The sequence below is a fragment of the Psychroflexus planctonicus genome, from assembly GCF_014640195.1.
Classification (GTDB): domain Bacteria; phylum Bacteroidota; class Bacteroidia; order Flavobacteriales; family Flavobacteriaceae; genus Psychroflexus; species Psychroflexus planctonicus.
In genome coordinates this window covers 171,989-228,580 of the sequence record NZ_BMGM01000007.1, presented here as the reverse complement: position 1 = coordinate 228,580, position 56,592 = coordinate 171,989, and the positions used below count along the sequence as shown (strand labels likewise).

The window sequence follows — 56,592 nt, the reverse complement described above, 5'->3', positions numbered from 1 at the left end:
GAAATCGATCCGAACTTCAATACAGAAGATGAAGATATAAATACCATGGTCGAGTATTATGCTAGTGAAGAAGACTTCAACAATGGCATCGCGATAGCTGACCCAACGAGTTTCACCACAAGTGAAGCACCGACTACGATTATCGCTGAAGTAGTTGACTTGGACAATTTCTGTAGCTCAGCTGAACAACAAAGCTTTGAGATCAGAGTCAATCCAATACCACTAGTAGACATTACAGACATGGATGGAGCGATTGTATGTATCGATCCCCAAACTGGAGAAGTTATTGAAACAGACTTCTCTCCACCGATACTAGACACCGAACTCAGCGAAGAAGACTACGCATTTGAGTGGAGCTTAAACGGAACCCCAATTGCTTTTACAGGAAGTGCTTATGCGGTAGAAGGACCCGGAACCTATACGGTAACCGTAACCGATTTAACCAACAATCAAACCAGTTGTCAAGCATCAAGCACAGCAGAGATCATCCAAAGCAACGGACCGGATTTTGAAGTGAATGTATTGAGTCAAGCCTTTGATGGAAGCCATAGTGTAGAAGTGACCAACATTCAAGGCGATGGCAATTATGAGTTTGCGATAGACAACGGACCTTGGAGAAGTTTATCCGAAGGAGAACAAAGCATTATCTTCACTGATTTAGAAGCAGGCGACCGAGTAGTACGCGGAAGAGATGTAGGCGGTTGTGGAGAAGTAACAATCCCTGTTTCGTTGATTGATTATCCCCAATTTTTCACTCCAAATGAAGACGGTTACAACGACCGATGGAATATTATTGGATTAGCCAATCAAAGTAATGCTAAAATTTATATATTTGACCGCTATGGTAAATTGCTGAAACAACTCAGTCCAAGTAGTCCAGGATGGGACGGCACCTATAATGGAAAAGCCTTACCTGGAAACGATTATTGGTTCAGTGTTCAGTATGAAGAACCATCAAGTGGAGTTAGAAAAGAGTTTAAAGCGAATTTTACTTTAAAAAGATAAATCAGAATACCCCAGTTACAACGCATATGAAATTGATAAAACCCTTTGTTTCAGTACTAGTACTTTTTATTTTTACAACTGAAGCTTTTTCTCAAGAACGAGGCATACCCGTTTACCAAGATTATCTCACAGATAATTTGTACCTCATTCACCCTTCAATGGCAGGAGCTAGCAATCAAAATAAAGCTAGATTAACCGCAAGACAGCAATGGTTTGATGTAGATAATCCTCCAAGCTTACAAACATTAAGTGTCAATGGAAGGATAAACGAGAAAGTTGGTGTAGGAGGTATTTTGTTTAATGATTCAAATGGACGATATTCTCAACAAGGTGGTTATTTATCTTTTGCATATCACTTGATGTTTTCTAGAAGTACAGCAGACTTACATATGCTTTCCTTTGGTGCTAACTTAGGGATTGTTCAAAGTGGATTAAACGAAACAGATTTATTAGACGCAGGAGCTTTTGACCCCATCATTTCTGGTGTTGATCAATCTGAAGCTTTTTTTAACGCGGATTTTGGTTTTTCTTATTTCTTTATGGATTTCTTTTCTCACGTAACGGTTAAGAATATTATTCCACAAGAAAATCAAATCTTTTCAGATCAATTTCAGATTACCAATCAAAGACAATATCTAGCAACAGTTGGTTATAATTTTAATCAATTTGGCTCTCCTTTTTCTTTTGAGCCATCTATGATGTATCAACATAGAGAAGCTACCGGAGAGAGCAATATAGACATTAATGGTAAAGTTTATTATGAACTGCAAAACGGAATGTTGTGGGGTGGTTTATCTTACAGAAGAAGTTTTGATGGTGCTGAATTTTTAGGTAGCAATGATCAGGCTACAAGTCAAAAACTACAGACATTATCTCCTTTTGTAGGAATTAATTTTGACAATTTTATGTTTGCTTATACTTACACAAATAATGCGCTTCAAGAAATTACATTTAGCGATTCTGGTTTTCATCAAATTACATTGGGTTATAATTTTGGTAAGAGTAGAGAGCGCTACAAGTGTAATTGTCCAGCTGTAAACTGGTAATTAAAAGTCTAAATATTCAATTTTTAGAAAATCACCAAAGTTATCCTTGGTGATTTTTTGTATAGGGTCCAGACTATCTGCATTACTATATATAGAAACTGAACTCTCTCTTTTATTTTTTGAAACCAAATTGTTTGTGTCTAATACTTTTTTAGTTTGTCTAGCTACTGCAAAACCAGAATCTATTATTTTAACTCCAGGTAGAAAGTCCTGTATTTGTTTAGCAACATAAGGATAATGCGTACATCCTAAAACTAAGCAATCTATATTTTGCTCTTTAAAGTTATATAATTGTTGATGAAGGCTTTTTATGAATTGATTGCTGTTATGTTTGTTACTCTCAATAGCTTCAACAATTCCTTTTCCTTCTATTTGTATTAGTTTGATCTGTTCAGATACATATTTTTTTGAAGTTTCAGAAAAAAGTTTACTTGCCAAAGTTCCTTTGGTGGCTAATATTCCAATTGTTTTATTTACAGACTTAATGGTTGCTGGTTTTATGGCTGGCTCAATCCCAATAAAAGGAATTTGATATGTCTTTCTTAGTTCCTTTATGGCATTAGTAGTTGCTGTATTACAGGCAACAACAATAAGTTTAGCCCCTAGTTGTAAAAGCTTTTTAGTGTTCTTATGAGCTAAGTTTATAATTTCTTCTTTAGGCTTATTTCCATACGGAGCATTTTTGCTATCAGCTAGATAAATGATGTCTTCATAAGGAAGCAATTTATGAATTTCACTAGCTATTGAAGTTCCACCAATGCCTGAGTCAAATATTCCAATTGAAGGTTTTGTTTTTGATTTTTCCATAAATAAAAAAAGCTACTCGAAAGTAGCTTTTATATTTGAAATGAAGTAAAATTATTTATTTATTTCTGCTCTTACATCATCCATTAAGTTGTAACCATCTGCAAGAAGAACTCCAGTTCCAGTAGATGAATCCAATACATATTCGTAGCCTTTTTCTCTAGCTACTTTTTGAATAACTTCTCTAGCCTTCTCTAAGATAGGTCTAAGCATGGTTTCTTGCTTCTTCTTAAGCTGCTCTTGTGCATCTTCACTAAAGCCCATGATGTTATCTTGCATCTCTTGAAGCTTCTGCATTCTACGTTGGTTTTCTTCTTCTGTTTTGGTATTTGCTTCTGCTTGATACCGCTCATTTGTTTTTTGAGCTTCTTTTAGCATTTCATCGATTTGCGTCCGATAAGTTTTATCAATCTTATCTAATTCTGCCATAGCATCCTTGTAAGATTCCATAGTTTCAATTAATTCTTGCGAATTAATATGCGCTACTGTTGATTGAGCCATTAAGTTGCTACTTAAAGTAACAGCAAATAAAAATAAACTTAGGCTTATTAACTTTAGGTTTTTCATTGTTTTTAATTTAGTAGTGTTAATTATATTTAGTTGTTTTCTCTTGCTTTTCTAATAGAATCTCTTTTTCTCTGAGCTTCTTCTCTATCTTTTATCAGCTTAGCTTTTCGTTCTTCATATTCTTTTTTACGTGCAGCTCTAATTGAATCTCTTGTGCTTAACCGCTCTTCAATCATTTCTTCTCTTTCCTTTTCTCTAGCTATTTTTTTAGCTTCTTCTTCAGCTTCTTTTTTCTCATCTTCTTCGGCTTGTTCTACCGATTTATATTCTTCACCAAATAATTCATCTTCGTCACCTTTAGTTTCTATGGCATTTTGTTTGGCAGAACGTTGTATTAATTTTAGAACAATATCACTCAAGTCATGTCTTTTTGCTGAAAACAGCATTAATGCTTCGCTAGAATTTTCAAAAATAAAATCGTAGCTCCTATTTTCTCCAATTTCCTGAATAGCGTTGAAAACTTGATCTTGTATGGGCTGGACAAGTTGTCTTTTTTGAACTAAAAGTTCGCCGCCAACACCAAATTTTTCATCTTGAAATTCAAACATTTTTTCAGTTAAATATTCAATTTCTTCTTCTTTTTCTTCAATTAATTCAATGGTTAATAATGGTCTTTCATTTTCCAACTCTTCCTTTAGTTGGTCTATTTCAGCTTTTTTCTTAGCTAATTCACCACTCCATTTTTGCGCTTTTGCATCCAATAGGCTCAGAGATTGTTGGAATTCTGGAACATTCTCAAGAATATAATCCATATCTACATAACCAATTTTATTGCCGCGCTGAGCGGACAAATTTAAACTAATTAAAGTTAAAAATACTAATTTAAAAAAACTGTTCAAACTCATGTTATAACCTTAAAAATCATGCCAAATTAAAATTGTTGCCCAATTATAAAATGGGTTTCCCATCCGTTTGCTCCTGTATTTGAACCTGGAATAGGATCGAAACCATATCCAAAGTCTATACCTAATAGGCCAAATTGTGGCATAAATATACGAACTCCTGCACCAGCAGATCTACTCAAATCAAACGGTGAATATTCTTTAAAACTATCAAAGGTACTACCTGCTTCAAAGAATGCTAAACCGTATATAGATGCACTTGGATTAAGCGTAATTGGGTACCTTAAATCTAACGTAAATTTATTGTAAATTGTTGCTCCATCATTAAAACTTTCCTGAGTAACATTGGTACGAGTCCTTGGAATTATAGATTGATTTGGGTAACCACGAAGTGCAATAATTTCTCTTCCATCCATGGCAAAACCAGCTAAACCATCACCACCAAGAAAGAATCTTTCGAATGGAGGAATTCCACGATCATTATTATACGCACCAATAAATCCAAATTCTATATTTTTACGTAAAACCAATTTATCAAATAATCGGTTAAACCATTCTCCAGAAAAATTAACCTTATAAAACTCTAACCAATTGAAGCGTTGCTGATCAATTTCCGCTAGCCTAGTATCGTTATTTTCTGCTAAAGCTACATCTCTGTCTAAACTCAGTTGTTCGTAATCTACATTATTAAATACAGAATATGGTGGAGTAAATTTGAAATTAATGTTGAAACGAGAACCACCCATAGGGAAGATCGGGTTAGAGTATGTGTTATCTCTTCGAAGACCTACAGTGAAGGAAACGTTGTTGGAATATCCGTTAGGAAAACGGAACAATCCTACATTGTAATTTTGTAGATTGAAATGTTGAAAGCCCACAGAAGTAGATAAGAAGAAATATTCATCAGGAACTCGTAGTCTTTTCCCTAAACCTACATTTACACCAGTGATCGAAAACTGTCTGCTTCGGTCTGCTCTTCTAGTAAAAGGATCGAATAAAAATTGTTTTGTTTGTGAAACAGAAACAGATAATTGTACTGGTTTTTTACCACCAAGCCAAGGTTCTACAAAGTTTAAGCTATAATTTTGAAAGGCAATACTTGCTTGTGCTCGCAAAGAAAGCGTTTGTCCATCTCCCATAGGAAGTGGTTTCCAAGCATCTTTATCGCTAATACCGCGCAATGAAAAGTTATTGAAGCTTAATCCTAAGGTTCCTATGAAACCACCGCCACCATAGCCACCTTGTAGCTGTACTTGGCTTGCACCTTGTTCTTCTACATTGTATTCGATATCTACAGTTCCATCTACAGGATTTGGGTTTTGAATATCTGGTCTTATAGATTCCGGATCAAAGAAACCAAGTTGGCTCAATTCTCGAGCCGTGCTCATAACTGCTTTTTTGCTGTATTGTTCTCCAGGCAATGTTCTTAAATTACGGTAGGCAACATGGTCATGCGTTCTATCATTTCCTTTTACTTTAACATTGTTGAAATAAGCTATAGGACCTTCTGTGATTCTAATTTCAAAATCAATAGTGTCATTATAAACCTTTGTTTCAACGGGAGTAATTCTTGAAAATAAATAACCGTTATCTTGGTAGGTATCAGTTATGTTTCCTTCTTTCTGTTTTGGTCCACCGGTAATTTTTTCGTCTAAGAGCACTCCATTATAAGCATCCCCTTTTCTAATTTCAAGTAAATTTCTCAGTTCTCTGTCGGAGTAAACGCTGTTTCCAAGAAAGGTAACTTCTCCAAAATAGTATTGATTACCTTCTTTAAGCTCTAATTCTATTTTAACCGTGCTTTCTGAGCCTCCTTTAATTACAGAATCTGAAATGATTCTGGCATCGCGATATCCGCGTTCTTTTAGTTTTTCTACAACGCGTTCTTTGTCTTCTTCGTAATCTGCTGGGATTAACTTAGAGCGTTTATAAAATCTGAAAAAGTTTTTTTGTTTTGTGTTTTTCATGAATTTTCGAATCTTTCGATCAGAAAAATCTTCATTTCCACTTATTTCAATTTCAGAAACTTTAATTTTTTCACCTAACTTGATGTTAATCATCATGTTTTCACCAACTATTTCTCCAAGGCTATCCTTTTCAACTTGAGTAGTAATTACTGGATCTACATTTAAGTATCCTTTTTTACGGTAGTCGTTTTTAATTTGGTTTTTGGTGTTGGCTATAAAATTTTCGGTGAGCTTAGTTCCTTTTTGAAGTTTTAAATCTTTTTTGAGATCTTCTTTCTTTTTGTTTTTTACTCCACGTATCTTTACATCATTTAATTTAGGGACTTCATTAATTTCTAATTCTAAATGGGCCACGTTTCCATCGGTAACGTCTTTTAAGTAAAAGTTGATATCACTGAATAAGCCTAATTCCCAAAGTTTATTGATTACTTGGCTAAGGCGATCTCCAGGTAAATAAATTTCCTCCCCTTTTCTTAAACCTGTAAAGGCAATTACTGTTCTTTCGTTATACGTTGTAACTCCTGTTACACTAATTTCTCCAATAACATATTTTTTAGCATCACCAATGCCAATATCTTGTGCAAATGTGCTAATGCTTACAAGCCCAATTAGTAGAGTATACCAAACTAATTTTTTACTGCTTTGCATTTTATTTATGAAGTTGCTCACTCGTTTTTCCAAATCTTCTTTCTCTTTTTTGGTAATTTGTAATTGCTTCAATTAAGTGGTCTTTTTTAAAGTCTGGCCATAAAACTTCACAAAAATATAATTCTGCGTAAGCTATCTGCCATAATAAGAAATTACTTATCCGCTGTTCTCCACTTGTTCTTATAAGTAAATCTACATCGGGTAAATCAAACGTGTATAAGTGGTTGTTTATTACTTCGTCAGTAATTTCATCAGCTACAATTTCTTTATTTTCGACTTTTTGACTTATAACTTTTACCATATTTCTAATTTCTTCTCTTGAGCCATAACTCAGCGCAAGAGATAAAGTCATATGATCGTTATCTTTTGTTTTTTCAATTACTTCTAATAATTCTTTTTTTGCTTTTGGAGGTAAATTATCAACATTACCAACTGCATTTAATCTAATTTTATTTTCTGTAAGTGTTTTCAATTCCTTTTTAAGCGAACTCACCAATAGCTTCATCAAAGTTTGCACTTCAAATTTTGGGCGATTCCAATTTTCAGTAGAAAAAGCAAATAAAGTAAGGTGTTTTATGCCAATTTCTGCGCAACACTCTACAGCTTCTCTTACAGATGTGGTTCCTTTTTCATGACCAGCAATACGCAGTAAGCCTTGTTTTTTAGCCCAACGTCCGTTGCCATCCATAATAATGGCAATGTGTTTAGGTAAATTATGTGGGTCAACTTTTTTCATTTAAAAATTACAATAACAAGGTTTTCTCCCAAAAGAATAGGTTAGCGTAAATCCCGCAAACATATACCAATCATTTGTATTTGGATTACCAAAACTAGGAAAATTTGTGTCACCGCTAATTTCACTCGGATTGCTTCCATCTAAATTATCTGTAAAGGTGTACCTAGCTCCAAACTCTCCAGCTAAAACCCAATGCGTTGCTAGATTTATTTTTACTCCAAATATCATAGGAATAGCAAAACTACCAAAACTTTCGCCTTTTACTAAATTATTATTATTACCTAGGTAATGATGGTCTGCAAAAAAGTAGGTTGGTCCTGTTGCTAAATAAGGCGTTATTTGCGTTCTTGGTTCATGCGGATCCCAATCCCAGAACGTATATTCTATGGCTGCTGAAATTTCTGTCATAGCTTGATTAAACCTGTAGTTGCGAGCAATTCTTCTATTCATATCAGAACGGCTATCGTCTCCATAAGTTCTAGCTCTTAAAACTGAAAAACGAAAAGAATGCCTGATGCTTCTATTCCATTTAAAAATTAGTCCATAACTTCCATTGGACCTGCTGGAGTAGTCTTCAGGTAAAACAAATGAAGTAGAACCTACATCTCCTGTAAAATTGGTACCACCAATCATAACTCCAACTTCATAAGTTTGAGCAGATAAGGTGAAACTGAATAATAATGGAATAATGTAATAAAAAAGGTTGTTCCTCATAAATTTCAAAAAGTCTGCAAATATAATAATTATGTTAAGCCAATAAGCTTAATTGTATGATTTGTAAGTAAAACAGATTATAGGATAATTTATTGCGCTAATTACGCCGATCTTCTCCCCAAAGTAATTTTTTGCGAAGTGTGCTTAAAAAACTGGATTCATGTAATTGTACCAATGGAATACTGAACCCAGCTTTCTTTAGTCTTATCTCTGTGTTGGCAGGTAATGAATAGGTTCTAGAATCCATAGAAATTAAAAAAAATTCTTCTCTGCCAGACACCTTGAATCTAAGTTTTTTGTCGTCAGGAAAAACCAAAGGTCTCGCATTTAGATTATGTGGTGCAATAGGCGTAATTACCATAGATTTTGTATCTGGAGTTATTACTGGGCCGCCACAACTCAGTGAGTAACCTGTTGAACCTGTTGGGGTAGAAATTATTATCCCGTCTGCCCAGTAGGCGTTTAAATAATCTTCATCTAACCACGTTTCTACGGTAATCATAGATGTTGAATCCTTTCTACTAATAGCAACTTCATTCAATGCAAATTTGAAATCTTCATCTATAGCTTCAGCTGGTTTTGTTTCCACTTCAATTAAACTACGCCTAGAAATAGCATAACTTCCAGAAAGTATTTTATTGAGCGTTTCTTTTATTTCGTCTTTATGAATACTAGCCAAAAAGCCAAGTCTTCCAGTATTAATTCCTACTAATGGAATGTCGAGTTGTTTAACAAATTTAATGGCAGAAAGAATGGTGCCATCTCCACCAATGCTAAAAAAGAAATTGAAGCTGTTGTCTAGCTCATTGAAAATTTTCGGATTGTCAATTTGAAGGATGTTTTCCTTTTCAATTAATTTGTAATAACTTTTTTCAAACCAGATTTCATCTCCACGTTCTTGCAAAACTTCAACTAGTTGCTTGATGTATTTACCGGAGTCGGGATAAAAAAACTGTCCAAATAAAGCAAGTTTCATATATAATTAAATATTTAGGTATTTGTCAAAGTAGTCTGAATACTCCTTTAGCTTTTCGGTTAATTTGTCTTCCTTATGAAGGCTGATTACATCATAATCATACCTGCGTAAATTCTGAAGTATTTCGTTCATTCCATTGTGATCTATCCGAACACAAATTTGAATAATTTCAGCATCTACAAATTGTGTATAAATGCCGAGTAGCTTGGCTCCGTTAGCTTCAATAATCTGAGAAATCTCAGCATAGGTAAAATCAACTCTTTTTTTCTGAAGCACTATTTCTTCACCAGCAAAGGCTAAAAAAGGAGTTTCTCTAAAAAAAGCTAAAAAATCGGTAATGTTTAAACTACCCATAATGCTATGATTTTCATTCAAAACCAGTAACTGGTCGGTTTCTAGCTCTGCAAATTTGCGTAAAAAATCCAAGGTAGTGTTGGAGTTGCCAACGGCACAATTTCTATACAAATACGCGTAATCTTTCAATTGAGATTGAATTTCTAAACCAATCAAGTCTTCAATATGTATGCTGCCTAAATACTTTTCATTATCTACAACAGCAATACATTTTTGCTGTTCTTTATTAAGCATTTTAAGGCAGTTCCCAATACTGCTTTCAGGTTTAACCGAAATAAAATTGGTTTCTATAAATTGATATAATTCTTGCGCTTTCATATAAAATGCAAATTACATTTTTTTAGAACACATTGCATGCATTTAGCCTTGTTTTAATACAATTGGCAAAAACATAAAATTTTCTAAGATTTGTAAATTCTCCTTTTAGCAGTTGTACTTTTGTTTAAAATTTTTAAAATGACAAGATTAAGCGTAAATATTAATAAAATAGCTACTTTACGAAATGCACGAGGCGGAAATGTGCCCAATGTGGTTGAAGCTGCTCAAAATATTGAAGCTTTTGGAGCCGAAGGAATCACCGTGCATCCAAGACCAGATGAGCGACACATTCGTTATCAAGATGTACGCGATTTAGTAAATGTCGTGCAAACCGAATTTAATATTGAAGGCAATCCTAATCCTGAATTCATGGAGTTGGTTTTGCAAAACAAGCCTGCTCAGGTAACTTTAGTTCCCGATGCAGAAGATGTGCTAACATCTAACGCAGGCTGGGACACCATTAAACACAAAAGTTTTTTGCAAGAAGTAATACAAAGCTTTAAAGCTGAAGGAATTCGAACATCTATTTTTGTCAACCCGGATAAAAAGTGGATTGAAGGTGCTAAAGCAACAGGAACCGATCGAATAGAATTATACACCGAAGCTTTTGCAGTTGGTTTTCAGCATGATAAAAATGAAGCTATAAAGCCTTATGCTGAATGTGCCGAATTAGCTCATCATTTGGGCTTAGGTATAAATGCAGGTCATGATTTATCTTTACAAAACATTCAATTTTTTAAACAAAATATGCCGTATTTAGATGAAGTTTCCATCGGCCACGCACTTATTGCTGAATCTTTGTATGAAGGTTTGGAAAGCGTAATCAAGAAGTATTTAGAATTTTTGAAATAGAACATTATGAAATTACACGCTAACGTAGAAGGTAATGGTTTTCCGCTATTTATTCTTCACGGGTTTTTAGGAATGGGAGATAACTGGAAGACACTCGGTAAAGAATATGCAGATGCCGGTTTTCAAGTGCATTTAATAGATCAGCGCAACCATGGTAGAAGCCCACATAGCTCAGAATTTAATTACACAGTTTTAGCAGAAGATGTGAAGCAATATGCAGAAGATAACCAGATTTCTAAATTTTCAATCATTGGTCATTCTATGGGTGGGAAAACTGCAATGCAGTTAGCTTGTCAACATCCTGAATTAATTGAAAAATTAGTAGTAGCAGACATTGCTCCAAAATATTATGAGCCGCATCACCAACAAATATTAGAAGGTTTAACCCGCTTAGAAGAAGCTGAAATTTCTTCTCGAAAAGAAGCAGACCAACTGCTTTCGGAATTTATAAGTGAACAGGGAATTAGAATGTTTCTTTTGAAAAATTTAAATCGAAAAGAGAAGAATGCCTATGGCTTAAGAGTAAACCTAAGTGCTTTAAAACAAAATATTGAAGAAGTAGGCAAAGCATTAGCTGAAGATGCTCACTTTAACGGAGAGACATTATTTTTGAAAGGAAGTAAATCTAATTACATTACAGATGAAGATAAAAAAATTATTCATCAACATTTTCCCGAAGCAAAAATAGAATCTATTCAGGGAGCAGGACATTGGCTTCATGCAGAGAAAAAAGATGCCTTTTTTGAAGCAAGTATTTCATTTTTGAAAGCTTAATTTGCTATGCATACATAACAAATTGAATATTTTACTTGTTTTATTAGGGATTTAATTTATTTTTGGTCAATTAATTGTTAATACACAAATAACCTTTATTAAATAAAACGAATATGAAAAAATTAGTACTCAGTTCATTGCTTTTTTTAGCTTTTGCAAGTGCCTACGCTGGAGGATATCGAGTTGGAGCACAAGGACAAAGAGCTTTAGCAATGGGTCACTCAGGGGTGGCAGTAGTAAGCAATGCAGAACTTGCTTTTTTTAATCCAGCAGGATTAGTTCATTTAGAAAACAGCTTAAACGTTTCAGCTGGTGTAACAGGTGTGTTTTCAAGTGTTCGTTATCAAAACACAAACACGGGAGCTTTTTCAGAAACCGACTCTGGAGTTGGAACTCCATTTTATTTTAATGCTTCCTACAAAATCAACGAATGGTTAGCAGCAGGAATCAGTGTTTCTACTCCTTATGGTAGTCAAGTAGAATGGCCAACCGACTGGGCTGGTTCTCATTTGGTAAATGAAATTGAATTGGCAGCTATTTTTGTTCAGCCATTGGTTTCAATTAAAGTAAACGATTACTTAAGTATTGGTGGTGGACCCATTTTTGTAACAGGCTCTGTCAATTTCAATAGAAATTTGACAAGAAGTTTGGTCGATGAAGATGGAGCTCGCTCGAATGTAGAAATCGATGACTCCGGAATTACCAATTGGGGTTGGGGCGCTAGTTTTATGTTTACACCTACCGATGAGTTGACAATCGGATTTAATTATCGTTCAGAAATTATGATGGATGCAGAAGGTGGTGATGCTACTTTTACAAATGTTCCAAATTCGCCAGCAGTTCCAGCCGAAAACGGAGTGACTCCATTTAACGCATCTTTGCCTTTGCCGGCAGAATGGTCTATTGGTGCATCTTACCAGTTTTCAGAAAAATTTATGGCAACGGTAGAGTATAACCGCACGCTTTGGAATGTGTATGAATCTTTAGATATTACCTTTCCAGAAGGTGGAGCACCGTCAATAAACCCAAGAAATTACAAAGATGCTTCAATTTACAGACTAGGAGCACAGTACGTGGTAAACAATCGCGTTACACTTCGAGGTGGTTATTACATAGACGAATCTCCGGTCCAGCCAGGATATTTTGCGCCTGAGACACCTCGTAATGATGCAATGGGTTTTACCGGTGGTTTTTCGTTTAATATAAATGAAAAATTAGCAATTGATGCATCTTTTCTTTATCTAAGATTTGAAGAAACAGATGCTTCATACGATTTCTATACAGAAGATGGTCAGCAAGTACCATTTGGTGGAACGTATAAATCAAATGCATTTTTACCAGGTATTGGTGTTACTTATAAATTATAAAAAGAATTAAAATGAAAAAATATATATTTTTATCAGCTATAGCTTCATTAGCTTTTATAAGCTGTGAGCCAGAATTTGATAATTCAATTGAAGAAGGGGACTTTTACAGCGCAGGAGATGCAGATTTTTCAAACTTTGTAAGTGTGGGAAATTCACTCACCGCTGGATATGCAGATAATGCGTTGTATAGAGAAGGCCAAATGAATTCTTTCCCAAATATCATGGCAGGTCAGTTTGAATTTGTTGGCGGTGGAGAATTTAGACAACCATTAATGGAAGATAATCTAGGAGGTTTAAAATTAAACGGAAACGTAATTCAAGGCAATCGTTTGGTTTTAGCTTTTAACGAAAATGGAACACCTGGGCCGCAACCACTAGCTGGCGATCCACAAACGGATATCACCAATCAGCTTTCTGGAATGTTTAACAATATGGGCGCTCCAGGGGCAAAAAGTTTTCATTTGTTAGCTCCAGGTTATGGTAACGTTGCTGGTGTGGCACAAGGTACAGCAAACCCATATTATGCAAGGTTCGCTTCATCTGCAGAAGCTACAATTATAGAAGATGCAGTTGCTCAACAGCCAACTTTCTTTTCTTTTTGGATAGGAAATAACGATATTCTAGGTTACGCCACTTCTGGAGGAACGGGAGTTAATCAACAAGGAAATTTTGATCCTTCAACGTATGCTGGAAATGATATTACCGATATCAATGTTTTTGCAAGTGTATATAACGACGCATTGAGTGCAATGGTAGAAAATGCATCTGGAGGAGTTGTGTTTAATGTTCCTAACGTAACCAATATTCCATTTTTTACAACGGTACCACCAAACCCAGTTCCATTAGACCAACCAACTGCTGCTGGATTAGCGCAATTGTTTGGTGCTTATAACACACAGATTTTGCCTGCAATGCAAGGTTTTGGAATTATAAGTGAAGATGAAGCAGCTGCTAGGCTAGTAAACTTCCAGCCTGGAGAAGGAAATTTTGTAACCATTAGAGATGAAAACCTAACTAACATCTCAAGTTTTTTACAAAATCCACCTTTAAGTTTACCAGAAGACTTGGCAAATATCTTTGGTCAACTAAGACAAGCAACTCCAGACGATTTAATTACCCTAACAGCTAGCGGAGTAATTGGAAATCCTGTAGGACAACTAGAATTTATGGGAATGCAAGTTCCATTAATTAACGGTGTAACTGTTCCTTTAGAAGATCAATTTGTGTTAACGCCACAAGAACAAAATACAATTACACAAGCTCAAACAGCCTACAATAGTACTATTGAAGCATTAGCAAATCAAAATAATTTAGCTTTTGTAGATGTAGACATGATTTTAAGACAAGTATCTGAAACCGGAATTCCTTTTAACGGAGGAGTCTTAACTGCAGAGTTTGCCACGGGTGGTGCTTTTTCTTTAGATGGTGTTCATTTAACGCCTAGAGGTTATGCATTGGTAGCAAACCGTGCTTTACAAGCTATAAACCAAACTTATAACGCAGATATTCCGCAAGTAGATGTAGGTAATTACAGAAGTATACAACCAAGTAACAATGTAGACTAAGTAGCCTAATCTTTTATAAGTGAACTATTTTAACAACTGATGTGAAGCTTCGCATCAGTTGTTTTTTTATATGTATTTTTACGCTTTAAAATTACAATCTTTACAAATCATGAAAGTTTTAATTCAATTAGTAGTTACTGCAATTTTTGTTGTCATGTTATCTAATATTCTACCTGGCGTTTCTGTAGATAGTTTTTTAACATCGCTAGTTGTAGCAGCTCTTTTAGCTTTATTGAATATTTTTGTAAGACCTCTACTAATTCTTTTTACACTTCCTATTACGGTTTTTACCTTTGGTCTTTTTCTGTTGGTAGTAAATGCATTGATTATTCTAATTTGTGATGCAATGGTAACTGGCTTTGATGTAAGCGGTTTTTGGTATGCGCTTTTGTTTAGTCTTTTACTGTCTATTGTCCAGTCGGTTGTTAGAAACTTAAGTCGAAAAGCAGACTCGACCCATCCACCGCGATAAGGCATTTTAAAGAGCTGATTTACATCTTTTTAAAAAATTGGCAGTCCGTTATTTTTATTGTACTTTTGCACTTTCAAAAATTAGAACGTAACATATGCAGATTACAAAAGAAAATTCAGATAATTTAAACGCCGTTGTAAAAGTAAATATAGACAAAAGCGACTATAGCGAAAAGGTAGATAAAATTTTAAAAGATTACCGTAAAACCGCTAATATTCCTGGTTTTAGAAAAGGACATGTTCCTATGGGAATGATCAAGCGTCAATATGGTCAAGCGGTCTTGGCTGATGAAGTAAATAAACTTATTCAGGAATCTTTAAACAACTACTTAACTGAAGAAAAGCTGGATATTCTTGGTAACCCAATTCCAAAAGAGCAAGAAGATTTTTCTTGGGATAGCGATGATTATTCTTTTGAATTTGAACTAGGCTTAGCACCAGAAATCAATATCGATTTCAACAACAAAAAAGCCATTACACATTACAAGATTTCTGCTGATAAAGAAATGATTGACGATCAAATCAAACTGATTCAACGTCAGTTCGGTAAATTAGTTAGTCAAACAGAAGTAAAAGAAGGCTTTACTTTAGTGGGAAAATTCACTAACGAAGAAGAAGGAATCGAAAATGAAACTTCTTTTAAATTAGAAGATTTGAAAGGAAAGAAAAACAAAACTTCTTTCTTAGGAGCCAAAACAGGCGATACAATTCAAGTGAATACAAAAGGCTTATTTGAAAAAGAAGAGCAATTGGCTACTTTCTTAGGCTTAGAAGAAGACAAAGCCAAAGACCTTGATGTTGATGTGAACTTTGAAATCACCGAAATTAACGAAGAAGTTCCACATGAACTAAATCAAGAGCTTTTTGATAAATATACTCGAGAAGAAGGAAAAATTACTTCAGAAGAAGAATTGAAGAACTTCATCAAAGAACAAGCTGCTGAACAATTTGTTCAACATAGCGACCAACAATTGCTTAATGATACTACCGAGTACCTATTGGAATCTACTAAATTTGATTTGCCAACAGAATTCCTTCAAAAATGGATTCAAATTTCAGGCGAAAAAGAATTGACAAAAGAAGAAGCCAAAGAAGAATTCGAAAAAAGCGAAAAAGGAATACGTTACCAATTAATTGAAGCTAAAATCATCAAAGACAACGATATTCAGGTGAAGCCTGAAGAAGTAAAAGACATGATGAAAGAACGCATCAAGATGCAAATGGCTCAATACGGTGGCGCTTCATTTTCAGATGAGCAAATGGATCAGTTTGCAAATCAAATGCTAAGTAACCAAGAAGAAGCTAGAAAAATTTCTGAACAAGTAATGAGTGGTAAAATCTTAGACTTGTTAAAAGAGAAATTAAAATTGAAAGAAAAAGAAGTAAGTTTCAAAAAATTTGCAGACGAAGTATATAAGTAAAATTTGATTTACTTGAAAAACTTTTGCTAAGCGGGTTTCAACTTAAGTTTAGCAAAAGTTTTTGAGTTTAACAGCAGCAACTTCCTATCTTCGTTTAATTAAATATTAAGAAAAGCATCGATGAAAATAGATCAGGAATTTAAAAAATACGCAACACAACACCACGGCATCAATAGCAACTATTACGATAAAATAATAGATAGCATGACGCCAACCGGAATGACGCCTAATATTATTGAAGAGCGCCAAATGAATGCTGTTGCCATGGACGTTTTTTCAAGATTAATGATGGATCGCATCATTTTTTTAGGAACACCAATCAACGACCAAGTTGCTAACATCATCCAAGCGCAACTTTTATTTTTAGAAAGTACAGACGCTTCAAAAGACATTCAGATTTACATTAATTCTCCCGGTGGAAGCGTGTATGCAGGATTGGGAATTTATGATACCATGCAATTTATCAAACCCGATGTGGCTACCATTAACACTGGAATGGCAGCATCAATGGGCGCGGTTTTATTATGTGCTGGAACAGACGGAAAACGCAGTGGTTTACCGCATTCTAGAGTAATGATTCACCAACCCATGGGTGGCGCACAAGGTCAAGCAGACGATATTGAAATTACAGCTAAACAGATTGTTTTGTTGAAAGAAGAATTATACCGCATTATTGCGAAGCATTCTAAAAAAGAATACGACCAAGTTTACCAAGACGGAGATCGTGATTTTTGGATGAACGCTGAAGAAGCACTAAATTATGGTATGATTGATGAAATTTTGAAAAGAGAATAAAATGGCTAAAGAAAACTTACAATGTTCCTTTTGTGGAAGAAAAAAAGCAGAAACCAATTTGCTTATTGCTGGTTTAGATGCGCACATCTGTGACCGTTGTATAGAGCAAGCACATGGCATTGTATTAGAAGAAGCCAAACAAGATTCCAAAACCGACTTAAGTTCAGAATTGGTGTTGCGCAAGCCGCGTTCCATCAAGCAGTTTTTAGACGAATATGTTATTGGTCAAGACCAAACTAAAAAAGTAATGTCTGTTGCAGTGTACAATCACTATAAAAGATTACTGCAACCCAATACGGACGATGATATTGAAATCCAAAAGTCCAATATTTTAATGGTTGGACAAACCGGAACAGGAAAAACCTTAGTAGCTAAAACCATTGCAAGAATGCTGAATGTGCCTTTGGCAATTGTAGACGCAACGGTTTTAACTGAAGCTGGTTACGTTGGCGAAGATGTAGAAACCATTTTAACCAAACTTCTAGCTGCAGCCGATTACAACCTTGAAAAAGCAGAACGCGGAATTGTTTTTATAGATGAAATTGATAAAATTGCCCGCAAAAGCGACAACCCTTCCATTACACGAGATGTAAGTGGAGAAGGTGTTCAACAAGCTTTATTGAAGCTATTAGAAGGAACTACAGTAAACGTTCCACCAAAAGGTGGAAGAAAACACCCCGACCAAAAATTTATTGAAGTCAACACCGAAAATATTTTATTTATTGCGGGTGGCGCTTTTGATGGTATTGAGCGTAATATTTCCAAACGTTTGAATATGCAAGCAGTCGGTTACGGCGCTTCTAAACAAGGAGAAGGAGTAGATAAAGAAAATATGCTGAAATACATCATACCAAAAGATGTAAAAGATTACGGTTTGATACCAGAAATCATAGGTCGTTTACCAGTGCTTACACACATGGATCCGCTAGACAAAGAAACCTTGAGAATGATTCTTACGCAGCCTAAAAATGCCATTATCAAACAATACGAAAAGTTGTTTGAAATGGACGACATTAAGTTTAGCATAACCGATGGAGCTTTAGACTATATAGTTGAGCAAGCTTTGGTATATCAATTGGGAGCTCGTGGTTTACGTTCGTTATGCGAAGCAATTCTTACCGATGCCATGTTCGATTTACCTGACACAGGTGAAAAAGAATTTAGAGTTACCAAAACCTATGCTGAGCAACGCTTAGACAAATCAGGCATTAGCAAATTGAAGGCGGCTAGTTAAACAATTGATTTTAGTGTTTTTTTAAACCTAAACCAATTTGAAGTACGAATTGTGTTTATTGGTCTTGAATTTAGTTATGACTTTGTGCTTTAGTGTATTATCTTAAGCTTCTAAAAACGTATTGAATGCCACTAATACACGAATATTTAGAGTTTGTACTTTAAAATCATTAGTGCATTCGTGGTAAAACAGACTTTCAGTCTGCAAACAAACCTATCGACTTTAAGTCCATAATGATTGAGTTAAGCATGTACATACGTGTAGAATTACTTCACTTTCACATACATATAACATTTTCATAACCTAGGGTTTTATCTAAAAAGTGAATTTTAATTAAGTTTGCTGTATAAAATCTATATGATGATGAAAAAATACTACTCAATTTATTTATTACTGCTATTTGGATTATTTGCATTTCAAATGAATGCGCAGACCACAATTTATACTCAGGACTTTGAAACTGAAAACTCAGGATACACTCCATCAGTTACAGAAGGATCTGTAGGTAGTTTTGTCGATATATTCAATCGTTCAAATCCTAATATTGGAGGAAATTCAACTTTTATTTGGGCTGTAGAAGATACTGGTGTTACACCAGCGACTATTACTCTAGATCAAATTGATATTACAGGATATAGTGATTTTACCTTTCTAATAGATTTATTAGCACACCATTATAATGACTGGGACAATTCAGATGAAATGAGTATTACTTATTCAATTGATGGTGGAGCTGCTCAAAATTTACTTTGGGTACGTAACAATGGTGGCACATTCAATGAAGCAGCATCTTTAGATACGGATTTTGATGGAGTAGGAGATTGTGGAGCTGGTACTCTTCCAGCTTTAACCACAGGTACGAGTGGATGTACTGTGACAAGTGATCAGTTTGCGACATTTTCATCATCTACAATACCACTATCAGGAAATTCTACCTTAGATATAACAATTTCTTTTGAAGGTTTAACTGCTACTGATGAAGGTATTTACTTAGATAACATTCAAGTTCAAGCGACACCACTTTCAACAAACGATACAACTACAGAAGTATTTGCACCTACAACACAAGTTGCAGCTTCAGCGCAAACAGCAATAGATGTAACAACTGCTTTAGATGGTTTTGCAGTTTTAGGATTTGTAGTTGAAGATCAAGCTTCGGGTGATGCTTTGCCTACTGAAATTACACGTATGCGTTTTGTACCTGGATCTAATAATACAGCAGATTGGAGTGATCACATACAAGGAATAACTTTACTAGATGAAGATTTAAATTCTTATTCGCCTACCGTAAGTATATCAGATACGGAAATTACACTCGATTTTTCAACAGCCATTTCAATTGCAGATGGTACAAGTTTAGAATTTGAATTAGGTGCTTACTTAAATACTTCTAATATAATTGATGGGAGTGTGCTTCAATTTCAAATCGATGGAACTTCAAGTGGATTCTTAGCTGATGCTTCTGGTTCTGGTTTTGTAGATCCTTTTACGCTAGGTAATGTTACTGGAAACAATCATAGCATAGAAGTTGATGCTACTCAATTAGCCTTTTTACAACAACCAACTAATGTTAGTGTTAATACTGCTATTGCACCAGCGGTAGAAGTTGCTTATACAGATGCAAACAGTAATATAGACCTTGATTATACAGGTGCTGGTTTGTTTAATATTTCGCTGACTACTTCTGGTAGTTTTGATGCTACGGCAACAATAACTGCAGAAGCTGTTAATGGCGTTGCTACTTTCAATAATTTAGTGTTTGATGCCACAGCAACTGGGGTAATCTTAACCGCAACAGACGATACTAGCTTTATATCAGGTACATACGATTCTTCAAGTTTTGATGTTGTAGTTATGCCTGTGGCTCCATCTTCTGGAGACTTGTTAATAACAGAAATTTCTGATGCTTCAGATTTTAATAATGAGTTTATTGAAATTTATAATACTACGGCTCAGCCAATTGATATGAGTACTTCTAAATTAGTAATGCAATCTGACGGTACTGTTTGGGATTTTGATGATGATATTTCAAACGCTACTATTCCAGTCAACGGATTTTTAATTATTACGAGAGGAAATAATCAACCTGACTTTGAGAGTGAGTTTGGATCTTTGAATGCACAGACTGTTTTTATACAAGGTACATCAGCAATGTTTTTTGGTACTGGTAGAAGTTGGCAATTATATGAAGGAGGAACAGCTAATACAGCTGATGGAATCTTAATAGATGATACAGTTCAGGGTGTTGCAGATTCTTCAAGAGATTTCTTTAGCTTCCTAACTGATTCGTATGAAAATACTGCTGTAAGTTCCGCTAACCCGGGTGTTATCGATAATTTAGTTTATGAGACTGGTGCTTGGAAATTTAATGCAAAAGCTGACGGTTCTACTGGCTCTTCCGATGTTTTCTTTTTAGATAACTTCACTGCTACAGAAAACTTATCTATAAAAAATGGTGAAGTTTCTTCAACATCAGTATTAGATTTAGATGGAAACAATTTAACAATATCAGGGAACTTAACATTTAAAAGCGATACATCAGGTTCAGGACAACTTGCTGATGCGACAGGCTCAACAATTACTGGAAACGTAACCGCTGAGCGTTTTATTCCAAAACGTAGTGACAATGCTCGTGCTTTCCGCTTTTTAGCATCTCCAGTTGGAAATGTAAATATTGCTGATGCTTGGCAACAACAAACACATATTACCGGTACTGGTGGTGCAAGTAATGGCTTTGATGCAACATCAACAGACAACCCGTCTATGTTTACTTATGATCATACGTTATCAGACCAAATCAATAATAATGCTTGGGTGCCAATTACTTCTACAACACAAGATATTCAAGCAGGGAAACCTTACCGTTTATATGTTCGTGGAGATCGTAGTGTAAGCTTAAGTGATAATGATGCAGCAGCTAATGATGTTACATTAAGTGCAACAGGAACATTGCATACAGGAAATCAAACAGTTACAATATCAGACTATGTGGGAAATTACACCTTTATCGGTAATCCATATCAAGCGGTGGTAGATTTAAACAATTTAACTTACGGGGCAGACGTAAATACAAATTCTGCCTATTATTGGGATCCATCTTTAGGTACAGCTGGTGGTTTTGTTACCGTAACCCTTTCTGATGGAAGTAACGATGTCCCATTACCAAGCAGTTCCAATGCAGATGAATTCTTACGTCCAGGGCAAGCGGTATTTATGAAAAACAACGCATCGGGTTCAGACTTTAGTATTGAATTTAATGAAGATGATAAAGTAACTTCTGGTTCTCAAACTCAAGTTTTTTCAGTTGGAAATATGCCTGCTTTTGTAAACATGAGAATTTATAAAACAGACAAATTAAATAATGGTTTCACCGAAGAAGATGCCTTAGGTTTGCGTTTTTCAGAAGAAGGAAATAATGAAGTAGATGAGTTGGATGCTACAAAAATGGGTAATCCTGGTATTAATTTAGCTACTGTGAATGCAAATCAATTGTTTTCAATTGAAAATAGAGCTGTACCACAAACTGGTGAGAACATTCCATTTTTGCTAAATAATCTTTCAACAGATTCTTATACTTTTACATTCAACGTACAGAATTTTAATAGCGACGATGAGCTATTTTTGAAAGATAATTATACGGAAGAACTTATTCCTATTCAACATGCTCATAGTGAAATTGAATTTACAGCAGATGCTTCAATTCAAGAAAGTGTAAATATTTTACGTTTTGAGTTGGTATTTGGTAATGTAACTTTAAGTGATAATGAATTTACCTTTGCTGAGCAGGTTCAAGTGTATCCAAACCCTGTTGAAGACATAATCAACATTTCAATAGCCAATACTTTAGCAAAAGAGAATGTACAGATAGAAATTTATAATGTAGTAGGAAAACAAATTTCACAAACTAAAGTGAATTTTGAAGAAAATAGCAACTATAAATTGAATGCAAGTGATTTAAATTCCGGTATGTATTTCATAAAAATAAACCTGGGAAGTAAAAATCACGTAAGGAAATTCATTAAATTATAAATTTTACCCTACATTTGTTTTAACTAACAAGCCATATTAAACAACTGATTATGAAGAGAAATAAAATTATCAATTCCAAAAGCATAGGTATATTAATTCTATTATGTTTGCTATTTACAACTCAAATAAGCATTGGGCAGTCTTTGGAAGATGCATTGGGTTTTGAAGAAACTGTTGATGATGTTCCAGAAGCGCCAATTCACGGATTAGTGATTTTAGGCTTAGCAGCAGGTGCTGTTTTTGGATACAGAAAAATTAAAAAGTAAATAACTTTTATCATACATTATTTCAACCGCTTCATTTGAAGCGGTTTTTTTGTTTTAATTAATAAATCACACATTTCACAAACCCAAAAGCAGATTTCAACAACTACATTGATTTCTTATCCATACTTGCATTTATTTTTAGCCAAAATTATTGATAAATGAAATCATCTATTTTCCTTTTAATATGTTCGATAGTACTTTTTTGTACAAGTATGAATCAATCACAAGCGCAAGCATCATCTACAGACTTAGAAAGTGCATTGGGTTTTAGCGAAACAGTTAATGATGTTCCAGAAGCACCAATAGATAATTTGTTGTACACAACTCTACTAGTCGGTGGAATTTTAGGATTTAGAAAATTCTACTTTCAGTAGTTTTTTTGAATATTCTATCACATTCTGATCAGCTGATTAATTTTCTCTAATTGCTTTGCTTATTTTTTGCTTTCAAACAAGCCTATTTTACAAATTTCATTAATTTCGCAACGCATTTGAAATCAAGTGAAAATGACAAAGAAATTTGCTGAATATAAAGGCTTAGACCTTCCTAAAATCGCCGAAAAGGTTGGCGAAGAGTGGCAGAAAAATAACATCTTTAAAAAAAGTATGGATTCTCGTGAAGGAGAAACTCCATTCGTTTTTTTTGAAGGACCACCATCAGCTAACGGGCAGCCAGGAATTCACCATGTCATGGCTAGAACCATTAAGGACATTTTCTGTAGATATAAAACCCAAAAAGGCTTTCATGTAAAACGAAAAGCCGGATGGGATACACATGGTTTGCCAGTAGAATTAGGCGTAGAAAAGGAATTAGGCATCACTAAAGAAGACATCGGTACCAAAATTTCAATTGCAGACTATAATAAAGCTTGTAAAGAAGCCGTAATGCGTTACACTGATGTGTGGAACGACTTGACCGAAAAGATTGGTTATTGGGTAGATATGGATAATCCGTATGTTACGTACACTTCCAAATACATGGAAAGCGTTTGGTGGTTGTTAGCTGAAATCTACAAAAAAGGTTTAATTTACAAAGGCTACACCATTCAGCCGTATTCGCCAAAAGCAGGAACAGGATTGAGTTCACACGAATTAAATCAGCCGGGAACGTACCAAGATGTTACCGATACTACTGTTACCGCTCAGTTTAAAGCCATAAAAGAATCTTTACCAACAAATTTAAAATCTGTTGATGGCGATATTTACTTTATTGCATGGACAACCACACCTTGGACTTTGCCAAGTAACACGGCTTTAACGGTAGGTCCAAAAATTGAATATGCGCTAGTTTCAACATACAACCAATACACTTTTGAGCCGATAAAGATTATTGTTGCTAAAGATTTAATCAAAAAACAATTCAATAAAAAGTTTACAGCGGTTGAAACTGAAGATGAAGTAAAAACCTATCAGCAAGGAGATAAAAAAATTCCGTATTCGGTTTTACAGACTTTTAGTGGAAAAGATTTAGTGGAAGCACGTTACGAGCAATTACTTGCTTTTGCAAAACCTTTTCATCATCCAGAAAATGCATTTCGCGTAATAGTAGGCGATTTTGTAACTACCGAAGATGGAACAGGAATTGTGCACACTGCACCCACTTTCGGTGCAGACGATGCGCAAGTAGCCAAACAAGCAAATCCTGAAGTACCAGGAATGTTAGTAAAAGATGAAAATGATAATCTAGTACCATTAGTCAATTTAAAAGGAAAGTTTAGACCTGAGTTAGGTGAATTTGCTGGTAAATATGTAAAAAATGAATATTATCCAGAAGGTGAAGCTCCCGAAAAGTCTGTAGATGTTGAGCTTGCCATCAAATTAAAAGAAGAAAACAAAGCTTTTCATGTAGAAAAATACGTTCACTCGTACCCGAATTGTTGGCGAACCGATAAACCTATTTTATATTATCCATTAGATTCTTGGTTCATTAAAGTAACCGAGTTTAAAGATCGGATGCACGATTTAAATACCAACATCAATTGGAAGCCAAAATCTACTGGCGAAGGTCGATTTGGAAACTGGTTAGCCAACGCAAACGACTGGAATCTTTCACGATCTCGTTATTGGGGAATTCCCTTACCTATCTGGCGAACAGAAGATGGAAAAGAAGAAAAAATAATCAGTTCTATTGAAGAATTGAAAAGCGAAATTCAGCAATCCATCGCTGCTGGAATCATGCAAGATGATCCGTATGCAAAATTTGAAGTAGGCAATATGAGCGATGAAAATTATGCTCATGTAGATTTACATAAAAACGTAGTCGATGAAATCACCTTGGTTTCTGAAAGCGGAAAACCCATGAAACGCGAAGCCGATTTAATCGATGTGTGGTTCGATTCAGGTTCTATGCCTTATGCACAATGGCATTATCCATTCGAGATGCCCCCTAAATCCCCCAAAGGGAGACTTGTTTCTCCAAAATATCAGACAGCTCGTAAGTCTTCTTATAAATTTTTAAAGGAAAAAGCTCAAAACAGAAAAAAAAATCCAACTCAAGCAGAAAAAACTTTATGGGAGTTTTTAAGAGGAAAGAAGCTTTCTGGTTATAAATTTAGAAGAGAACATATTATTGATGAATACATAGCAGATTTCGTTTGTTTGGATAGAAAATTGATTGTTGAAGTTGATGGGGGTTATCATAATGATCCAGAAATTAGAAAAAATGATGAATTTAGGAGTCAATTTTTGAAAGAGAAGTTTGACTTAAATGTCATTCGCTTTTCAAATGAAGAAGTTATAAATGAAACAGATGCAGTCTTAAAAAAGATTAAAGATAAGCTTGATAAGTCCCCCCTTAGGGGGCTGGGGGGCTTTCAAGCCGATTTTATTGCCGAAGGCGTAGACCAAACACGAGGCTGGTTTTATACCCTACATGCCATAGCCACTATGGTTTTTGATCGCGTAGCTTATAAAAATGTTGTTTCCAATGGTTTGGTATTAGACAAAAACGGACAAAAAATGTCCAAGCGTTTAGGTAATGCCGTAAATCCTTTTGAAACCTTAAAAGAATACGGTCCCGATGCTACACGTTGGTACATGATTAGCAATGCGAATCCGTGGGACAATTTAAAATTCGATTTAGCAGGAATTGCCGAAGTGCAGCGTAAATTCTTTGGAACACTTTACAACACCTATTCATTTTTTGCCTTGTATGCAAATATTGATGAATTTGCTTATGAAGAAGCAGAAATTGCAATTGAAGAGCGACCAGAAATTGATCAATGGATTCTTTCTGAACTGAATACGCTTATCCAAAATGTAGATCAGTTTTATAACGAATACGAACCTACAAAAGCAACACGTGCCATTTCAGATTTTGTTCAAGAAAATTTAAGTAACTGGTACGTGCGATTATGCCGAAGACGTTTTTGGAAGGGCGAATACAAAACCGATAAAATTTCAGCTTACCAAACCTTATTTACTTGCTTAAAAACGGTTACCGAATTAGCTGCTCCAGTTGCACCATTTTTTGCAGATCAATTGTATAAAGATTTAACTCAAAATACAGCTGTAAAACAGGAAGAGAGCGTTCACTTAGCAGAATTTCCAAAAGCTGATTTAAGCCTGGTGAATAAAAGTTTGGAGCGTAAAATGCAAAAAGCGCAACAGATTTCATCTTTGGTTTTATCGCTTCGTAAGAAGGAAATGATAAAAGTGCGTCAGCCTTTACAACGCATTATGATTCCTGTTTTAGATGAACAAACACGGGAAGAAATTGCAGCAGTAGCAGATTTAATTAAAGCTGAAGTAAACGTAAAGGAAGTGCAATTTTTAGATGATGCTTCTGGAATTTTAGTGAAGAGCATCAAGCCTAATTTTAAGGTTTTAGGTCCTCGTTTTGGAAAAGAAATGAAGTTTGCTGTACAAGCTATCCAAAAATTAGAAGCAGAAGACATCAAGCAAATTGAGCAAAATGGAAAAATTGAGCTTCAAATTAATGATGAATCAACTGAAATAAGCATCGATGAAGTAGAAATTACTTCAGAAGACATTGAAGGATGGTTGGTAGCAACAGCAAATGGAGTAACGGTTGCTTTAGATGTAACTTTAAGTCAGGACTTAATTCATGAAGGAATTGCCAGAGAATTGGTGAACCGTATACAAAACATAAGAAAAGATAGTGGTTTAGACGTTACCGATCAAGTTAAGATTACATTAAAAGAAAACAAAAAGTTAAAAGTAGCTGTTGAAGAAAATTTAAACTACATAAAGGCGGAAACCTTAACTTCAAGCCTTATATTTAACGACAATATAGAAAACGGGACTGTCATTGAATTCGATGATGTGAGCACAGTTCTACAAATGGAAAAAATTAAATAAACATTTATGGAAACAACTATCAAAGAACGATATAGCGATGAAGTTCTAGCCGAATTTAAATCCTTAATCGAAGAAAAAATTGTAAACGCAGAAAAACAATTGAAACTGTATCAAGAAGCTTTCAAAAATGGAAGTGCTAACGATACTGAAGATACTGCACCCACTTTTAAATCTTTTGATGATGGTAGCAACACGTTAAGCAAAGAAGCCAACTCTGCATTAGCTATACGTCAAGGGAAATTTATTCGTGACTTAAAAAATGCGCTTATTCGCATTGAAAACAAAACCTATGGTATTTGTCGTGTTACAGGAAAATTGATAAACAAAGAGCGTTTAAAACTTGTACCACACGCTACCTTAAGCATTGAAGCAAAAAACAATCAAGGGTAAAATAATTACATTTTACTAGATTAACTCAAAATCAAAAAAGCCAGTTTATATAAACTGGCTTTTTTGATTCATTAAATGGGAACAAATTTTATTCTTCTTCTTCAGGTTGAAGTACAAAATCTTCCATAAACTTAGTCGTATAATTTCCTGCTAAATAATCAGGGTGATCCATTAATTGTCTATGGAATGGAATAGTAGTTTTTACTCCTTCCACCACAAATTCATCTAAAGCACGCTTCATTTTATTAATGGCTTCTTGTCTAGTTTGAGCAGTTGTAATCAGCTTAGCCACCATGGAGTCATAATTCGGTGGAATTACATAACCACTATATACATGTGTGTCTAAGCGCACACCGTGACCGCCAGGTGTATGTAAATTTACAATTTTTCCTGGTGAAGGTCTAAAGTTGTTATATGGGTCTTCCGCATTAATTCTACACTCAATACTATGTAATTTTGGGTAGTAATTTTTACCAGAAATTGGAACTCCTGCAGCAACTAATATTTGCTCACGAATTAAATCGTGGTCTACTACCATTTCTGTAATGGGGTGTTCCACTTGAATTCGTGTATTCATTTCCATGAAATAAAAATTACGGTGTTTATCTACTAAAAACTCTACCGTTCCTGCGCCTTCATATTTAATATATTCAGCTGCTTTAATGGCAGCAGTACCCATTTTCTCACGTAGTTCGTCCGTCATGAATGGGGAAGGAGTTTCTTCAGTGAGTTTTTGGTGTCTTCGTTGTACAGAGCAATCTCTTTCGGATAAATGGCAAGCTTTTCCAGTTTGGTCACCCACAATCTGAATTTCAATATGCCGCGGTTCTTCAATAAGCTTTTCCATATACATGCCATCGTTACCAAATCCAGCTTTAGCTTCTTGTCTCGCCGACTCCCAAGCTGCTTCTAATTTGTCTTCACTCCAAACAGCACGCATTCCTTTACCACCACCACCAGCGGTAGCTTTCAGCATTATCGGAAAACCAATTTTTTTAGCGGTTTTTAAACAGTCAGGGTAATCTTTTAAAATACCTTCAGAACCAGGCACACAAGGAACACCAGCAGCCTTCATAGTGGCTTTTGCCGTAGCTTTGTCTCCCATTTTCTCAATCATTTCATGAGAAGCTCCGATAAATTTGATGTCGTGTTCTTTGCAAATTTTTGAAAAATTAGCATTTTCTGATAAAAAACCATATCCAGGGTGAATAGCGTCTGCATTAGTTATTTCTGCAGCAGCAATAATATGTGGAATTTTTAAATACGATTCGCTACTTGGAGCAGGACCAATACACACCGCTTCATCAGCAAAGCGAACGTGTAAACTTTCTTTGTCTGCTGTAGAATATACCGCAACGGTTTTTATGCCCATTTCTTTGCAAGTACGAATTACTCTTAGGGCAATTTCCCCTCGATTTGCAATGAGAATTTTCTTAAACATAATTTATTTTTTTAGTTAAAGAGAACCTTTAAAGGATTTCTCATTAAGATGGGTCGATTAAAAATAAAGGTTGATCAAATTCTACAGGGGTAGAATCATCAACCAAAACTTTTACCACTTTACCGGAAACTTCACTTTCAATTTCGTTGAATAGTTTCATGGCTTCAATGGTACAAAGCACATCGCCTTCACTTATTGTAGAACCAACTTCTACAAATACAGGCTTGTCAGGAGATGGCTTGCGGTAAAAAGTTCCAATAATTGGAGATTTTACCGTAATGTATTTATCATCTTCTGCTTCCTTGCTTTCCGTTGGCTGAGCTTCTGCTGGAGCTTGTGGAGCAGCTTGAGCTTGTTGCTGTACTGGCATTTGTGGTTGTTGTTGCATTGGCATTTGGTGAATAACCGTTTGATTTTCGCCTTTGCTTTCTCTTTCGTTTTTAATGGTGATTTTTACATCATCCGTTTCTAAACGCACTTCACTAGTCCCAGACTTAGCTACAAATTTAATCAGGTTTTGAATTTCTTTTAAATCCATAGTTTCAATGTTTAGTTATGTAATGTATTGTATGCCCACTTTAAATAAATAGATCCCCATGTGAATCCTCCACCAAAAGCAGCAAAAATAACATTATCTCCTTTTTTTAATTGTTGTTCAAAATCGTTTAATAATAATGGAAGCGTTGCAGAAGTTGTATTTCCATAACGCTGAATATTCATAAGTACCTTATCGGCATCTAATTTCATTCGTTTGGCAGTTGCATCAACAATACGTTTATTTGCTTGATGAGGTACTAGCCAATTTACATCATCTCCAGTAAGGTTGTTTTTACGCATAATTTGCTCACTTACATCTGCCATGTTAGAAACGGCAAATTTAAATACCGTTTTGCCATCTTGGTATACATAATGTTGGTTGTTTTTTACCGTTTCAGCAGAAGCAGGTAACAGAGATCCACCTGCATCAATTTTTAAAAATGCTCTGCCTATTCCGTCAGATCGCAAAATTTCATCTTGAAGCCCTAAACCTTCTTCATTGGGTTCAAAAAGTGCAGCACCTGCGCCATCACCAAAAATAATACAAGTTGCACGGTCTGTGTAGTCAATAATAGATGACATTTTATCTGCACCAACTACAAGTATTTTTTTATACTTTCCAGATTCAATGTAGGCAGCTGCTGTAGACATTCCATATAAAAAGCTAGAACATGCTGCTTGCAAATCGTATGAAAATGCATTTGTTGCTCCAATTTCGGTAGCGGTATATGCGGCAGTAGATGCTACAGGTAAATCTGGGGTTACCGTAGCAAAAATTAATAAATCAATTTCTTTCGGGTCAATACCTGATTTCTGAATTAAATTTTTGCAGGCTTGAATTCCTAAATATGAAGTTCCTTTACTGGGGTCTTTTAAGACACGGCGTTCTTTTATTCCGGTACGGGAGACAATCCATTCATCATTGGTTTCAACCATTTCTTCTAACATTTTGTTCGTTAGAATATCTTCTGGTACATAAGCGCCAACAGCGGTAATAGCTGCGTTTATTTTACTCATAGAATTGTATTTGCAATAAAGGCTTCCCTTTAATTTAAGCTAAATAAGATGCAAAGTAAGTTTTTTTATTGCGTATTCAAAAATCTGAGCTAAGATTTACTGAACACGCATAACAAAAGGTTTTGCTTTTTTACAGCAAAACCTTTTGTTTTATAGGGTTTACAGATTAAACTGCTCTTTTTAATTTATTATAAATCAAATTTTATTCCTTGTGCTAATGGCAGTTCGGTTGTGTAATTTATGGTGTTGGTTTGTCTGCGCATATAAATCTTCCAAGCATCAGAACCTGATTCTCTTCCGCCACCTGTGTCTTTTTCACCACCAAAGGCACCGCCAATTTCTGCACCCGATGTACCAATGTTTACATTAGCAATACCGCAATCTGAACCTTCTACAGATAAAAAGTATTCGGCTTCGCGCAAGTTGTTAGTCATTATTGCAGAAGAAAGTCCTTGTCTTACTCCATTTTGTAAACCCATTGCATTTTCAATACTTCCTGAATACTTCATAATGTAAAGCACAGGAGCAAAAGTTTCGTGCTGAACAATTTCAAAATGATTTTCAGCTTCAGCAATAGCAGGCTTTACGTAGCAACCGCTTTCATAGCCTTCACCTTCTAAAACGCCACCTTCAACTAAAATGTTTCCGCCTTCTTCTTTTACCTTTTCTAAAGCAGTAAGGTAATTCTTAACCGCATCTTTATCGATTAATGGCCCAACGTGATTATTTTCATCTAAGGGATTTCCAATTTTTATTTGTTTGTAAGCGTCAACAATGGCATCTTTTACCTTATCGTAAACATCTTCATGTATAATTAATCTTCTAGTAGAAGTACAACGTTGGCCACAAGTACCAACCGCACCAAAAACAGCACCGATTACGGTGTTTTTCACATCCGCATCAGGAGTTACAATAATCGCGTTGTTTCCACCCAACTCTAACAAGGTTTTTCCTAAACGTTTCGCTACTGTTTGAGCAACAACTTTTCCCATTCGGGTTGAGCCTGTCGCTGAAATTAAAGGTAAACGTTCGTCGTTAGTCATGTATTCACCTACTTTGTAATCGCCTGTTACCAAAGAAGAAATTCCCGCTGGAACACCGTTTTGTTCAAAAACACGAGCAGCAATTTTTTGGCAAGCTACCGATGTTAAAGGTGTTTTTTCAGAACCTTTCCAAATACAAGCATCACCACAAACCCATGCTAATGCTGTGTTCCAAGACCAAACGGCTACGGGAAAGTTAAATGCAGAAATTACCCCAACTACACCAAGTGGATGGTATTGTTCATACATTCTATGTCCTGGACGTTCTGAATGCATGGTTAATCCGTGTAACTGTCGAGATAGACCCACAGCAAAATCGCAGATGTCAATCATTTCTTGAACTTCTCCCAAGCCTTCTTGGTAAGATTTTCCCATTTCGTAAGAAACCAACTTTCCAAGCGGTGCTTTTAGTCTACGCAATTCGTCATTAAATTGTCTAACCACTTCACCACGTTGTGGAGCAGGTAATTTTCTCCATTCTTTAAAACCTTCAAAAGCTGTAGAAGCTACTTTTTCATAGTCTTCTTTAGTAGTTGCTTTTACGCTTCCTATGTATGCACCATCTACTGGCGAGTAAGATTTTATTTCTTCGCCATTGGCAAAAAAGTCTGTTCCTGTAGAAGAACCCGCATTCATTTCTGAAATACCCAATTCTTCTAAAGCTTTATCAATTCCGAATTTTTTAGCTATATCACTCATGTAAAATTGTGTTTTTTAAATTAATTCAAACAATTCTTGCGAAAATACTAAATTTTAGGAGAGTTTTTCTCTTTTCTAGGGCAAATCCTGTTGAAAAACAACAGGTCGGGCTGTTCGTTTTTAGGCTTCAATGCCAAAGCCAACTTCTAAGCCTTTGCAGGAGCTCCTAAAGTCGCTCTGTAAAGTCAAGAAGTTGAAGGCTATGTCACTTGCAGGCTAATCACTTCCATCCCTTTTGCAAGATTAAATTAAAAATATTCAATTCAAATTGTGATAAGGATAGTTAACATAAAACCTAGTTTCTATCCATGTATTTAAAAATATGAAGCAAATTAATGGTAACATTTTTTTAGAGAACACAGATTTTAAATATTATGAATACGGCCTTTTAGTTTTCTTCTGTTAAAACTTGACACACGAGATTGTTCTTGCTTACTTAAAATAATATAGACTACTAAAGGAAGCCCAAATGCAATTATTACATACTTACTTTCACTAAAAAATAAATAGTAAATAGTAACCAAAAGAACAATCATAAAAGTAATTCCTGCTATTTTTTCGGGAAGATTCGATTTATAAGCAATCAGCTCATCAACATGAAATTCGGATTCTTTTAAGCACTTTTCACAACTGGCTTTTATATTTTCGCCTTCTTTCATAGCAAATTCAACTCGGGTCGATGTAGAAGTAGAATAGCCAATTTCGTTTTTACAGTTTTTACATTTTCCGTAAACTTTCATTTGATTTGGATTTTATATTAAGGCAGTTTAGTATTTTGGCTTAAAAAAAAATAAAGTAGTTACAAATATTGCAATTCATTCCCAATTTGCTTTACCCAAAATGACATTTAAATTTTTTAGCATTTTATTCCTAAGCTCATTAATTTTAAGTAAAATGCAGGATTAAAATATTTTTTCTCATGCAAGAAATTGAACGCAAGTTTTTAGTAAACAACCTAGATTTTAAAAAAGAAGCTTCTTCTTCAAATACCATTCGGCAAGCGTTTATTAGTCGGCATCCAGAACGGACGGTTAGAGTTAGGCAATATGGTAATCGAGCATTTTTAACCATCAAAGGAAAATCTTCTGAAGATGGAACAACCCGAATGGAATGGGAAAAGGAAATAACTATAGCAGAAGCAAAACAACTTTTTGCGGTATGTGAAGATGGCGAAATTCACAAAGAAAGATACTTGGTTCAATTAGAAGATTTCACTTTTGAAGTAGATGAATTTTTTGGTGAAAACAAAGGTTTAATTATCGCTGAAATCGAATTGTCTTCGGCTAATCAAGCTTTTCCAAAACCTGCTTGGCTAGGAAAAGAAGTAACTGGCGATGTGCGTTTTTATAATTCGCAATTGAGTAAAAATCCCTTTTCTGGGTTTAGCGATGAAATTTATAATATTCCTTAGGCTCGAACTGAAACAATGTATTGAATTGTTATTCTGAACGAAGTGAAGAATCTCTCCCAGAATGAAAGAGATTTCTTCTATTATCTAATATGGATTCCGAAATAATTTTAGTTTTATTTCACTTCGCTAACCTAAATGCCGATATGCAGGGATGCATAGACCGCAGAGCAATTAAAATTTGAACTACTTTGAAAATACTAAGGCATAAAAACATAATCCCGTTTACCGATTAAAACTGGATTTTCTTTTTCGATAGCTACTAAAGCCACTTCATTTTTTGGAGCAACCACCGAGCTTGAAATTTCTTTTTTGTGCAAGGCTTCATAGGTTTTAAAATCGATTTTTTGAGTTTGTTCTAAAGCTTCAAATAAATTGGTTTTTTCAATTTGGGCTTTCCATTTATTTTCTAATACAGCTTCAAAAACTTTGGATTTGCTACCACTTCCGTAAGCGATAAAGCCAATTGTATTCGATTTTATTTTTCTATCTTTTTTGTGGTATAAGGCAGAAGCCAAACCAAGAAAAATCGATCCTGTATAAATGTTTCCAATTTTACTTGAAGCGATTTCAGAGGGATATAATTTGGATTGTACGAGTTCTTGATAATAAGCCGATTTTGTTAAGGCTTTCATTTTTTCGGCAGGTGTTTCTCCTTTTTGTTCGGTCAACAATTCGGGATGTTCTTCTGCAACAATATGTTGAAAAGTTCTTCTGCCTTGAAAGCAATAAGGAAGATGCATGGCTATAAATTCCCAATTTTCATAACAAGGCTTTTCATCTTGCTTTTGTTCTTTAAAATGAAAATACGCGGCTTTAATTCTTTTGATATAACATTCGTTTGAATACTGACCGTCAAAAACAGGCTGTTCTTTGTAAATACTGATTTCGTTTTCTAAGACACCATTCCATTCGGGGTTGTGTGAATTTTGATCGATTTTCTTTTTAGAAATTGTTCTTCTGGGTTTAAAGAAATCAAACACACCTTCGGTTGAAACTCCCGTGGTTAAGTCGAAACTCAGCATTTTAGGATTGGCTTCAATCAGCATGGCAACAGCTCCAGCGCCTTGCGTATATTCACCACCTGAGCCTAAATCGTATTTAGCAACATCGGAAGCGATAACAATGCATTTTTTTTCAGGACGTAAACGCACATAATCCAAGCAAGTTTGCATGGCATCTACTGCTCCAATACAGGCAAAGGTTAAATCTACTACGTCGCAGTGTTCTGTAGAATTTACTCCATATTTTTCTTCAATAATGGGTAGTAGAAACGAAGCGACGGGTTTGGAGCTGTCTACACCACTTTCAGTACCTACATAAATACGATCGATTTCGCTGGGTTTTAATTGTTCCGCATCTAACAATTTCAAAATTGCATTGGCAGCAAATGATACTGTATCTTGGTGCACATCGGGAAAGCTCATGCGTTGCAACCCCAAGCCTTTAATTAGTTTTAAGGCTTCGATGTTTCTGTTTTCAGCTAAATCTTCAATGGGTAAATATAACTTAGGGAAGTCAATTTGAATGGCACTTATTCCTACTTTCATTTGGTATGAATTAAGCGTCTAAAATTAAAAGCTTTTGTGATATGTAATTAAAAACAAAGCTTAAAATGAAGTTATTAAGATTATTTTTACGAATAATTTATTTTTGAAATATTTTTTTGTTGATTTGGTAAATAATCTAATCTAGATTGAATAATTTTCAATTTGATGTACAAAAAAATCCGCTTTAAACTAATAAAGCGGATTTTTTCAAAAGCAAATCGTAGTTATAAAAACTTCGATCTGCAGTTAGTTTATGCTATAGTTCCAATGCTTTTTTTACATTGCCATCCATCAATAATTCTTTTGGATCTTCTAAGGCTTCTTTTACAGCTACTAAGAAACCAACAGACTCACGGCCATCGATTATTCTGTGGTCGTATGATAAAGCAACATACATAATTGGGCGTATTTCAACCTTTCCATCTATAGCTACTGGACGCTCAACGATGTTGTGCATGCCTAAGATTCCACTTTGTGGTGGATTGATAATTGGTGTAGATAACATGGACCCAAATACACCACCATTAGAAATAGTGAAGGTTCCGCCTGTCATTTCATCTACGGTAATTTTACCATCTCTTGCTCGTGTAGCTAAGCGTTTTACTTCTTGTTCAACTCCACGGAAGCTAAGGTTTTCTGTATTTCGCATTACAGGAACCATTAAGCCTTTTGGTCCAGATACAGCAATACTTATGTCTTTGTAGTCGTAGGTAATCATTTCTTTTCCGTCGATCATGGAATTTACCGCTGGGAATTTATCCAATGCACGAACTACAGCTAAAGTGAAGAATGACATAAACCCAAGGCTTACCCCATGCTTTTCTTTAAACTTTTCTTTGTATTCACTTCTTAAATCGAAAATAGGTTGCATGTCTACTTCATTAAAAGTAGTTAGCATTGCCGTTTCGTTTTTAGCACTTACTAAACGTTCTGCTACTTTTCTGCGTAGCATAGACATTTTACTTCTAGACTCACCTCGGCTTCCGTTTCCTGGAGTTCCCATAGATGGTTTTCCTTCTGCCTTTTCAGCATCTTCTTTGGTAATGCGTCCATCGCGGCCAGTACCTTTTACATCTTTAGCATCTATTCCTTTTTCATCTAATTTCTTTTTAGCCGCGGGTGAAGGACTTCCAGAAGCATAAGATTCTTTTTGGTCTTTTTTTGCATCTGAAGATGATTTATCTTTTCCAGCATCTTCTTTCTTGTCTTCAGATGACTTACTTTCCTTTTCTTCTTTCTTTTCTTCGCCTTTCTTCTCATCCTTTTTATCATCAGAAGAATCGCCGGGCTTTTCGGCTTCAGTATCAATCAAACATACCACTTGACCTACTTCTACAACATCTCCTTCTTCTGCTTTAAGCGTAATTATACCAGAAGCTTCTGCGGGAAGTTCTAAGGTAGCTTTGTCGCTATCTACTTCGGCAACAGCTTGATCTTTTTCAACGTAGTCGCCATCTTGGACTAACCATTCTGCGATTTCTACTTCGCTAATTGACTCGCCTGGTGAAGGCACTTTCATTTCTAAAGCCATAATATATTAATCTTTATTTTGTTCTTTTTTGTAATCTCTAACATGGTTGTTTCTGGAAGGGTCAAATACGTAATCTATCACTCCTTCATGTCTCTTTTGGAATCGTGCTGCACTTCCTGCCGCTGGTGAGCTGTAAAATCTACGGCTGCAAACTCTAAATTCTTTCATGCGATTATACTGTAGCATGAAGTGCGAGTAAGCACCCATGTTCATTGGCTCTTCTTGCGCCCAAACTATATCAGTTGCTTTGTTGTACTTTTCTATAATCGCGTTAATTTCGTCTTCAGGAATCGGGAAAAGCTGTTCTATTCTTACCAAAGCCATGTCTTTTCTTCCGTCTTCTTCTCTGCGCTTTAATAAATCGTAATAAAACTTACCTGAACAAAATACTAAGGTTTTGATATCTTTTACTTTAGCATCCTTGTCATCTATTACTTCTTGAAAACTTCCATTAGCTAATTCTTCTTTGGTAGATATTACTTTTGGATGACGCAATAAACTTTTAGGAGTAAATACTACCAAAGGTTTTCTGTAATTGATTTTCATTTGTCTTCTCAGCAAATGATAAAAATTAGCAGGTGTGGTACAATTGGCAATAAACATATTGTCTTTAGCGCACAATTGTAAGTAGCGTTCCATTCTAGCTGAAGAATGCTCTGAGCCTTGGCCTTCGTAACCGTGTGGCAAAAGCATAACCAAACCATTTTGAGTTTTCCATTTATCTTCTCCTGAAGAGATGTATTGGTCTATCATGATTTGAGCTCCGTTGCTAAAATCTCCAAATTGAGCTTCCCAAATGGTTAATGTTTTTGGGCTTGCCATGGCATAACCATAATCAAATCCAACAACACCATATTCTGATAAAAGTGAGTTGTAAATATAGAAATGTGCTTGTATGTCTGATATATTATTGTGGAGCACCACTTCTTCTTCGCTGTCTTCCACTTTTACTACAGCATGACGGTGTGAAAAAGTTCCACGTTCTACATCTTGTCCTGTAATTCTTACATCGTGGCCTTCATGAAGTAGAGTAGCATAAGCTAGTAGTTCACCCATTGCCCAATCTAATTCATTCTTTTCAAAGAACATTTTCTTTCTGTTATCGAATAATCGATTGGTTTTCTTTAAGAATTTCTTGTCTTCTGGTAAAGTAGTAATGGCTTCAGCTAAGTCGCTAAGCAAGTCTAAATCAAAAGTGGTATCTACTTCTTGCAACATGTCTTGTCTGTTTCCATAATCGAAACCTTCCCAGACATCTTGTAAAATTGGCGTTATTAATGTGGTGTTTTCTTTTTTTGAATCTTCAAAGCTTTCTTCTAATCGGGCTTTGTATTTATTTTCTAATTCTTCAACATACTTTTTGTCTATAACTCCTTCTTCAATTAGTTTTTCAACATAAATATCTCTGGGGTTAGCATGCTTAGAAATGGCTTTGTATAATTTAGGTTGTGTAAAGCGTGGTTCATCTCCTTCATTGTGTCCGTATTTTCTATAACCCAATAAATCTATAAAAACGTCTCTACCAAATTTCATTCTGTAATCTAATGCAAAATTCATAGCATGTACTACTGCTTCTGCATCATCTGCATTAACATGTAAAACAGGAGATAAAGTTACTTTAGCTACATCTGTGCAATAGGTTGAAGAACGTCCGTCTGTGTAATTGGTAGTAAAGCCAATTTGATTATTTACAACAATATGAATTGTACCTTGTGTTTTGTAACCGTCTAGTTGAGCCATTTGTACAATCTCGTAAGCAATACCTTGGGCTGCTATGGCTGCATCACCATGAACGATGATGGGCAACACATTTTGTTCTTCTCCTAAATGGTAATCGTCTTGTTTTGCTCTTACTATTCCTTCAACCACAGCACCTACTGTTTCTAAGTGTGAAGGGTTTGGTGCAATGTTTAAATTAATTTCTTTTCCAGAGTCTGTTTTTCGAGTAGATGTCCAGCCCAAGTGGTATTTTACATCGCCATCAAATCCTTCAATTTCGTAGTCTTTTCCTTCAAATTCGTTAAAGATGTCTTTGGCATTTTTCCCAAATATATTGGCTAAGGTGTTTAAACGGCCACGGTGAGCCATTCCCATAACAAACTCTTTAACACCTTTGTTGGCTGCACCTTCAATTAAAGCATCTAGTGCTGGAATTAAACTTTCGTTTCCTTCTAACGAAAAACGTTTTTGTCCAACGTAGCTTTTGTGTAAAAAGCTTTCAAAAGTAACGGCTTCATTTAATTTTCGGAGTATATTTTTCTTTTGGTCGTTATCAAAATTAGGTTGATTTTCGTTATTGTATATCCAATTTTGAATCCAATCTACTTCTTCAGGTTTTCTGATGTAAGCATATTCAACTCCAATTGAATCGCAAAAAACGTTCTCTAGAAATGCTACAATTTGCTTTAGTTTAGCTTTTCCAATACCAATTAGCTCTCCAGCTTTAAATTCTTGTTCTAAGTCTGCTTCAGTTAGACCAAATAAGTCTAAGGTTATCTCGGGCTTGTAGCTTCTGCGTTCGCGAACGGGATTGGTTTTGGTAAACAAATGCCCACGATGACGGTATGCATCAATTAAGTTAATTACTTGAAATTCCTTCTTTACATCGTCAGGAACTTCTACTTGATGTTTTTCTTTAGTTTCTGCATCTTGAAGTAAAACTTCTTCTGCTTCTGTACCATATTTGCCAAAATCGAAGCCTTGGAAAAAAGCTCTCCAACTGGGCTCAATAGCATCAGGGTTTACTAAGTATTTTTGATATAATTCTGATAAGTACGAAGGATGTACTGTGTTGAGAAACGAAAATGGGTCCATATATGGAATTACGATTTCTAATTGTAAAGCAAATTTACAACTTTAGCTTAACTTATAAGATATACATTAACAATTATTAAAGGCTAATGAAATGATTTTTCACCGCTAACCTTTTTCAATACTTCATCTCACTATTTACTGAAGTACAAAGCCAAATTTTTCAATACTGCTTCAATTTCACTAGGATTGTTGTAGCTATGAATGCAAAACCGAAGTCGTTCTTTTCCTTCAGGAACCGTAGGACTTTTAATAGCGCGGACATCGAATTCTTTTACCTGCAAAAATTCTGCTGCTTTGCTTACTCGGTCGTTTCCTGAAATTAGGCAAGATTGTATTTGTGTATAGCTTTCTAAAAAATGTTTTTCTAGTTTTAATTGATGCATTACACTTCTAAATTGGCTGATGTTTTCTTTTAGAAATGAAAGCTGATTTTTATCTTCTTCAAAATGCTGATGTGCAGCTAAAATAGAAGCAATGCTATGTGGTGAAGTGGCTGTGGTATAGATGAAACTTCGGCTAAAGTTGACTAGATAAGATTTCAATTGTTCTGAACCTAAAACAGCTGCTCCGTGTACGCCAAATCCTTTTCCAAAGGTAACAATACGAGCAAACACATTGTTTAAGTTGTACTCACTTAGCAAATTTTTTAAAGGATACATCGGGTTAGAATGGGCTTCGTCTATAATTAAATAACAATTGTTTTCTTTACATAATTGAAGTAATTTATTCAAATTAGGTCCATCGCCATCCATTGAAAAAATAGCTTCGGTGATAATGTAAATAGTTGCTTCTGAATTCCTTTTTTGTTGAAGCTGAATTTTTTCGGCTAAATCTGATACATCGTTGTGTTTAAATTTATAAGCTTTTCCAAGTGAAAGCTGCAAACCATCTCGAATGGAAGCATGCGCTAACTCATCGTAAAAAACCAAGGTGTTTTTTGTGTTTATGCAAGATAGCAATCCCAAATTAGCTAAATATCCTGAGTTGAAAATGAGTGCTGATTCAGCTTCATAAAAAGTAGCTAGTATTTGTTCGGCTTCTTCAATTAAAGGATAATTGCCACGAATTAAGCGAGAACTTGTAGCAGAATTGATATTGGTTTGAGCATCAGTAACAATTTCTGAAGCCTTTTCTGCTATGTTTTTTGCTTTGGCAAAACCCAAGTAATCATTAGATGAAAAATCGTATTTTGGAAAATGAGAAGGAAGCTTTCTAAGGTTGGCATTTTGTTTTCGATTTTCTAGTGCTTCATAGAGATTTGTTGGGAAGTTACCATTTGTCTTCTTCGGCTTTTTTTCTTTCATCTTCTTCATCTTTCTGTTCTTCTTTTCTTCGATGTTTTTGAACATCTTCGCTTAGCAACTTGTGTTTTTTCTTATCGTATTTGTTTTCTAAATCGTCTACTACAGAATTTTTCCACATTTTATTGCCAAGAAAATAAGATGTTCTGCCAATTAGATGTGCACCAACTGGAGCGGTAAGTACAATGAAAATAATAATGGCTTGTACTCGTGTTGAAACAGAGAAATCTCCAAAATACAAAGCTGCAGCACCTAAAATTAAACCAATGCCCAAAGTTGCTGCTTTGGTAGTTACTGAAATTCTTAAATACGTATCTGGCATTCTTAAAATACCAATAGCTGCTAACATAGCAAATATGGCTCCTAGAGTGGATAGAATGTATATAGAAATATCAATCATCTTTTTTATCTCTTTTTTCTAAATAATACGCAAAAGCTACTGTTCCTAAAAAGGCAATTAAAGCTAAAATTGTAGCGATATCTAAAAATGTTGGCTTATTGTTTATGATACTATAAATGGCAATTTCGCCAATGCCTAAAGTAATAATAAGGTCTAGAGCTACAACGCGATCTACAATGGTTGGCCCTTTCACAAAGCGCACAAAAACAGCTAATGACGAGATAGCCAAAATAGGAAGAATTACGTAATATAAATAGTCGTGTAAACTCATCTTAAAATTGATAATAATCGGCGTTCAAAGCCATTTTTAATATCGTCTATAAACTCTTGTTTGTCGTTCACGTACATAGAATGTACATACAGCACTTTTTTATCTTCAGAAACATCTAAACTCAAAGTTCCTGGCGTAAGCGTAATCAGGTTGGCTAAAAGTGTAATTTCAATGTTAGTTTTTGCATCTAGTGGAATTTTTACAATTCCTGGTTTCATATTATTTGTAGGTGTAATTACTTCGTAAGCTACCTGTATGTTGGCTTTTACAACTTCCCATAAAAAAAACAAAATAAAAGAGATTAACTTAGGTATAAGTCTTACGTATTTGTTTTCTTCATCTCTAGAACTAATAATCCACAGTATTAAAAAACTGATGATAAATCCAAAAATAAAGTTGACAACGGCGAAGCTTCCGGTAAGAAAAACCCAAATAATGGTGAGTAGTATGTTTGCTAAAAATTTACCTCGCATCTGTTCTTGTTTTAAATACGGCGTCTATATATTGCTGATTATCCATAAGTTCGTTAGCTATGCGTTCGGATAATTGTTGGATATGCTCTGCTCCAAAACCGATGTATAAAGATACAACACTTAAAAATGCTATAGGAAAAATTAGTTGTGCTTTCTGGATTTGTTTAAGTTGACTAAAGTCTACAAACTTTTTCCATTTTTTTACGGGTTTTGGTTCTTTCCAAAAGGCTTCCGACCAAACTTTAGCAATAACAACCAATGTAATTAAACTACCAAAAATAACCGCACCAACAAACCAGTAATTTTGTTGTTCAAATCCAGCTAAAATCAATGAAATTTTAGGCCAGAAACCAGACAAAGGAGGAATGCCTACCAATGAAAATAATGGAATGGCAAGCAATAAACTAATTTTAGGATATTGGTCATACAATCCGCCAAGCTTTTGTAAACTAGAAGTAGAACGCAACCTATAAATCAATCCACTTATTAAAAACAAGTTTGTTTTTACAATAATATCATGAATTAGATAAAAAATAGTTCCTGCAATAGCAACTGTAGTAAACAAGCCCAAGCCACCAATCATAAAACCGATATGGCAAATTATTAAATAAGAAAAAACTTTTCGGATGTTATTCTGAATCAACGCACCAATCCCACCACTAAAAATGCTTAAGATGGCAATGCTTAACAACAAGGTTTCTAAGAATAAATCACCTACAAAAATCAAGGTAAAAACTCGAATTAAAGCATAAACACCAACTTTGGTAAGCAAGCCTGCAAATATAGCTGAAACGGCAGAAGGCGGAGTGTGATAAGATGCAGGCAACCAAAAATACAAAGGAAAAACGGCAGATTTAATTCCGAACCCTACTAAGAATAAAACGGCACAAATTTCAACTAAAGCTTGATTTTCTAACAAAACTATTTTTTGAGATAAATCTGCCATGTTTAAGGTTCCCGTTAAACCATATAAAACACCCAAAGCAGTTAAGAAAATCATAGAAGCTAAGAAGTTAAGCGTAAAATATTTTACGGCACCTTCTAATTGATTTTTTTCTCCACCTAAACTAATTAATACGAAGGAACTGATGATAATAATTTCGAACCAAACATATAAATTGAATATATCTCCTGTTAAAAACGCGCCGATTAAGCCCATCAATAAAAAATGAAAAACACTAAAATACCCAAACTTTAATCGTGCCTTAATTACAGAAACTACTGAAAAAATAGCCACAGCAAAACCACTGATACAAGTTAATAAAACTAAGGTGACAGCAAGCATATCGCCAACAAAAGTGATTCCGAAAGGCGCTTGCCAATTACCCGATTGTACGGTTTGTGTTCCGTGTTCGTAAACCAGTATAAAAACCCAAATGCTCGCTGCTAAGGCAATGCTGTTACCAATTATAGTTAGGCTTTTTTGCCATTTTAAGCTTCGCCATGCAAACATGAGCAAAATGCTAAATAGCAAATGGATTAGTAACGGACTTAATATAGCTAAATTACTCATGAGTCTTCGTCGGTTGTGTTCAATTGATCTAGGTCATCTGTTCCTAAAACTTTATACGTACGCTTTACCAAAATAATGGCAAATGCTTGTAAACCAAAGCTAATTACAATAGCGGTTAAAATTAAAGCTTGCGGAACAGGATCGGCATATATTTCTTGAAAAACTTTGGCTTCTTCTGGAATAATAGGCGGTTTTCCTTTGGTAATTCTACCTAATAAAAAAATAAGTAAGTTCACCCCATTTCCTAATAGAATAATTCCTAAAATTAATTTTACAAGGCTTCTTCTCAGCATCATATAAATTCCAGCTGCGTAGAGAAGTCCAGTTATAACTGCTAAAAGTATTTCCATATTAAGCTGCTTCAGAAATGGTGAAAATAATGGTTAACGATGCTCCAATGACAACCAAATAAACGCCCGTATCAAAAAACAAAGCAGAACCCAAGTTTCCTATTACTGGAATTGGTTCGCTAGCCCACAAGCCTGTCATCAAAGGTAAATCGAAAAACAAAGGAGTTACCGCACTTACAAAAGCAAGCGATAATCCCACAGGCATTAAAAAACCTGGATGAATTTTCAATAATGTTTTGGTGTTTTTTAAACCGTTTGCAAAGGCATCAAGTACAAAAGCAATAGCAGCAACCAAACCGCCGATAAAGCCACCACCTGGTAAATAATGTCCGCGCAATAATATAAAAAGCGAAAACAAAAGCAATACTGGAAGCAGAAAATCTGACGCGGTACGTAAAATAATTGTTTTCATAAATTTATTTTTTATCTCTTGTTTTTAAACGCAGCTTCAATAAACTAAAAACGCCTAAGGCAGCCACAATTAAAACGCTAATTTCAACCAAGGTGTCAACCCCTCTAAAGTCTACTAAAATTACATTTACTACATTTTTTCCTTTGGCAAGCAAGTAGGAGTTTTCAGCATAAAAATTAGTAATTTCAGAATTTTGATCTTCTTGAAGCACTTTCAACACTAAAATTGTTATTAAGCTTCCAAAGGCTAAACTTAAAATACCGTGTTCTAAGCGCAAAACATTTTTAGAAAGATGTAAATATTTAGGTAACCTATACAGAACTAATACAAATAAAATAACGGTTAGCGTATCTACTGAAAATTGTGTCATGGCTAAATCTGGAGCCGAATAAAATAGAAACAACAAACAGAAAGCAAAACCAACAACACCCATAGAAGCTACAGCCGCTAATCTAGAGTTGGTGAATACTGTAAAAATTACAGCACCAATCATCATAATAGCAATGGCAATTTCGTAAGTGGTTAATTCTGAAAACGAACTAACATCTAAACTTAAATCAAAATTAGAAAAGATGATGAAAGCCAAAGCTACTACTAGAAAACCTACTATGGTAGCGATGTAATGACGTAAATACCCATTTTGAAAAAAATTAGTCCAACCTTTAGAAAAATCTTCAAACCCATTGGTCAAGAAAAACAAAATGCTTTTAGGCGAAATAACTTCCAATTTATTGATAAAATTTTCTAAGCGATGAGTTGGTTTCAATATAAAATAAAGCAATAAGCCAACTACTAAAGTGATGGCACTTAAGCCCAAAATGGTATTAAACCCATGCCATAACTTCAAATGGAAACCTTCTGAATCATTCACTAAACTGGAAGTTGCTGGTCCAACAAATGCGCTTTCTAACAACTGCGGAAAAATACCGAAAACCATTCCTGCGCTAACCATAAGTAAGGGGGGAAACCACATGAGCCAACTCGGTAAGTGTACTTTTTCGTAAGTTTCGGGAAGTTTTCCGGTAAAGGGTTTCACTCCTGCTACAAATCCGGCATAAAACAGCAAAATGTTGGTAACAATAGCAATTACTGTCAATAAAATGGCATTGGTTGGCATGCCTAAAGTAGCTTCATAAATTAAATCTTTTCCCACAAAACCGATACTTGGCGGAACTCCACCGCTGATGAGTGCAGCAATAAAACCAGCAATGGCCACAGGCATTAGCACTTTTCGTAAACCTGCCAATTTGGTAATATCTCGCGTGCCTGTTTCATGGTCAATAATTCCCGTAATCAAGAACAAAGAAGCTTTGTATAAAGCGTGAACCACTATAAAAACCAAAGCAGCAATAATGGCTTCTTGAGTGCCTAATCCTATTAAAAAAACCAAAATACCAAGTGCGGCAATGGTGGAGTAGGCTAAAATTCCTTTTAAGTCTGTTCTAAATAGCAAATGAAAAGCAGAATACAACATGGTAACAGCACCGACTAAAATTAATGTGGTGTTCCAAAATTCAGTACTTCCTAAAATTGGACTAAAGCGAAGCAATAAATAAATCCCCGCTTTTACCATGGTAGCTGAATGCAAATACGTAGATACAGGCGTTGGTGCTTTCATGGCGCCTGGAAGCCAAAAATGAAATGGAAACTGAGCCGATTTAGTAAAGGCAGCACCAAAAATGAAAATAACAGCAAGAATATAAAATTCGTGTTGCAGAAGGAAATCTTTATTCTGAAGCATTTCTGCTATGGAATATGAATCTGTAATGGAACCCAATAAAAGCGCACCCGCTAACAAAAACAAACCACCAATTCCCGTAATCCCTAAAGCGGTTAAAGCTGATTTTCTGGAAGCTTCAGAAGTATTATTGAAGCCGATTAAATAAAATGAAGAAATACTGGTTAATTCCCAAAAAACGAACAGTGAAATCAAGTTGTCTGAAAGCACCAACCCCAACATAGCAGCCATAAACATGCTGAGGTAAGCGTAAAACCGATCTAAATATTCATGTCCTTTTAAGTATGCCGAAGTGTAGGCAAAAACCAAAGTTCCTACACCCGTTATCATTAAGGAAAACAGTAAGGAAAGTCCGTCTAATTGAAAACTTAAATCTACTCCAAAAGAGGGAATCCAACTTATTTTTTGGTAAATAATTTCTCCTGAAGCAATTTGCGGAATGTAATTTAAAAAGTAAATAAACAAACCTAATGGAAGTGCAGTTAAGCTAACAGCAGCCCATTTGTTTTTGATGAATTTACCAATAAAAATCAAGCCCACAGCCACAAAAAGACCTGCCAAAATGGATAACAACATAGATTTGAATATTGTGGTTACAAATATAGGGATTATCACGAACTGCCCACTTTTATTATTGGAAAGCTTTGTTAAGGAATAATATAGGCTATTACAAAACTTGAATAGTTTAAGAACCAGAGTAAAACTCTTCTATTTTAAACACTTGCATGGAAATAACGAAATGAAAACCATTCAAGTAACGGAGTGATATTTATATTACGATTTTTAGAAACAAGATAAAAGATGACTCCGCTGATGAAAATGATTGTATTGCATTTCAGTTTTCAACTATTAATTGCTCAGAAAGCCATCTTTTAAATTAAGTGAATAATATGGCGATATTGGATGGTTAAATCTAAATTACTGCAACCTTAACTTTTTCTTTCTGTTAAGGATGAATTGTTTTTAGTCTATTTTTCACTAGATTTGCAAATGATGAAAGCTCGTTTTCAACATATTGCAAGTTTACTATTGGCCGTTTTGGTGTTGTTTTCAACCCAAAGCTTTAGCATCAACACGCATTATTGCGGGAATATTTTGGTGGACAAAGCCATTATGAAACCGGCTAAAAAATGTGCTATGCACAGCGAGCAATCCCAATCTAAACACGAGCATGAAAATGAAAAAGATGAATGCTGTGATGATGAAGTAGATTTAATTGAAGGTCAAGACCAACTAAAAATTCAATCTACAGACTTCGAATTACCACATCCCATTTTTGTTGAAGCTTTTGTTTTTACATTTTTCTCAACAAGTTCTTTTGAAACAGAAGTAAACACCACTATTTATGAAGACCCGCCGCCTTTACTGCAAAGGGATTTTCAAACTTTTTACCAAGTATTCTTGATTTGATATTAAAATCTTCACTTTAATTTCTTCTGAAATCATTTCAGCTTAGAAATCAATATCTGTGTATGTATTTTAATTTCAAATTTTTATGCTTAATAAAATCATTCAATTTTTTCTGAACCAACGATTGGTGTCGTTTATCCTATTGGCAGCCATTGTCATCGGTGGCTTGATGGTATCGCCTTTTCAATGGGCAGATTCGTTTTTACCTAAAAACCCCATTCCTGTAGATGCGATTCCCAATACAGGTGCCAATCAACAAATTGTATTTACCGAATGGCCAGGTCGCTCTCCTCAGGACATCGACGACCAAATCACCTATCCGTTAACTACCTATTTGCTCGGATTACCTGGCGTAGAATCGGTGCGTAGCAATTCCATGTTTGGATTTTCCAGCATTTACATCATTTTTGATGATGATGTGGAATTTTACTGGTCGCGCTCGCGTATTTTAGAAAAGCTAAGTTCCATTCCACAAGGACTTTTACCTGCGGAAGCCAAACCCACCCTTGGACCAGACGCGACGGCACTCGGTCAAGTCTTTTGGTACACGCTCGAACCTCGAGACAAAAACAACGAGCCCACTGGCGGTTGGAATCTGGATGAAATCCGAAGTGTGCAAGATTTTTATGTAAAATATGGCTTGAGCAGCGCCAAAGGCATTTCAGAAGTGGCTTCCATCGGCGGATTCGTGAAAGAATACCAAATCGATGTAAATCCCGATGCCTTGAAATCCTACGGAATTTCGTTGATGCAAGTAGCCAAAGCTGTGAAAGAAAGCAATCGAGACGTGGGTGCCAAAACTTTAGAAATCAATCAAGTGGAGTACATTGTTCGTGGTTTAGGCTATATCGAAAACATTGAAGACTTTGAATCTATCGTGGTCGATGAAACCCAAAACGTTCCCATTTACTTGAAAGATGTGGCGAAAATAAAAACAGGTCCGGCACAACGTCGTGGTATTCTCGACAAAGCTGGCGCCGATGTGGTCGGTGGCGTTGTCGTGGCTCGTGATGGTTTTAATCCGATGCAAGCCATCAATAACATCAAGGATAAAATTGAAGAAATTTCACCAGGTTTACCGAGTAAAACTTTGGCAGACGGCATGGAAAGTCAACTGAAAATTGTCCCGTTTTACGACCGCTCTGAATTGATTAACGAAACCATCGGAACACTCGAAGAAGCCATCAGTTTGCAATTGATTATTGCGCTTTTGGTGGTCATTATTATTGTGTTTAATTTACGGGCTTCGATAGTGATTTCGGCGGTATTACCGATTTCGGTTTTATTGGTGTTTATCGCCATGAGATTCTTCAACGTGCAAGCCAATATCGTGGCTTTATCGGGAATCGCGATTGCTATCGGGACGATGATCGATTTGGCGATTATCCTTTCTGAAAATGTCTTGAAGAAACTGGAAGACTCACCAAAAAATTCATTGGTCAAAAATATCTACGAAGGTTCAGCCGAAGTGAGCTCCGCCATCCTGACGGCAGTTTTGACGACGGTCATCAGTTTTGTTCCCGTTTTTGCCTTGGAAGCTGCGGAAGGAAAATTGTTTATCCCATTAGCTTACACCAAAACCTTTGCGCTGATTGCCGCCTTTTTGGTGACTGTTTTAGTGTTACCAACCTTGATGTATGTGGCGTTCAAAATTAAAATCAATAAAAGAAAAACGGCTTATTATCTCAATGCTTTTTTAGGAATTATAGGCTTTTGGACAATTTTTAATTCATTTTGGCTAGGGCTATTTATTCTCATTTATGCGGTAAGTTATTTCATGTCTTACCAAAATTTTGCTGAAAACTACAAACTTAAAAACCTGCATTTTTATGTGTTAATCGCAGGTGTTTTGGTCTTACTATCCAACTTTTGGTTGCCCTTAGGCCCGCAACAATCCATGTTCTCGAATATTGTTTTTGTTGGGGTTTTGGTAGGTGTCTTACTGACGTTTTATTTGTTACTGCAACGGTATTATGAACAGATTTTGACGTTCTTTTTAAAACATGTCAAAGCCTTTTTAGTACTTCCCATTTTTGCTATTTTTATAGGACTAATGATTTGGCTCGGCTTTTCAAGGGTGTTTTATTATCCGCAACAAGCTTGTAATGCGCTTGGTTTTACGATTGAAGAGACCGGATTTTGGAAAAGCATGGATAAAACTTTTCCTAGTATTGGAAAAGAATTTATGCCCAGCTTAGCGGAAGGAAGCTTTATTTTGATGCCGACCAGCATGACGCATTCGGGCATTGAATTCAATAAAGACAAGCTTCAGCAGATGGATATTTTGGTGAAGCAAATTCCGGAAGTAAAAACGGTGGTTGGCAAACTAGGACGAGTAGAATCGGCCATCGACCCAGCACCTATTTCCATGTTTGAAAATCTGATTACGTATAAACCTGAATTCATCTTGAATGAAAACGGCAAACGCCAGGCTTTTAAAACCAACACTGATGGGTTTTTTGAATTGAAGGGTTTAAAAGTTCAAAATAATCAGGTCGAAATCACAAAAAATGAAGAAGATAAGTTGTGGTTTGATAATACTGAATTTGTTTTTCAAAATAATTCGAATGAAGCCTATTCAGATGAAATGCAATCTGAGATGTTATATGAAATTGAAAATGATTTCAAGCCGTTTTTAAGCGGAGATGAAGACGGAAAATACTTTAGAAATTGGCGAAAACACATTCAATCGCCTGACGATATTTGGAATGAAATTGCTAAAGTCACCAAAATTCCAGGCATTACTTCAGCGCCCAAATTACAACCTATTGAAACACGCCAAGTGATGTTGCAAACCGGGATGCGTGCGCCGATGGGCATCAAAGTTTCAGGGCCAGATTTAGAAACCATTGAAAGTTTTGGTCAACAATTAGAAGGCATTTTAAAACAAACAGAGCATATCAAATCGCAAGCCGTTTTCGCCGATCGAGTAGTGGCAAAACCTTATTTGCATTTAGAACTCAACAGGAAAAATTTAGCCCGTTATGGATTGAGTGTAAATGATGTGCAAGATTATATTTCTGTTGCTATTGGCGGTCACAACCTGACTCAAACGGTGGAAGGTCGTGAGCGTTACAATGTACGTGTTCGTTATCCTCGAGAATTAAGAAACACACCGGAAGCCATAGAAAACATGCTGATTTCCACGTCTTCAGGAACACAAATTCCTTTAGGAGAACTCGTGGACATCGAGTACGAACGTGGTCCACAGATGATTAAACGCGAAGAAACATTTCTCAATTCTTACGTGCTTTTTGACCGTGCTGATGGCGTAGCCGAAGTCACCGCTGTGGAATCGGCAAGAGATGCTATTCTTGCTGAAATTGACAATGGTAACCTAAAAGTACCAAGTGGTGTAAGCTACCGTTTTGCAGGAAGTTTTGAAAATCAAGTGCGATCAGAAAAACGATTATCCATGATTATTCCTGTGGTAATGGTGGTTATATTTTTGATTTTGTATTTTCAATTTAAGTCTGTGCGCATCAGTTTAATGGTGTTTTCGTCTATCGCTTTAGCCTTTAGTGGTGGATTTATCATGATTTGGTTTTACGGTCAGGATTGGTTTCTGAATTTTAGTTGGTTTGGTGAAAATCTGCGGGATATTTTTCAGTTGAAAACCATCAACTTGAGTGTTGCGGTTTGGGTAGGATTTATTGCTCTTTTTGGAATTGCTACTGATGATGCCGTCTTGATGGCAACCTATTTAAGGCAATCCTTCAAAGCGAATCCTACCAAAACCAAAAAAGAACTGCGTGAAGCGGTGATGGAAGGTGGACTCAAAAGAATTCGTCCAGCAGTAATGACTTCGGTAACTACCGTCATTGCACTTTTACCGGTTTTATCATCTACAGGAAAAGGCTCGGATATCATGGTACCTATGGCGATTCCAGCTTTTGGCGGGATGGTCATGGCAAGTTTAACCTATTTTTTACTGCCGATTTTGTTCTATATCGTTTACAGTAGAGCCTTAAGAAACACTTCTGAAATTGATCTTAGCTAAATTTCAAAAAACAATAAAACTATGTTTAAAACATTTCATATAAAATCCAAAAGCATCTCAACTCAACTCATATTCGTTGGAGTTTTGCTTTGCTTTGGTTTCCATCTGAAGGCTCAAAGCTTAGAAGAATTGAAAACTACTGCTGCTGAAAATAATTTGGAATTGAAAGCGCAATTCAAAGCCTTTGAAGCGCAATTGGAAGGCGTCACCCAAGCCAAATCTTGGCAGGATCCCAACTTAAGTTTCGGCTATTTCATCAGTCCGATTGAAACCCGAGTAGGACCACAAATCGCCAGATTTTCATTGACGCAAATGCTGCCTTGGTTCGGAACCTATAAAGCCAAAGGAGACATTGCATCATATAGAGCTGAAGCTGAATTTGAAAAGTTTCAAAATCAAAAATTGAAATTATATCTCGATGTTGTTGAAAAGTACTACGACCTTTCTGCATTGAGACACATCGCCGAATTGGAAGCCGAACAACTTCAGATTTTAGAAGATTTGAAATCTATTGTGGAGTCCAATTACGAAAACAACAAAGCAAATTTGGTGGATATTTTAAGAGTTGAACTTCAAATAGACAAACAAGCCAATGTGCTTCAAGTGTTGAAAGACCAAGACGCTGCAATGGTTGCACAACTCAATCAATTGATGAATCGACCGATGAAAACACCCGTTCTAGTTTCAAATCCAAAACAAATTTTGGAGCAAAAACAAATTGAAGAAACGGATTCTATTTCCAGTAATCATCCGCGATTGAAAGCCATTCGTAATTTACAAGCATCCAACAAAGCGGAAAGTCTGTTAGCCAAAAAGCAAGCGATGCCGCAGTTTGGGTTGGGCTTGGATTATGCCATCATTCAAGACCGAAATGTAATGGCGGCAGATGCTGGACAGGATGCGATTATGCCCATGATTTCGGTAAGCTTACCCATTTTTGGTAAGAAAAATAAATCCAGAAAAAAGGCTGCTTCACTTCAAGGAGAGTCGCTTCAATTTCAATTGGAAAATGAAGAAACTCGCTTGGAAACTGAAATTCAGGTCGCTCAATATAAACGCGATGAACTCTTCAGTCTTTTGGATTTATACGAGCAACAACTTTTGCGGTTAAAAGACATGTTACAACTTTCAGAAACCGCTTTAGCTAACGCTTCTATGGAAATTGAAGAAGTATTGCGACTACATGAAGAGCGTTTGCTTTACGAAAAGCAAAAAGCTAAAACCTTTGCGAAACTTCAAAAAACAAATGAAACTTTAAATTATCTCACTTCAAATTCAGAATAATGAACATCGATAACTTTTTAGAAAATTGGGGAAATGCAGCCAATACAGCCTTAGGTTTTTTTTGGATGGCGCTCTGGGCGTTTATCTTGGGCTATGCCTTAAGTAGTCTTATTCAAGTTTTCGTGACCAAGAAAAACATGCAAAAAACCATGGGAGAATCTGATGCTAAGTCTGTGCTTTTTGGAACTTTCTTTGGTTTTATAAGTAGTTCGTGTAGTTTTTCTGCTTTAGCGACGACCAAGTCGTTATTTCAAAAAGGCGCAAGCTTTGTGTCTTCAATGGCGTTTTTGTTGGCTTCAACCAACTTGGTGATAGAACTCGGAATCGTGATTTCCATCTTTTTGGGTTGGCAATTTGTGGTTGGCGAATATGTGGGTGGAGTTTTACTCATACTTATTAGTTGGGTATTGATTGGATTATTCAATCCAAAATCTATCATTTCAAAAGCTAGGAAAAACCTTGGTGAAGCGGAAAAAGAAGAAGTTGACTCAAAACCTATTTCAGAAAAAATAAGTGATACAACCAATTGGGTAAAAGTAGGTAAACAGTATGGCATGGAATGGAAAATGGTTTGGAAAGATGTGACCATCGGTTTTACTATTGCCGGGATAATTTCAGCTTTTGTGCCAGACTCTTTCTTTCAAACTTTGTTTATCAACACTGGAGAAGGACAAACCAGTTTTGGTTTTTTTACGCTATTAGAACACGTTATTGTAGGTCCTTTTGCTGCGTTTATAACCTTTATTGGTTCGATGGGAAATATTCCTTTAGCCGCTTTGTTGTTTGGAAAAGGCGTGAGTTTTGCAGGGGTTATGGCATTTATTTTTAGTGATTTGGTGGTGTTTCCTGTGTTGAGAATCAATGCCAAATATTATGGTTGGAAGATGTCATTTTTTATTCTTTTCCTATTATTTACAGCATTAATTCTTACTTCATTGTTTTTGCATTACAGCTTTGATTTATTTGATTTAATTCCAGATTTATCTGCAAATCAAATCACTGAAAAAGAACATTTTCAATTCAATTACACCTTTTTCATGAATATCGGTTTCTTGATTATATCAGGAATTTTGGTCTATTTGGGATTCTTTTCAAAACAAAAAGACATTTCCTATATGAAGGAAATGGCCCCTAAAAGTCCACTTTTAGAAAAGGTTTTAAAATACCTTGCTTTTGCTAGTTACTTCTGGTTGGCAGGTGGAATTTTAGTCAAATACATATTCAATTTTTAAAAAACTTAAAATGAAAAATAATTTAAAAACATACATCATTGCAGGGCTAATTTTAGTCTTAGGGGTCTTTCTTGGCGCTATTTTGTTTTCTTCAGAAGACAAAACAGAAGCACACGACCATTCACAAGAGCAGGCAGAGGAGACAGTTTGGACCTGCTCTATGCATCCACAAATTCGTCAAGACGAGCCAGGCGATTGCCCTATTTGCGGCATGGATTTGATTCCGGCCAGTAAGATGGAAGATGATGTCGATGTCGATGCCATCAGAATGAGCAAAACTGCACGAAAATTGGCACAAGTCGAAACCATGACTGTTGGTAACGAAGACCAAAAATCGAGTATGAATTTCTCCGGTCGCTTAGAAGTTAATCAAGACAATACGTCTTCTATTTCAGCTAATTTCAAGGCGCGAATTGAACGTTTGTACATCAATGAAGAAGGTGAGCAGGTGAATAGAGGTCAGGTCATCGCTGAATTGTATGCGCCAGAAATTCAGGTTTTAAAAGACGAATTGGAATTAGCGACTCGTCAGGAAAATGATGTTCTTTTGAAAAGCATCACCAGAAAAATTAAAAACTATGAGCTTTCTGTTAGCGACATTCAATCCTTAGAAAATGCAAGATTGAAATTAAGATCTCCTAAAAATGGAGTGATTTCAAGTCTAAATGTGAAGCAAGGAGATAATGTAAAAGCCGATCAAAATTTAATGCGCATTGCCGATTTATCAAGTCTTTGGGCAATAGTAGATGTGTATGAAAGCGATTTGAATCGGATCAAAAATGGCGATGAGCTCAAAATCATCATTCCTAATCAAGAAAATGTGACTGGGAAAGTGACTTTTGTTTCGCCTGTTTTGAATGCCAATTCTAGGTCGGCCAAAGCGCGAGTGGTTATCAATAATCCGAATCGAAACTTGAAACCAGGCGTTTTTATAATGGCTGAGTTAACGAATACAAAATCAGAATCTACCGAAAACAAAGCTTTGATGGTGCCAAAATCGGCTGTGCTTTGGACGGGCAAACGTTCGGTGGTGTATCAACAACTGGAAAATGAAAACGGCGTGTATTTCAAAATGAAGCAAGTGGAAACGGGTTCTTCTTCTTTAGATTATGTTGAAATTCTTTCAGGTCTAGAAGCAGGAGATGAAGTGGTAACCCGCGGCGCTTTCAGCATAGATTCTGAAGCTCAACTTTCTGATAAACCGAGTATGATGAATCCGAAAGGCGATGAAACATCATCAAGTCATCAGCATAATCATGGAGAGATGAACGCTTCAACTGAAAGTGAAAATAACCTAGATGAAATAGCTTGGGAAGAAATTCAGCTAAAAAATAACGATTTAAAAGAAATTCTTCAATTTTATCTTCAACTAAAAGAAGCTTTAGCCAATGATGACCAAAGTGAAGCCATTTCGATTGCAGCGGATTTTCAACAAAAATTGAAATCGTTGTCAATTGAAAATCAAGAGGTTAAAAAAGCACTTCAAAACTTAGTGAAAAAGGTGGCAAACTCTAAAAATATGAAAGTGGCTCGCCAACATTTTCAATATTTATCGGATGCCTTCATTGCAATGGTTGAACAAGAAAATCCTTTAAACGAAACTTTGTATGTTCAGTTTTGTCCCATGGCAGATAACGACCAAGGCGCTTTTTGGTTAAGTACCGAAGAAGAAATTAAAAACCCGTATTTTGGTAGCATGATGTTGAAATGTGGAAATGTGGATCGGGTAATTAAATAAAATAAGTTTAGTAGTAATAGCAAGAAAAAATTTAGCTTATCAGTTCGAGTGGTTTTCCTTAGTTTTTGAAAAATAGGGAAAATTGTATCTAGAACTTGTTACTGGCTCTCGATACTTTTGGGTTTATAGGGATAAGATCCCAGATAAATTTCTTCGAAATTTTCTGGAATGACAGGTGGTGGTGGAGTGGAATTTTCTGGAGTAAAAGCTTGTGGTAGAATAAATTTTTTAGAATGACAGGTTTGTAAAAGAAATGAAGTTTTTTGAGTTAACAGGTTCAAGGTGTTGGCAATCGGTTTTTAGAAAGGCTTCAACTCAATTTCTCGTTGAAAGGTTTGTTCTAAACAAATAAAAGTCTCTGTTCTCGCAATACCTTCTATGGTTTGAATTTGGTTACTCAGTATTTCAGTTAAGTGTTTGTTGTCTCTGCACAATACTTTAATCAATAATGAAAAATTTCCAGTGGTGTAGCTGCATTCTACCACTTCAGGAATTTCAAATAGTGCTTTGCTCACTTTTCGGTAAATATTGGCACGGTCAAAGTACACACCGATAAAACTTTGTGTTTGATAACCCATTTTAAAATGGTCTAAGGTGTATTTAGAACCTGTTATAATTCCACTTTCTTCTAATTTTTTTAGACGCAAGTGCACGCCAGCAGTAGATAAATGGCAAGCATCACCAATTTGTTTTAAAGAAGCTTTTGCATCCTTACTTAATACATTTAAGATTTTTCTATCTGTAGTATCAATCATATGTAATAAATTTATTAAAAAACAATAATACTAAATAATATCAATTATATATATATTATAGTTGAATATAATTTATATAAGTCGCTTATTTGCTTTAAATATTAAAGTAAATGTTATGTGTGGAATTTTTGCAAGTATTGATTCAACCTTAGATCAATCTACATTGTTTGATGCTTTTATGAAAATAAAACATCGCGGTCCAGATTATTCAGAAT

The 56,592-nt window shown here is 35.5% G+C and carries 47 protein-coding genes (1 of these 47 running past the window's edge); 22 read left to right on the top strand and 25 right to left on the bottom strand.

Features of this window, described 5'->3' with window-relative positions; genetic code table 11:
• Positions 1–1,005 (top strand): T9SS type B sorting domain-containing protein (locus IEV72_RS09480; protein WP_229731858.1); only part of this gene is annotated, 1,005 nt, incomplete at its 5' end.
• Positions 1,006–1,031: 26 nt separating this feature from the next.
• Positions 1,032–2,051: a PorP/SprF family type IX secretion system membrane protein gene (locus tag IEV72_RS09475; protein WP_188458856.1), complete on the top strand. Its 1,020-nt coding sequence runs from the start codon at positions 1,032–1,034 to the stop codon at positions 2,049–2,051.
• On the opposite strand, the gene murI is transcribed toward IEV72_RS09475, so the two are convergent.
• The 8 genes from murI to IEV72_RS09435 form a co-directional block, all read right to left on the bottom strand.
• The gene (murI, locus tag IEV72_RS09470) at positions 2,052–2,858 is read right to left on the bottom strand and encodes a glutamate racemase (protein WP_188458855.1); all 807 of its coding nucleotides are present in this window, start codon (positions 2,856–2,858) and stop codon (positions 2,052–2,054) included.
• Between the two features lie 51 nt (positions 2,859–2,909).
• Entirely contained in the window at positions 2,910–3,422 is a 513-nt protein-coding gene (locus tag IEV72_RS09465) for an OmpH/Skp family outer membrane protein (RefSeq protein WP_188458854.1), read from the bottom strand.
• 29 nt (positions 3,423–3,451) lie between these two features.
• On the bottom strand, positions 3,452–4,267 hold the full coding sequence (locus IEV72_RS09460; protein ID WP_188458853.1) for an OmpH/Skp family outer membrane protein: 816 nt from the start codon (positions 4,265–4,267) through the stop codon (positions 3,452–3,454).
• A 26-nt stretch (positions 4,268–4,293) separates the two neighbouring features.
• Complete coding sequence (locus IEV72_RS09455) at positions 4,294–6,951, bottom strand: BamA/OMP85 family outer membrane protein (protein WP_229731856.1); 2,658 nt, start codon at positions 6,949–6,951, stop codon at positions 4,294–4,296.
• Positions 6,881–7,615: an undecaprenyl pyrophosphate synthase gene (uppS, locus tag IEV72_RS09450; protein ID WP_188458852.1), complete on the bottom strand. Its 735-nt coding sequence runs from the start codon at positions 7,613–7,615 to the stop codon at positions 6,881–6,883. The genes IEV72_RS09455 and uppS overlap by 71 nt, the downstream gene beginning before the upstream one ends.
• Positions 7,616–8,329 carry a type IX secretion system protein PorG gene (porG, locus tag IEV72_RS09445; RefSeq protein ID WP_188458851.1) on the bottom strand — a complete coding sequence of 238 codons (714 nt, stop codon included), beginning with the start codon at positions 8,327–8,329 and terminating at the stop codon, positions 7,616–7,618. It abuts the gene before it with no gap.
• A 97-nt stretch (positions 8,330–8,426) separates the two neighbouring features.
• Positions 8,427–9,305, bottom strand: a complete 879-nt coding sequence (locus IEV72_RS09440) for an NAD kinase (protein WP_188458850.1) — start codon at positions 9,303–9,305, stop codon at positions 8,427–8,429.
• A gap of 6 nt (positions 9,306–9,311) precedes the next feature.
• Positions 9,312–9,977 (bottom strand): CBS domain-containing protein, encoded by a 666-nt coding sequence (locus tag IEV72_RS09435; protein ID WP_188458849.1) that lies wholly within the window; start codon positions 9,975–9,977, stop codon positions 9,312–9,314.
• Between the two features lie 138 nt (positions 9,978–10,115).
• Here IEV72_RS09435 and IEV72_RS09430 point away from each other — a divergent pair, with 138 nt between their 5' ends.
• From IEV72_RS09430 to IEV72_RS09370, 13 genes are all read left to right on the top strand, one after another.
• The gene (locus IEV72_RS09430; RefSeq protein ID WP_188458848.1) at positions 10,116–10,829 is read left to right on the top strand and encodes a pyridoxine 5'-phosphate synthase; all 714 of its coding nucleotides are present in this window, start codon (positions 10,116–10,118) and stop codon (positions 10,827–10,829) included.
• Positions 10,830–10,835: 6 nt separating this feature from the next.
• Entirely contained in the window at positions 10,836–11,603 is a 768-nt protein-coding gene (locus IEV72_RS09425; protein WP_188458847.1) for an alpha/beta fold hydrolase, read from the top strand.
• 113 nt (positions 11,604–11,716) lie between these two features.
• Positions 11,717–12,970, top strand: a complete 1,254-nt coding sequence (locus IEV72_RS09420; protein WP_188458846.1) for an OmpP1/FadL family transporter — start codon at positions 11,717–11,719, stop codon at positions 12,968–12,970.
• Between the two features lie 11 nt (positions 12,971–12,981).
• Entirely contained in the window at positions 12,982–14,535 is a 1,554-nt protein-coding gene (locus IEV72_RS09415) for an SGNH/GDSL hydrolase family protein (RefSeq protein ID WP_188458845.1), read from the top strand.
• A 109-nt stretch (positions 14,536–14,644) separates the two neighbouring features.
• Entirely contained in the window at positions 14,645–15,007 is a 363-nt protein-coding gene (locus IEV72_RS09410) for a phage holin family protein (protein WP_188458844.1), read from the top strand.
• Between the two features lie 94 nt (positions 15,008–15,101).
• Positions 15,102–16,427 carry a trigger factor gene (tig, locus tag IEV72_RS09405; RefSeq protein WP_188458843.1) on the top strand — a complete coding sequence of 442 codons (1,326 nt, stop codon included), beginning with the start codon at positions 15,102–15,104 and terminating at the stop codon, positions 16,425–16,427.
• A 120-nt stretch (positions 16,428–16,547) separates the two neighbouring features.
• A complete protein-coding gene (gene clpP, locus IEV72_RS09400) occupies positions 16,548–17,222 on the top strand; it encodes an ATP-dependent Clp endopeptidase proteolytic subunit ClpP (RefSeq protein WP_188458842.1) in 675 nt (224 codons plus the stop codon).
• Position 17,223: 1 nt separating this feature from the next.
• A complete protein-coding gene (clpX, locus tag IEV72_RS09395; protein ID WP_188458841.1) occupies positions 17,224–18,456 on the top strand; it encodes an ATP-dependent Clp protease ATP-binding subunit ClpX in 1,233 nt (410 codons plus the stop codon).
• A 363-nt stretch (positions 18,457–18,819) separates the two neighbouring features.
• Positions 18,820–22,485 carry a T9SS type A sorting domain-containing protein gene (locus IEV72_RS09390; RefSeq protein ID WP_188458840.1) on the top strand — a complete coding sequence of 1,222 codons (3,666 nt, stop codon included), beginning with the start codon at positions 18,820–18,822 and terminating at the stop codon, positions 22,483–22,485.
• A 50-nt stretch (positions 22,486–22,535) separates the two neighbouring features.
• Positions 22,536–22,751, top strand: a complete 216-nt coding sequence (locus tag IEV72_RS09385; RefSeq protein ID WP_188458839.1) for a hypothetical protein — start codon at positions 22,536–22,538, stop codon at positions 22,749–22,751.
• Between the two features lie 212 nt (positions 22,752–22,963).
• A complete protein-coding gene (locus tag IEV72_RS09380) occupies positions 22,964–23,125 on the top strand; it encodes a hypothetical protein (RefSeq protein ID WP_188458838.1) in 162 nt (53 codons plus the stop codon).
• 132 nt (positions 23,126–23,257) lie between these two features.
• On the top strand, positions 23,258–27,070 hold the full coding sequence (gene ileS, locus IEV72_RS09375) for an isoleucine--tRNA ligase (RefSeq protein WP_188458837.1): 3,813 nt from the start codon (positions 23,258–23,260) through the stop codon (positions 27,068–27,070).
• A 6-nt stretch (positions 27,071–27,076) separates the two neighbouring features.
• On the top strand, positions 27,077–27,460 hold the full coding sequence (locus tag IEV72_RS09370; RefSeq protein ID WP_188458836.1) for a TraR/DksA family transcriptional regulator: 384 nt from the start codon (positions 27,077–27,079) through the stop codon (positions 27,458–27,460).
• Positions 27,461–27,548: 88 nt separating this feature from the next.
• On the opposite strand, the gene accC is transcribed toward IEV72_RS09370, so the two are convergent.
• From accC to IEV72_RS09345, 5 genes are all read right to left on the bottom strand, one after another.
• On the bottom strand, positions 27,549–28,901 hold the full coding sequence (gene accC, locus IEV72_RS09365) for an acetyl-CoA carboxylase biotin carboxylase subunit (protein ID WP_188458835.1): 1,353 nt from the start codon (positions 28,899–28,901) through the stop codon (positions 27,549–27,551).
• A 43-nt stretch (positions 28,902–28,944) separates the two neighbouring features.
• Entirely contained in the window at positions 28,945–29,439 is a 495-nt protein-coding gene (gene accB / locus IEV72_RS09360) for an acetyl-CoA carboxylase biotin carboxyl carrier protein (protein WP_188458834.1), read from the bottom strand.
• Between the two features lie 11 nt (positions 29,440–29,450).
• Positions 29,451–30,455, bottom strand: coding sequence for a beta-ketoacyl-ACP synthase III (locus IEV72_RS09355; RefSeq protein WP_188458833.1), 1,005 nt, complete (start codon positions 30,453–30,455; stop codon positions 29,451–29,453).
• 188 nt (positions 30,456–30,643) lie between these two features.
• Positions 30,644–32,197 carry an L-piperidine-6-carboxylate dehydrogenase gene (gene amaB / locus IEV72_RS09350; protein ID WP_188458832.1) on the bottom strand — a complete coding sequence of 518 codons (1,554 nt, stop codon included), beginning with the start codon at positions 32,195–32,197 and terminating at the stop codon, positions 30,644–30,646.
• A 365-nt stretch (positions 32,198–32,562) separates the two neighbouring features.
• Positions 32,563–32,937: a hypothetical protein gene (locus IEV72_RS09345; protein ID WP_188458831.1), complete on the bottom strand. Its 375-nt coding sequence runs from the start codon at positions 32,935–32,937 to the stop codon at positions 32,563–32,565.
• A 179-nt stretch (positions 32,938–33,116) separates the two neighbouring features.
• Between IEV72_RS09345 and IEV72_RS09340 the strand changes: the two genes are divergently transcribed.
• Entirely contained in the window at positions 33,117–33,608 is a 492-nt protein-coding gene (locus IEV72_RS09340) for a CYTH domain-containing protein (protein ID WP_188458830.1), read from the top strand.
• 197 nt (positions 33,609–33,805) lie between these two features.
• On the opposite strand, the gene IEV72_RS09335 is transcribed toward IEV72_RS09340, so the two are convergent.
• The 11 genes from IEV72_RS09335 to IEV72_RS09285 form a co-directional block, all read right to left on the bottom strand.
• Positions 33,806–35,155 (bottom strand): hydroxymethylglutaryl-CoA synthase family protein, encoded by a 1,350-nt coding sequence (locus IEV72_RS09335; protein WP_188458829.1) that lies wholly within the window; start codon positions 35,153–35,155, stop codon positions 33,806–33,808.
• A gap of 256 nt (positions 35,156–35,411) precedes the next feature.
• A complete protein-coding gene (odhB, locus tag IEV72_RS09330) occupies positions 35,412–36,686 on the bottom strand; it encodes a 2-oxoglutarate dehydrogenase complex dihydrolipoyllysine-residue succinyltransferase (protein WP_188458828.1) in 1,275 nt (424 codons plus the stop codon).
• 6 nt (positions 36,687–36,692) lie between these two features.
• The gene (locus IEV72_RS09325; protein ID WP_188458827.1) at positions 36,693–39,500 is read right to left on the bottom strand and encodes a 2-oxoglutarate dehydrogenase E1 component; all 2,808 of its coding nucleotides are present in this window, start codon (positions 39,498–39,500) and stop codon (positions 36,693–36,695) included.
• Between the two features lie 131 nt (positions 39,501–39,631).
• The gene (locus IEV72_RS09320; RefSeq protein ID WP_188458826.1) at positions 39,632–40,804 is read right to left on the bottom strand and encodes an aminotransferase class I/II-fold pyridoxal phosphate-dependent enzyme; all 1,173 of its coding nucleotides are present in this window, start codon (positions 40,802–40,804) and stop codon (positions 39,632–39,634) included.
• Positions 40,770–41,201: a monovalent cation/H(+) antiporter subunit G gene (gene mnhG, locus IEV72_RS09315; protein ID WP_188458825.1), complete on the bottom strand. Its 432-nt coding sequence runs from the start codon at positions 41,199–41,201 to the stop codon at positions 40,770–40,772. The genes IEV72_RS09320 and mnhG overlap by 35 nt, the downstream gene beginning before the upstream one ends.
• Positions 41,194–41,472 (bottom strand): cation:proton antiporter, encoded by a 279-nt coding sequence (locus tag IEV72_RS09310; protein ID WP_188458824.1) that lies wholly within the window; start codon positions 41,470–41,472, stop codon positions 41,194–41,196. The genes mnhG and IEV72_RS09310 overlap by 8 nt, the downstream gene beginning before the upstream one ends.
• Positions 41,469–41,945, bottom strand: coding sequence for a Na+/H+ antiporter subunit E (locus IEV72_RS09305; RefSeq protein WP_188458823.1), 477 nt, complete (start codon positions 41,943–41,945; stop codon positions 41,469–41,471). The genes IEV72_RS09310 and IEV72_RS09305 overlap by 4 nt, the downstream gene beginning before the upstream one ends.
• Positions 41,935–43,458 (bottom strand): proton-conducting transporter transmembrane domain-containing protein, encoded by a 1,524-nt coding sequence (locus IEV72_RS09300; RefSeq protein ID WP_188458822.1) that lies wholly within the window; start codon positions 43,456–43,458, stop codon positions 41,935–41,937. Before IEV72_RS09300 ends, IEV72_RS09305 begins: the two co-directional genes overlap by 11 nt.
• Entirely contained in the window at positions 43,455–43,808 is a 354-nt protein-coding gene (locus tag IEV72_RS09295; RefSeq protein ID WP_188458821.1) for a Na+/H+ antiporter subunit C, read from the bottom strand. The genes IEV72_RS09300 and IEV72_RS09295 overlap by 4 nt, the downstream gene beginning before the upstream one ends.
• 1 nt (position 43,809) lies before the next feature.
• Positions 43,810–44,220 (bottom strand): Na+/H+ antiporter subunit B, encoded by a 411-nt coding sequence (locus IEV72_RS09290; RefSeq protein WP_188458820.1) that lies wholly within the window; start codon positions 44,218–44,220, stop codon positions 43,810–43,812.
• 4 nt (positions 44,221–44,224) lie between these two features.
• Positions 44,225–46,534, bottom strand: coding sequence for a putative monovalent cation/H+ antiporter subunit A (locus IEV72_RS09285; protein ID WP_188458819.1), 2,310 nt, complete (start codon positions 46,532–46,534; stop codon positions 44,225–44,227).
• Positions 46,535–46,948: 414 nt separating this feature from the next.
• Between IEV72_RS09285 and IEV72_RS09280 the strand changes: the two genes are divergently transcribed.
• The 5 genes from IEV72_RS09280 to IEV72_RS09260 all read left to right on the top strand — a co-directional run bounded on the left by IEV72_RS09280 (position 46,949) and on the right by IEV72_RS09260 (position 55,622).
• A complete protein-coding gene (locus tag IEV72_RS09280; RefSeq protein WP_188458818.1) occupies positions 46,949–47,368 on the top strand; it encodes an HYC_CC_PP family protein in 420 nt (139 codons plus the stop codon).
• 85 nt (positions 47,369–47,453) lie between these two features.
• Positions 47,454–51,368 (top strand): efflux RND transporter permease subunit, encoded by a 3,915-nt coding sequence (locus tag IEV72_RS09275; protein WP_188458817.1) that lies wholly within the window; start codon positions 47,454–47,456, stop codon positions 51,366–51,368.
• A 21-nt stretch (positions 51,369–51,389) separates the two neighbouring features.
• Positions 51,390–52,652 carry a TolC family protein gene (locus IEV72_RS09270; protein ID WP_188458816.1) on the top strand — a complete coding sequence of 421 codons (1,263 nt, stop codon included), beginning with the start codon at positions 51,390–51,392 and terminating at the stop codon, positions 52,650–52,652.
• 5 nt (positions 52,653–52,657) lie between these two features.
• Positions 52,658–53,884 carry a permease gene (locus tag IEV72_RS09265; protein WP_188458869.1) on the top strand — a complete coding sequence of 409 codons (1,227 nt, stop codon included), beginning with the start codon at positions 52,658–52,660 and terminating at the stop codon, positions 53,882–53,884.
• 10 nt (positions 53,885–53,894) lie between these two features.
• Positions 53,895–55,622 carry an efflux RND transporter periplasmic adaptor subunit gene (locus IEV72_RS09260; RefSeq protein WP_188458815.1) on the top strand — a complete coding sequence of 576 codons (1,728 nt, stop codon included), beginning with the start codon at positions 53,895–53,897 and terminating at the stop codon, positions 55,620–55,622.
• A 299-nt stretch (positions 55,623–55,921) separates the two neighbouring features.
• Here the strand turns inward: IEV72_RS09260 and IEV72_RS09255 are convergent, their stop codons facing one another.
• Positions 55,922–56,377 (bottom strand): Lrp/AsnC family transcriptional regulator, encoded by a 456-nt coding sequence (locus tag IEV72_RS09255; RefSeq protein ID WP_188458814.1) that lies wholly within the window; start codon positions 56,375–56,377, stop codon positions 55,922–55,924.
• A gap of 115 nt (positions 56,378–56,492) precedes the next feature.
• Here IEV72_RS09255 and asnB point away from each other — a divergent pair, with 115 nt between their 5' ends.
• Positions 56,493–56,592: the 5' end (the start) of an asparagine synthase B gene (gene asnB, locus IEV72_RS09250; RefSeq protein ID WP_188458813.1), read on the top strand. 1,478 nt of this gene lie beyond the right edge of the window; 100 of the gene's 1,578 nt are visible here — the first part of the coding sequence; it begins with the start codon at positions 56,493–56,495; the stop codon falls past the right edge of the window.

Bases quoted from the DNA above. Each gene is read 5' to 3' on its own strand.
- IEV72_RS09460 (WP_188458853.1), bottom strand. From the start codon at position 4,267: ATGAGTTTGAACAGTTTTTTTAAATTAGTATTTTTAACTTTAATTAGT.
- uppS (WP_188458852.1), bottom strand. From the start codon at position 7,615: ATGAAAAAAGTTGACCCACATAATTTACCTAAACACATTGCCATTATT.
- IEV72_RS09280 (WP_188458818.1), top strand. From the start codon at position 46,949: ATGATGAAAGCTCGTTTTCAACATATTGCAAGTTTACTATTGGCCGTT.
- ileS (WP_188458837.1), top strand. From the start codon at position 23,258: ATGACAAAGAAATTTGCTGAATATAAAGGCTTAGACCTTCCTAAAATC.
- mnhG (WP_188458825.1), bottom strand. From the start codon at position 41,201: ATGATTGATATTTCTATATACATTCTATCCACTCTAGGAGCCATATTT.
- IEV72_RS09270 (WP_188458816.1), top strand. From the start codon at position 51,390: ATGTTTAAAACATTTCATATAAAATCCAAAAGCATCTCAACTCAACTC.
- IEV72_RS09355 (WP_188458833.1), bottom strand. From the start codon at position 30,455: ATGAGTAAAATAAACGCAGCTATTACCGCTGTTGGCGCTTATGTACCA.
- accB (WP_188458834.1), bottom strand. From the start codon at position 29,439: ATGGATTTAAAAGAAATTCAAAACCTGATTAAATTTGTAGCTAAGTCT.
- IEV72_RS09260 (WP_188458815.1), top strand. From the start codon at position 53,895: ATGAAAAATAATTTAAAAACATACATCATTGCAGGGCTAATTTTAGTC.
- IEV72_RS09435 (WP_188458849.1), bottom strand. From the start codon at position 9,977: ATGAAAGCGCAAGAATTATATCAATTTATAGAAACCAATTTTATTTCG.
- IEV72_RS09255 (WP_188458814.1), bottom strand. From the start codon at position 56,377: ATGATTGATACTACAGATAGAAAAATCTTAAATGTATTAAGTAAGGAT.
- IEV72_RS09335 (WP_188458829.1), bottom strand. From the start codon at position 35,155: ATGAAAGTAGGAATAAGTGCCATTCAAATTGACTTCCCTAAGTTATAT.
- IEV72_RS09420 (WP_188458846.1), top strand. From the start codon at position 11,717: ATGAAAAAATTAGTACTCAGTTCATTGCTTTTTTTAGCTTTTGCAAGT.
- IEV72_RS09440 (WP_188458850.1), bottom strand. From the start codon at position 9,305: ATGAAACTTGCTTTATTTGGACAGTTTTTTTATCCCGACTCCGGTAAA.
- IEV72_RS09385 (WP_188458839.1), top strand. From the start codon at position 22,536: ATGAAGAGAAATAAAATTATCAATTCCAAAAGCATAGGTATATTAATT.
- IEV72_RS09300 (WP_188458822.1), bottom strand. From the start codon at position 43,458: ATGAGTAATTTAGCTATATTAAGTCCGTTACTAATCCATTTGCTATTT.
- IEV72_RS09390 (WP_188458840.1), top strand. From the start codon at position 18,820: ATGAAAAAATACTACTCAATTTATTTATTACTGCTATTTGGATTATTT.
- IEV72_RS09465 (WP_188458854.1), bottom strand. From the start codon at position 3,422: ATGAAAAACCTAAAGTTAATAAGCCTAAGTTTATTTTTATTTGCTGTT.
- IEV72_RS09340 (WP_188458830.1), top strand. From the start codon at position 33,117: ATGCAAGAAATTGAACGCAAGTTTTTAGTAAACAACCTAGATTTTAAA.
- clpX (WP_188458841.1), top strand. From the start codon at position 17,224: ATGGCTAAAGAAAACTTACAATGTTCCTTTTGTGGAAGAAAAAAAGCA.
- accC (WP_188458835.1), bottom strand. From the start codon at position 28,901: ATGTTTAAGAAAATTCTCATTGCAAATCGAGGGGAAATTGCCCTAAGA.
- IEV72_RS09275 (WP_188458817.1), top strand. From the start codon at position 47,454: ATGCTTAATAAAATCATTCAATTTTTTCTGAACCAACGATTGGTGTCG.
- IEV72_RS09325 (WP_188458827.1), bottom strand. From the start codon at position 39,500: ATGGACCCATTTTCGTTTCTCAACACAGTACATCCTTCGTACTTATCA.
- amaB (WP_188458832.1), bottom strand. From the start codon at position 32,197: ATGAGTGATATAGCTAAAAAATTCGGAATTGATAAAGCTTTAGAAGAA.
- tig (WP_188458843.1), top strand. From the start codon at position 15,102: ATGCAGATTACAAAAGAAAATTCAGATAATTTAAACGCCGTTGTAAAA.
- IEV72_RS09345 (WP_188458831.1), bottom strand. From the start codon at position 32,937: ATGAAAGTTTACGGAAAATGTAAAAACTGTAAAAACGAAATTGGCTAT.
- IEV72_RS09320 (WP_188458826.1), bottom strand. From the start codon at position 40,804: ATGAAAGAAAAAAAGCCGAAGAAGACAAATGGTAACTTCCCAACAAAT.
- IEV72_RS09410 (WP_188458844.1), top strand. From the start codon at position 14,645: ATGAAAGTTTTAATTCAATTAGTAGTTACTGCAATTTTTGTTGTCATG.
- IEV72_RS09415 (WP_188458845.1), top strand. From the start codon at position 12,982: ATGAAAAAATATATATTTTTATCAGCTATAGCTTCATTAGCTTTTATA.
- IEV72_RS09295 (WP_188458821.1), bottom strand. From the start codon at position 43,808: ATGGAAATACTTTTAGCAGTTATAACTGGACTTCTCTACGCAGCTGGA.
- porG (WP_188458851.1), bottom strand. From the start codon at position 8,329: ATGAGGAACAACCTTTTTTATTACATTATTCCATTATTATTCAGTTTC.
- IEV72_RS09290 (WP_188458820.1), bottom strand. From the start codon at position 44,220: ATGAAAACAATTATTTTACGTACCGCGTCAGATTTTCTGCTTCCAGTA.
- IEV72_RS09425 (WP_188458847.1), top strand. From the start codon at position 10,836: ATGAAATTACACGCTAACGTAGAAGGTAATGGTTTTCCGCTATTTATT.
- IEV72_RS09310 (WP_188458824.1), bottom strand. From the start codon at position 41,472: ATGAGTTTACACGACTATTTATATTACGTAATTCTTCCTATTTTGGCT.
- murI (WP_188458855.1), bottom strand. From the start codon at position 2,858: ATGGAAAAATCAAAAACAAAACCTTCAATTGGAATATTTGACTCAGGC.
- IEV72_RS09380 (WP_188458838.1), top strand. From the start codon at position 22,964: ATGAATCAATCACAAGCGCAAGCATCATCTACAGACTTAGAAAGTGCA.
- odhB (WP_188458828.1), bottom strand. From the start codon at position 36,686: ATGGCTTTAGAAATGAAAGTGCCTTCACCAGGCGAGTCAATTAGCGAA.
- IEV72_RS09285 (WP_188458819.1), bottom strand. From the start codon at position 46,534: ATGTTGTTATCCATTTTGGCAGGTCTTTTTGTGGCTGTGGGCTTGATT.
- IEV72_RS09370 (WP_188458836.1), top strand. From the start codon at position 27,077: ATGGAAACAACTATCAAAGAACGATATAGCGATGAAGTTCTAGCCGAA.
- clpP (WP_188458842.1), top strand. From the start codon at position 16,548: ATGAAAATAGATCAGGAATTTAAAAAATACGCAACACAACACCACGGC.
- IEV72_RS09475 (WP_188458856.1), top strand. From the start codon at position 1,032: ATGAAATTGATAAAACCCTTTGTTTCAGTACTAGTACTTTTTATTTTT.
- IEV72_RS09305 (WP_188458823.1), bottom strand. From the start codon at position 41,945: ATGCGAGGTAAATTTTTAGCAAACATACTACTCACCATTATTTGGGTT.
- IEV72_RS09430 (WP_188458848.1), top strand. From the start codon at position 10,116: ATGACAAGATTAAGCGTAAATATTAATAAAATAGCTACTTTACGAAAT.